Source organism: uncultured Limosilactobacillus sp., assembly GCF_934202235.1.
GTDB lineage: Bacteria > Bacillota > Bacilli > Lactobacillales > Lactobacillaceae > Limosilactobacillus.
This window is the reverse complement of sequence record NZ_CAKPXS010000009.1, coordinates 1-42140: the sequence shown is the minus strand read 5'-3', so window position 1 is coordinate 42140 and position 42140 is coordinate 1. Positions and strand designations below refer to the sequence as shown.

Annotated in this window: 45 protein-coding genes; 41 read left to right on the top strand and 4 right to left on the bottom strand. The window is 50.1% G+C overall.

From position 1 onward, the window contains the following. The 18 genes from Q0E49_RS02675 to Q0E49_RS02590 form a co-directional block, all read left to right on the top strand. Positions 1-323 (top strand): DUF4093 domain-containing protein (locus tag Q0E49_RS02675; RefSeq protein WP_295746408.1); only part of this gene is annotated, 323 nt, incomplete at its 5' end. Further along, entirely contained in the window at positions 316-1212 is an 897-nt protein-coding gene (gene rsmA / locus Q0E49_RS02670; protein ID WP_295746406.1) for a 16S rRNA (adenine(1518)-N(6)/adenine(1519)-N(6))-dimethyltransferase RsmA, read from the top strand. The genes Q0E49_RS02675 and rsmA, both read left to right, overlap by 8 nt. A 72-nt stretch (positions 1213-1284) precedes the next feature. Further along, the gene (locus Q0E49_RS02665) at positions 1285-1542 is read left to right on the top strand and encodes a Veg family protein (protein ID WP_295746404.1); all 258 of its coding nucleotides are present in this window, start codon (positions 1285-1287) and stop codon (positions 1540-1542) included. 105 nt (positions 1543-1647) lie between these two features. Then, a complete protein-coding gene (gene ispE, locus Q0E49_RS02660; RefSeq protein ID WP_295746414.1) occupies positions 1648-2499 on the top strand; it encodes a 4-(cytidine 5'-diphospho)-2-C-methyl-D-erythritol kinase in 852 nt (283 codons plus the stop codon). A gap of 39 nt (positions 2500-2538) precedes the next feature. Beyond that, entirely contained in the window at positions 2539-3465 is a 927-nt protein-coding gene (locus Q0E49_RS02655; RefSeq protein WP_295746413.1) for a zinc ABC transporter substrate-binding protein, read from the top strand. Further along, positions 3456-4127 carry an ATP-binding cassette domain-containing protein gene (locus Q0E49_RS02650; protein ID WP_295746412.1) on the top strand — a complete coding sequence of 224 codons (672 nt, stop codon included), beginning with the start codon at positions 3456-3458 and terminating at the stop codon, positions 4125-4127. Before Q0E49_RS02655 ends, Q0E49_RS02650 begins: the two co-directional genes overlap by 10 nt. Next, complete coding sequence (locus tag Q0E49_RS02645; RefSeq protein ID WP_295746402.1) at positions 4127-4921, top strand: metal ABC transporter permease; 795 nt, start codon at positions 4127-4129, stop codon at positions 4919-4921. The genes Q0E49_RS02650 and Q0E49_RS02645 overlap by 1 nt, the downstream gene beginning before the upstream one ends. Before the next feature lie 107 nt (positions 4922-5028). Continuing rightward, a complete protein-coding gene (gene purR / locus Q0E49_RS02640) occupies positions 5029-5868 on the top strand; it encodes a pur operon repressor (protein WP_295746401.1) in 840 nt (279 codons plus the stop codon). A gap of 3 nt (positions 5869-5871) precedes the next feature. Further along, a complete protein-coding gene (gene glmU, locus Q0E49_RS02635) occupies positions 5872-7239 on the top strand; it encodes a bifunctional UDP-N-acetylglucosamine diphosphorylase/glucosamine-1-phosphate N-acetyltransferase GlmU (protein WP_295746399.1) in 1368 nt (455 codons plus the stop codon). 69 nt (positions 7240-7308) lie between these two features. Then, entirely contained in the window at positions 7309-8301 is a 993-nt protein-coding gene (locus tag Q0E49_RS02630) for a ribose-phosphate diphosphokinase (protein ID WP_295746397.1), read from the top strand. Between the two features lie 310 nt (positions 8302-8611). Continuing rightward, positions 8612-9271: an amino acid ABC transporter permease gene (locus tag Q0E49_RS02625; protein WP_295746395.1), complete on the top strand. Its 660-nt coding sequence runs from the start codon at positions 8612-8614 to the stop codon at positions 9269-9271. Then, a complete protein-coding gene (locus Q0E49_RS02620) occupies positions 9252-9923 on the top strand; it encodes an amino acid ABC transporter permease (RefSeq protein WP_295746393.1) in 672 nt (223 codons plus the stop codon). Before Q0E49_RS02625 ends, Q0E49_RS02620 begins: the two co-directional genes overlap by 20 nt. Before the next feature lie 21 nt (positions 9924-9944). Next, entirely contained in the window at positions 9945-10685 is a 741-nt protein-coding gene (locus Q0E49_RS02615; RefSeq protein WP_295746391.1) for an amino acid ABC transporter ATP-binding protein, read from the top strand. Between the two features lie 19 nt (positions 10686-10704). After that, positions 10705-11562 carry a transporter substrate-binding domain-containing protein gene (locus Q0E49_RS02610; RefSeq protein WP_295746389.1) on the top strand — a complete coding sequence of 286 codons (858 nt, stop codon included), beginning with the start codon at positions 10705-10707 and terminating at the stop codon, positions 11560-11562. 192 nt (positions 11563-11754) lie between these two features. Further along, positions 11755-12393, top strand: a complete 639-nt coding sequence (locus Q0E49_RS02605) for a hypothetical protein (RefSeq protein WP_295746388.1) — start codon at positions 11755-11757, stop codon at positions 12391-12393. A 159-nt stretch (positions 12394-12552) separates the two neighbouring features. After that, on the top strand, positions 12553-12975 hold the full coding sequence (locus Q0E49_RS02600; protein ID WP_295746386.1) for a hypothetical protein: 423 nt from the start codon (positions 12553-12555) through the stop codon (positions 12973-12975). Positions 12976-13110: 135 nt separating this feature from the next. Beyond that, positions 13111-13431, top strand: a complete 321-nt coding sequence (locus Q0E49_RS02595) for a hypothetical protein (RefSeq protein ID WP_295746384.1) — start codon at positions 13111-13113, stop codon at positions 13429-13431. Between the two features lie 30 nt (positions 13432-13461). Further along, positions 13462-13632 (top strand): hypothetical protein, encoded by a 171-nt coding sequence (locus Q0E49_RS02590; protein ID WP_295746382.1) that lies wholly within the window; start codon positions 13462-13464, stop codon positions 13630-13632. A gap of 69 nt (positions 13633-13701) precedes the next feature. Here Q0E49_RS02590 and Q0E49_RS02585 read toward each other — a convergent pair whose 3' ends face one another. Further along, a complete protein-coding gene (locus tag Q0E49_RS02585) occupies positions 13702-15048 on the bottom strand; it encodes an HD domain-containing protein (protein WP_295746381.1) in 1347 nt (448 codons plus the stop codon). 126 nt (positions 15049-15174) lie between these two features. Between Q0E49_RS02585 and Q0E49_RS02580 the strand changes: the two genes are divergently transcribed. From Q0E49_RS02580 to Q0E49_RS02555, 6 genes are all read left to right on the top strand, one after another. After that, positions 15175-15597: a DUF1934 domain-containing protein gene (locus Q0E49_RS02580; RefSeq protein ID WP_295746379.1), complete on the top strand. Its 423-nt coding sequence runs from the start codon at positions 15175-15177 to the stop codon at positions 15595-15597. A gap of 46 nt (positions 15598-15643) precedes the next feature. Then, complete coding sequence (rpoE, locus tag Q0E49_RS02575; RefSeq protein WP_295746377.1) at positions 15644-16195, top strand: DNA-directed RNA polymerase subunit delta; 552 nt, start codon at positions 15644-15646, stop codon at positions 16193-16195. A 162-nt stretch (positions 16196-16357) separates the two neighbouring features. Next, positions 16358-17962, top strand: a complete 1605-nt coding sequence (locus tag Q0E49_RS02570) for a CTP synthase (protein WP_295746375.1) — start codon at positions 16358-16360, stop codon at positions 17960-17962. Positions 17963-18097: 135 nt separating this feature from the next. After that, the gene (locus tag Q0E49_RS02565) at positions 18098-19360 is read left to right on the top strand and encodes a UDP-N-acetylglucosamine 1-carboxyvinyltransferase (RefSeq protein ID WP_295746374.1); all 1263 of its coding nucleotides are present in this window, start codon (positions 18098-18100) and stop codon (positions 19358-19360) included. A 121-nt stretch (positions 19361-19481) separates the two neighbouring features. After that, positions 19482-19733, top strand: coding sequence for a type B 50S ribosomal protein L31 (locus Q0E49_RS02560; protein WP_102279513.1), 252 nt, complete (start codon positions 19482-19484; stop codon positions 19731-19733). A gap of 105 nt (positions 19734-19838) precedes the next feature. Continuing rightward, positions 19839-20531 carry a class A sortase gene (locus Q0E49_RS02555; protein WP_295746373.1) on the top strand — a complete coding sequence of 231 codons (693 nt, stop codon included), beginning with the start codon at positions 19839-19841 and terminating at the stop codon, positions 20529-20531. Between the two features lie 61 nt (positions 20532-20592). Here the strand turns inward: Q0E49_RS02555 and Q0E49_RS02550 are convergent, their stop codons facing one another. Then, positions 20593-21060 (bottom strand): low molecular weight protein-tyrosine-phosphatase, encoded by a 468-nt coding sequence (locus Q0E49_RS02550; protein WP_295746371.1) that lies wholly within the window; start codon positions 21058-21060, stop codon positions 20593-20595. A gap of 156 nt (positions 21061-21216) precedes the next feature. Between Q0E49_RS02550 and Q0E49_RS02545 the strand changes: the two genes are divergently transcribed. The 4 genes from Q0E49_RS02545 to Q0E49_RS02530 are packed head-to-tail and all read left to right on the top strand — an operon-like array spanning position 21217 to position 25641. Then, complete coding sequence (locus Q0E49_RS02545; protein WP_295746369.1) at positions 21217-21783, top strand: LemA family protein; 567 nt, start codon at positions 21217-21219, stop codon at positions 21781-21783. Positions 21784-21807: 24 nt separating this feature from the next. Next, a complete protein-coding gene (htpX, locus tag Q0E49_RS02540; protein WP_295746367.1) occupies positions 21808-22701 on the top strand; it encodes a zinc metalloprotease HtpX in 894 nt (297 codons plus the stop codon). 24 nt (positions 22702-22725) lie between these two features. Continuing rightward, a complete protein-coding gene (murF, locus tag Q0E49_RS02535; RefSeq protein WP_295746365.1) occupies positions 22726-24126 on the top strand; it encodes a UDP-N-acetylmuramoyl-tripeptide--D-alanyl-D-alanine ligase in 1401 nt (466 codons plus the stop codon). Positions 24127-24165: 39 nt separating this feature from the next. Then, positions 24166-25641, top strand: coding sequence for a DEAD/DEAH box helicase (locus Q0E49_RS02530; RefSeq protein WP_295746364.1), 1476 nt, complete (start codon positions 24166-24168; stop codon positions 25639-25641). 64 nt (positions 25642-25705) lie between these two features. Here the strand turns inward: Q0E49_RS02530 and Q0E49_RS02525 are convergent, their stop codons facing one another. Continuing rightward, a complete protein-coding gene (locus tag Q0E49_RS02525) occupies positions 25706-26245 on the bottom strand; it encodes an NAD(P)H-dependent oxidoreductase (protein WP_295746362.1) in 540 nt (179 codons plus the stop codon). Positions 26246-26413: 168 nt separating this feature from the next. Between Q0E49_RS02525 and acpS the strand changes: the two genes are divergently transcribed. From acpS to Q0E49_RS02510, 3 genes are all read left to right on the top strand, one after another. Beyond that, complete coding sequence (acpS, locus tag Q0E49_RS02520) at positions 26414-26779, top strand: holo-ACP synthase (protein ID WP_295746360.1); 366 nt, start codon at positions 26414-26416, stop codon at positions 26777-26779. Beyond that, positions 26776-27897, top strand: coding sequence for an alanine racemase (gene alr, locus Q0E49_RS02515; RefSeq protein WP_295746358.1), 1122 nt, complete (start codon positions 26776-26778; stop codon positions 27895-27897). The genes acpS and alr overlap by 4 nt, the downstream gene beginning before the upstream one ends. Before the next feature lie 123 nt (positions 27898-28020). Next, positions 28021-28680, top strand: coding sequence for a uracil-DNA glycosylase (locus Q0E49_RS02510; RefSeq protein ID WP_295746356.1), 660 nt, complete (start codon positions 28021-28023; stop codon positions 28678-28680). On the opposite strand, the gene cbpA is transcribed toward Q0E49_RS02510, so the two are convergent. Next, complete coding sequence (gene cbpA / locus Q0E49_RS02505; protein WP_295746354.1) at positions 28673-29326, bottom strand: cyclic di-AMP binding protein CbpA; 654 nt, start codon at positions 29324-29326, stop codon at positions 28673-28675. The genes Q0E49_RS02510 and cbpA overlap by 8 nt on opposite strands. Positions 29327-29557: 231 nt before the next feature. Here cbpA and pth point away from each other — a divergent pair, with 231 nt between their 5' ends. From pth to hslO, 10 genes are all read left to right on the top strand, one after another. Next, positions 29558-30118, top strand: coding sequence for an aminoacyl-tRNA hydrolase (pth, locus tag Q0E49_RS02500; RefSeq protein WP_295746352.1), 561 nt, complete (start codon positions 29558-29560; stop codon positions 30116-30118). Positions 30119-30142: 24 nt separating this feature from the next. After that, positions 30143-33703 (top strand): transcription-repair coupling factor, encoded by a 3561-nt coding sequence (gene mfd / locus Q0E49_RS02495; RefSeq protein WP_295746350.1) that lies wholly within the window; start codon positions 30143-30145, stop codon positions 33701-33703. Next, entirely contained in the window at positions 33669-35273 is a 1605-nt protein-coding gene (locus Q0E49_RS02490; protein WP_295746348.1) for a polysaccharide biosynthesis protein, read from the top strand. The genes mfd and Q0E49_RS02490 overlap by 35 nt, the downstream gene beginning before the upstream one ends. Beyond that, a complete protein-coding gene (locus Q0E49_RS02485) occupies positions 35260-35535 on the top strand; it encodes an RNA-binding S4 domain-containing protein (protein WP_295746346.1) in 276 nt (91 codons plus the stop codon). The genes Q0E49_RS02490 and Q0E49_RS02485 overlap by 14 nt, the downstream gene beginning before the upstream one ends. Before the next feature lie 144 nt (positions 35536-35679). Continuing rightward, complete coding sequence (locus Q0E49_RS02480; protein ID WP_295746344.1) at positions 35680-36048, top strand: septum formation initiator family protein; 369 nt, start codon at positions 35680-35682, stop codon at positions 36046-36048. A 137-nt stretch (positions 36049-36185) separates the two neighbouring features. After that, positions 36186-36707, top strand: coding sequence for a S1 domain-containing RNA-binding protein (locus tag Q0E49_RS02475; protein WP_295746342.1), 522 nt, complete (start codon positions 36186-36188; stop codon positions 36705-36707). Next, on the top strand, positions 36707-38089 hold the full coding sequence (gene tilS, locus Q0E49_RS02470; RefSeq protein WP_295746340.1) for a tRNA lysidine(34) synthetase TilS: 1383 nt from the start codon (positions 36707-36709) through the stop codon (positions 38087-38089). The genes Q0E49_RS02475 and tilS overlap by 1 nt, the downstream gene beginning before the upstream one ends. A 2-nt stretch (positions 38090-38091) precedes the next feature. Further along, positions 38092-38631 (top strand): hypoxanthine phosphoribosyltransferase, encoded by a 540-nt coding sequence (gene hpt, locus Q0E49_RS02465; RefSeq protein WP_295746410.1) that lies wholly within the window; start codon positions 38092-38094, stop codon positions 38629-38631. 94 nt (positions 38632-38725) lie between these two features. Then, positions 38726-40798, top strand: coding sequence for an ATP-dependent zinc metalloprotease FtsH (gene ftsH / locus Q0E49_RS02460; protein WP_295746338.1), 2073 nt, complete (start codon positions 38726-38728; stop codon positions 40796-40798). Positions 40799-40855: 57 nt separating this feature from the next. Beyond that, positions 40856-41755 (top strand): Hsp33 family molecular chaperone HslO, encoded by a 900-nt coding sequence (gene hslO, locus Q0E49_RS02455; protein ID WP_295746336.1) that lies wholly within the window; start codon positions 40856-40858, stop codon positions 41753-41755. Positions 41756-42140 lie beyond the last annotated feature (385 nt).

The following is a 42140-nucleotide window of genomic DNA, read 5'->3' as shown; positions in this document are numbered from 1 at the left end:
CTCGTGCACAGGGTGTGCCGGGGACGACGACTGGCAGTCTGGGCGTTGAACATGCTGATCCGGCAGTCATTAAAGCGGCGTTAGCCCACCTCTACACCACGATGACTGGTCAGCAGTCGAGCTGGCAAAAGAGTGATCTGATCCGGGCGGGACTGGTTGGTTCTTCCCGTGCTAGGTATCGTCGGGAACGACTAGGCCAGTTGCTCAATATTGGTTATGGTAATGGTAAGCAGCTGCTGAAACGGCTCAATATGTTTCAAGTGAGCCGGTCTGACTTTGACCAAGCGATGAAGACGATCGAAGAGGAGGAAACTCGTGAGTAAACAGACAGCGATCGGCAGTTTCGGCCGGACCCAGGAAATCTTGAAGAAATATGGCATCCGCGCCAAGAAGAGCTACGGTCAAAACTTCCTCACCGACGTCAACGTGCTGAAAAAAATCGTGGCGGCCGCTAATATCAGTCGCGACGACAATGTGATCGAAATTGGCCCCGGAATTGGCGCCTTAACTGAACAACTGGCGCTAGCTGCGGGACAAGTGTTGGCCCTGGAGATTGACCAGTCTCTGCTACCGGTGCTGGATGATGTTCTAGCACCGTATGACAACGTGACGGTGGTTAACCAGGACGTGTTAAAGGCCAATTTGCCAGAATTGATCCAGCAGCACTTTTCTGACCCGCAAAAACCGCTCAAGGTGGTTGCTAACCTGCCATACTACATTACCAGTCCCATCCTGATGGGGTTACTAGCTAGTCCGGTTAATTTTGACTGTATCTGCGTGATGATGCAAAAAGAAGTGGCCGAACGCTTGGCGGCTAAGCCGGGGACCAAGCAATACGGCTCCCTAACACTAGCAATTGAATACCACGGGCAGGCGCAACTGGCATTTGGTGTTTCACGGCATTCGTTTGTCCCAGCACCAAACGTTGATTCCGCCATTGTGACGATCACTCCCCGCCAGCAACCACTAGCACGGTTGCCGTTTAACCAGCAAGCACTGTTTAAGGTTATTCGTGGTTGTTTTGCTCATCGGCGGAAGAGCTTGCGCAATAACTTAAAGAGCCTCTTTGGGAAGGACGCGGCGGTGTTGGCGAAGGCGACAGCTGTTCTGGAACAGTTAGGGATTGACCCTCAGCTTCGGCCAGAAAAGCTGACTCTGCTGCAGTTTATCGACCTCACTAATGGTCTTCACAATGCGCAACTGATCAGCTAGTTTGCCATAACATATGTTCAAATTGACACTTTTGTGAAACGCGCGTATACTGTTTCACACGAGGTGAATTACGTGCCAAACACAATTGATGGCATTAAAGAGCGTATTAATGCAGAGAAGGGCCAAGCAGTGCTGGTAACTGCGCAGCTAGGCCGCAACCGGGTCAAGAAACAACGTGGCGTGATTGCCGAAACGTATCCCGCTATTTTCGTGATTAAGTTGTCTCCTGAATCAGCAATTGGGACGATGGATCATGTTTCTTATACCTATACCGACATTTTAACCAAGGAAATTGTGGTGGATTTTCCTGCCGCTGAAGTTGAAGAATAAGAAGTCGTGGAAAATCCGCGGCTTCTTTTTCATTATTGTTGAAACGATGGACCAGTCATCTGTATAATTTAGGAGAAAATCCGAACGAGGAGGGGGTGAGTCTTGATGAAGCTGCAGGAAAAAGCGCCAGCAAAAATTAACTTGGCGCTCGACACGCCGATGCGCTATTTCGATGGCTTGCCGCGCTGGGACATGGTCATGACGTCGGTCGATTTAGCGGATTATGTTACCGTCGAGACCCACCAGCAACCAGGGACGATCCGTGTCTTTACTGATAGTTGTTACCTGCCAAATGACCAGCGAAACCTGGCTTTCCAGGCCGCTCATATCCTCCACAGTCGTTTTCACCGCACTGATGGGGTGACGATTCGGATTAAAAAGAAGATCCCGGTGGCCGCTGGCCTTGGTGGGGGCTCTAGTGATGCAGCAGCAGTTTTAAGGGCGCTTAATCAAATCTGGCAGCTGGGTCTCAGCCGACATGAGTTGGCGCGGCTGTCACTAAGTATTGATTCTGACGTGCCTTACTGCATTTACAGTCAGACGGCCCACGTTACCGGACATGGAGAACGAGTTGACCTATTACCGGCTTTTCCGCACTACTGGGCGGTGATCGCAAAACAAAAGATTAGCGTGTCGACTCCGGCCATTTTGCGACAAATTAACTATGAACAGATTCAGCACCTGCAGGTTGATAAGCTGATCGAAAAAATTAAGGCAGGCGAATGGGCAGCAACCTTTCAGTACATGGGCAACGTCTTAGAACCGGTGACGGCGGCCCAGTACCCGCAAATTACTAAAATCAAGGAACAAATGATCCGGCTTGGTGCTGATGCGGCACAAATGAGCGGGACGGGGCCGACAGTCTTTGCCCTCTGTCATAATGAATCCCGCGCGCGCCGGGTTGAAAACGGCTTGCGGGGATTTTGTCGCGAAGTGTACCGGGTGATGTTGTTATAAGAATGATGAGGGGACGAACTTGTCGTGTTGAAACGATTAATGCATGACCGCTTTATCCGTGGGGTGACAGGCCTAACCGCCTTCTTAGCGGTCATTTTGTGTTTGATGATTACTGACTGGCGACCAACTTTTCACCGTCAAAAGCCGGTGAGGATGGTTACCAGTCTTGGTGTTTATGGCAGCGTGGCCCGGGCGGTGGCTGGCCAACATGGTCAAGTCACGACGCTAATTAATAGTACGGCAGTGGACCCCCACGATTATCAGCCATCAACAGCTCAGGCCGAAACAGTGGCCCGGGCAAATATTGTGGTGGTCAACGGCCTTGGTTACGATTACTGGCTGAACAAGCTCGTGGCTAGCAATAGTCATCGGTTAACGATGATTAACGTTGCGCGGCAGGTGGCTGCTAAACACGCGGGTGACAACGAGCACGTGTGGTACCTACCATCGACCCTCCCCCGCCTAGCCGACCGACTAGCCACGCAATACTCTCAAATTGACCCTGACCACGCAGCAAATTATCACGCCAATGCGCGTCGTTTTAAGCGGCAGTTAGCTCCAGTTCAGCGGGCAATTGCGACCGCCAAGAAGAATGCTCGGCGGGCTGCTAATAAGCGGGTCGCTGTTACCGAGCCGGTCTTTGATTATGCCCTGAAAGACTTAGGTTATTCGATTAGTGACCCGCATTTTGCCAAGGCTATCGAAGACGGTAGTGATCCCTCGCCAGCCGACGTTCGGCAACTGCAAGAGGACCTCGTTCATCACCGCGTTGCCTTTTTGGTGGAAAATACCCAGAGCAGTGGGAAGACCATTAAGAACTTGGTCCAGCTGGCGCACCAATCAAATGTCCCCGTCCTCAAGGTGACTGAAACAAAGCCACAAAAGATTAGCGACGTGAAGTGGCTGCTTGGTGAGTATCAGCAATTGATTCGCATTCAGGAGAAGGAGGGTTCGACATCGCACTAATTTCAGCCGATCATTTGACGCTCGGTTATGGCAGCCACGTGGTTGTCCGTGACCTGAGCTTTGCTATTAACCAAGGTGATTTCCTGGTTGTCATTGGGGAAAATGGTGTGGGAAAAACCACCCTGGTTCGTTCTTTGCTGGGCTTTTTAGCACCGCAGGGGGGAACCATCAATCAGCAAGCGGGATTACGGATTGGCTACGTCCCCCAGTTTCGCAACCTTGACGCCGAATACCCCTTGTCCATCCGTGACTTTGTAGCGCTGAACCTGCCCAACACAATCCGTCCCTGGTTATCACGGAACGAACGACACCAGTTGCAGCAAATCCTGTCACAAACCAAATTGGCGGCGATTGCTGAACGGCCGCTGGGTTTGGCCTCCGGTGGGGAAAAGCAACGGGCTTACCTCGCGCAGGCGCTGCTGGCCAAGCCTCAATTGTTGATTATGGATGAATCCACAGCCAGTTTAGATAACGAAATGAAGTTTGAACTACTGGACCTGGTCAGCCGTTTTCAACAGCAGGGCCTCTCAGTGTTATTTATTACTCATGACTGGGAGTTAGCCAAACACTACGGTACTCGCTACCTGCACTTGATGCCGCAGAAATATGAACAGGGACCGATCAATGAGCTGCCAGCCAGCAGCGAGGAGGGTGACGAATAATGTTTCAACTAAGCTTTATGCGTCACGCTTTTGCGGCCGCGACGATTATTGCGGTGGTCAGTGGGATGATCGGCGTCTTTGTTGTTGCCCGCAATATGTCGTTTCTGACGCACACCCTGTCTGAAATTGGCTTTTCCGGGGCAGCGTTTGCTGTTTTTATGCAGTGGCCTGCCTTGCTGGGAATGCTGTTATTTACGACCCTCAGCTCGGTAATTGTTGGCCAGCTTAGTAGTGATGAAACCCGTCGTGAATCAGTGATTAGTGCAGTCTCTGCGCTCTTTTTGGGGCTGGGGATCCTTTTCCTGTCGTTGAGCAACAAGACGGCCAGCTCGGCCACCAGCATTCTTTTCGGGAGCGTCGTGGGCATTAGTTTGCCTGAGGTTTGGCAATTGGTGATCCTCTCGGTGGTAGTGATGGTCGTTTTGCTCCTTTGCTACCGAATGATGAAGTTTGATTCATTTGATGATGTCGGGGCGCGGGCTAATGGATTGCCGCAGCGGCTGCTGGCAATTGTCTTTTTGATCCTGGTGGCAGTGGCTGTCAGCGTCGCCGCCCAGATTGTCGGCTCGCTGCTAATTTTCATTTTGCTGACACTGCCAGCTGCCAGCGCTAAATACTACACCCACGGGGTAGCGAAGATGATGCTGCTTGCCGTGTTATTTTCGCTGGTTGGTACCTGGTTAGGCCTGTACTTAGCGTACTTAAGTAACTGGCCGGTGAGTTTCTTTATTGCAACGATTGAAGTGCTGATTTATTGCAGCGCACTTGCTTATCGTTGGCGGGTTAATAATTAAGTCGAGAAATAAAGGTTTTTACCGAAAAAGCAGGACGAAAAGCCGAACATTATGGTATGATTTGATGGTAATTTGTTTTATTTGTCCGGAAAAGGAAAGGTTGAACGATGAAAGTTAGACGGAGCAATCGTTTAGTTGATATGACGCATTACTTCATGGAACACCCGCGCGAGCTGGTTTCCCTGAAGTTTTTTGGTGAGCGCTACGGTGCCGCTAAGTCATCAATTAGTGAAGATTTAAGTATCGTTCGCAAAACATTCCACAAGATGGGGGTCGGCAAACTGGCGACGCTCCCGGGAGCAGCTGGTGGGGCAGAGTTTACACCCTGCTATTCCCAGCAGCGAGCAAGCGAACTGATTAGTTCGCTCGAAGAGGCGGTTGATGATAAGAGCCGGCTTTTGCCTGGGGGGTACGTCTACTTGTCTGACCTCCTGGGCCGTCCTGATATTTTACGGGCAGTCGGCCAGTTAATCGCGACGCAGTATGTTGACACCCAGGTTGACGTTGTGATGACGGTGGAAACAAAGGGAATCCCAATTGCCCAGAGCGTGGCGATGTATTTAAACAAACCGTTTGTCATTGTCCGCAACAGTTCGCATATTACGGAAGGCTCAACGGTCAGTGTGAACTATGTTTCTGGCTCATCCAACCGGATTAAGAAGATGGAGTTATCGCGGCGGACGCTTTCAGCGGGCGCTCACGTGGTGGTCGTTGACGACTTCATCAAGGGTGGCGGAACGATTAACGGGATGTACTCGTTAATTAAGGAGTTCGGCGCGCACTTAGTTGGGTCAACGGTTTTTGCCGAGGGTCAGTTTACTGGTGACCGCTTGGTTAAAGACTGTACTTCACTGATTAAGGTTCACGCGACGGATGCAGCCAACTCCGCGATTGAAGTTGGTCCTGGTAACTACATGGAAAATGTTTTTAGCCAAAAGGAGCAATAAAAAATGACTGAACGAAACGCAATTATTCTGGCAGCTGGTAAAGGAACCCGGATGAAGTCCAAACTGTATAAGGTGTTACACCAGGTTTGTGGTAAATCAATGGTCGAACATGTCTTGGAGCAGCTCCAGCAAGCGAAGATTGAGAACATTGTCACCGTCGTTGGGTTTGGCGCTGAGACCGTTAAGGAGGCGCTCGGCAAGCGGACCCACTTTGCCTTGCAAAAACAGCAGTTGGGGACCGGGCACGCCGTCATGCAAACGGAAGACTTGCTCCGCGATTCCACCGGTGAAACGATTATTGTCAGTGGGGATACGCCACTGCTGACTGCTGAGACCTTCCAGAAATTGTGTGAATACCATGAACAGCGTCATTCGGCCGCCACAATTCTGACTTCCAACGCTCCTGACCCAACAGGCTATGGTCGGATCGTTCGTAACGACGTGGGGATCGTTGAACGGATCGTGGAACAAAAGGATGCTAGCAAGGAAGAACGGGCGATTCACGAAATTAACACTGGTGTTTACTGCTTCGATAACCAGAAGCTGTTTGCGGCACTGAAGCTGATTAACAACGACAACGCCCAGGGTGAATACTACCTGACCGACGTTATTGGAATCCTCAAGAGTGAGGGTGAAATTGTGACCGCCTACCGCGATGACGACTTCAACGAAACGATGGGGGTCAATGACCGGATTGCCCTTGCCCGGGCCAACGAACTGATGCGCCAGCGAATTAACACCAAGCTGATGAGCGAGGGCGTGTCGATGATTGATCCTGACCACACCTATATTGATGCCGGGGTGAAGGTTGGTCGCGATACCGTGATTGAAGGTGGTGTGGTTATTAAGGGCAAGACAGTCATTGGTAGTGACTGTTTGATTGGTGCTCACTCCCGGATTACGAATTCAGTCATCCATGACGATGTTAAGGTGATTTCATCGACACTGGAAGAAGCTGAAATGCACACCGGGAGCAATATCGGGCCCAACAGCCACTTGCGCCCGCAAGCTGAAATCGGCAAGAACGTTCATATTGGTAACTTCTGTGAAATTAAGAAGGCTTATATTGGTGACGGGACTAAGGTTGGCCACCTGACCTACATTGGGGATGCCACCCTTGGCAAGAACATTAATGTTGGCTGTGGAGTGGTCTTTGTTAACTACGACGGGGCTAAGAAGCACCACACCAACGTTGGCGATCACGCCTTTATTGGGAGTAACTCCAACCTGGTGGCACCAGTTAACATCGCCGCGGATTCCTTCATTGCCGCTGGCTCGACGATTACTGATGATACTGCCCGGTTTGACATGGCTATTGCTCGTTCACGGCAGACAAATAAAAAGGACTACGCAAAAAAATTACCGTGGTAAGCTGTTGCGCTTTGTCGCAAAACTACTTATGATGTAAGCGTATGCGTATTGTTTGAATTGGAGGATCCGATGAAAGAACGTTATTTTGATGACCGGTTGAAGATTTTTGCGCTCAACTCCAACCGCCCGCTGGCCCAAAAGATTGCCGATTATGTCGGGGTTGACCTTGGCAAGTTGTCCGTTGACCGTTTTTCTGATGGTGAAATTCAGATTAACATCGAAGAAAGTATCCGTGGCGATAACGTTTACGTTATCCAGTCAACTTCCGCGCCAGTCAATGATAACTTGATGGAGCTGCTGATCATGATTGACGCCTTACGCCGGGCATCAGCTAATACGATCAACGTTGTTTTGCCATACTATGGTTACGCTCGTCAGGACCGGAAGACCCGTTCGCGAGAACCAATTACTGCGAAGCTCGTTGCCAATATGATTGAACACGCTGGTGCGGACCGGGTACTGGCCCTCGACCTGCACGCGGCCCAAATTCAGGGCTTCTTTGATATTCCGGTTGACCACCTGATGGGTGCCCCGCTGCTGGCTGACTACTTTATCGCCAACGGGGTCGCTAAGGATGCCGTCGTTATCTCACCGGACCACGGTGGGGTGACCCGTGCTCGTGCACTTGCTGAATTTTTGAAGGCACCGATTGCCATTATTGACAAGCGGCGTCCACGTGCCAACGTTGCCCAGATTATGAATATTATCGGGGACGTTCGGGGCAAGAAGTGCATCATGCTCGACGATATGATTGATACTGCGGGGACAATTACCCTCGGCTCAAAGGCCTTGATGGAGCAGGGCGCAACGGAAGTCTATGCTGCAGCCACCCACGCTGTGCTCTCCGGACCAGCCATCGAACGATTAGAGAAGTCACCACTGAAGGAAGTGGTCGTGACTGACTCCATCAAACTGACACCGGAAAAACAGATTGATAAGATCAAACAGGTATCAGTTGCGCCATTAATTGGGTCGGCGATTAAGCGAATTAACGAAAACCGGCCGGTGAGCCCGCTCTTCCACAACCGCTTTACCGAAATGGATGACGAGAACGACCAATAAAAATACCGAGAAAAAGTAGGTTTGTTGTTGACATCGGATGAGAATGCCATTAGAATACAAACTAACAAAAAGAAAGGAGACGAATTACATGCTAAACTTTGCGCTGTCAGCTGAACTTTGTGCTACTTGTTGTCCATGTTGCAACAAGCGATTTGACATGCCCAAAGTTCAGTAATTCGTATTCCAGTTAGTCGGTAAAATAAGGGGATCGTTTCCCAGACTAATTAGACCTGCGAAGTCTGATGAGGGCTTGCAGGTCTTTTTTTAGCTACTTTTACTTACTAAAAATAAGAATGAGGAGGTAATCGTTATGGATTGGAGTGTCATCTCACAAAGCCTGCCAAACTTTATTGCCGGTTTTAAATTGACCCTCTGGTTATCATTTGTTGGCATCGCCGGGGCGATTGTTGTTGGGATTATCAGCAGTCTGATTCAGTACTTTCAAGTACCGGTGATCAACCGGGTAGTGACCGCATATGTGGAACTAGCGCGCAACACGCCGTTGCTAATTCAGTTATTCTTCTTGTACTACGCCTTCCCAGTGATTGGTTGGAAGATGTCGGCGGAAACCGCGGGAATTATCGGGTTGGTTTTTCTTGGTGGTGCATACATGGCAGAAGGTTTTCTTGGCGGCTTTAACGGGGTTGATAAGTCACAAATTGAGAGTGGTGAAGCCCTCGGGATGAATAAACTTCAGCTCGCCCGTTACGTGGTTTTCCGGCAGGGGTTGGCATTGAGTATGCCGGCGCTGGCCGCCAACGTCATTTTCTTGATTAAGGAAACGTCAATTTTCTCGGTGATTGCCATCCCGGAACTGACTAACACGGCGCTCGACTTGATTGGCATGTATTACCGATCAAATGAGTACCTTTTCGTCCTGGTGATCGCGTACGCCATTATCCTGATTCCGTTAATTATCTTCTTCGACTGGTTGGAAAGGAGGGTTCGTTATGGCACATTCGGGGATTAACGTGTTATTTGAGGGGAGCAACTTTACACGGCTGATGGGCGGACTTTGGACGGCCGTCTGGATCGCAGCACTTTCACTGATTATTGGTTTAGCCTTGGGAACACTGTTGGGACTGTTAAGAACCAGGCGGAACCGGTTCGTTCGCTTACTGCTATTGCTGTACCTGGAATTCTTCCGGATTGTCCCGACAGTAGTGTTGCTCTTCCTCGTTTACTACATCCTTCCACGGCAGTTTCATGTTAATTTACCGGCCACGTGGATGGCGGTCCTCGCCTTCGCCTTGTGGGTGTCAGCGGAATTCAGCGATATTGTCCGGGGGGCGCTCGAGTCGGTACCGGTTCATCAGAAGGAGACTGGGTTGGCACTGGGAATGAATGACTGGCAGTTATTTCGTTACGTCTTACTTCCGCAGGCTCTCCGGCTAGAGTTGCCAGCAACGATTAACCTGGCAACGCGGGTGGTCAAAACGACTTCATTGCTGATGATGATCAGCATTATGGATGTGATCAACGTTGGTCAGCAGATCATCGAGGCCAATAACCAAACCTATCCCACAGGTGTTTTCTGGGTTTACGGGTTGATTTTCTTCCTCTACTTCATTGTGGACTACCCGTTATCACGGTGGTCAAAACGACTGACAAACAATCATTAACTGAGGAAAGCAGGTGACAAGATGACAGAAGAAGTATTACGGGTGGAACACCTGAATAAATTTTATGGGGACTGGCAAGCCCTTTATGACATCAACTTTCAGATTAACCGTGGTGAGGCAGTAACCCTGCTGGGACCGTCCGGTTCGGGGAAAAGTACCCTGTTGCGAACCTTGAACGGTCTAGAAGATTTTCAGGGTGGCAATATCTACTTCCATGGTCAGAGGGTTGAACCGACTCACCAGCAGTGGCTGGCGCTCAGGCAGAAGATCGGGATGGTTTTCCAAAGCTACGACCTCTTTCCTAACTTAACGGTGATGGAAAACATTCTCCTGGCACCGGTAAAGGTTCAGCACCAGGATGAAGCGGTGGTCAAAGAAGAAGCCATTGAGTTGCTCAAGCGGGTGGGTCTCGCTGACCAGGCCAATTCGTATCCACGACAGCTCTCCGGTGGTCAAAAGCAGCGAATTGCGATTGTCCGGGCACTGGCGATGCACCCGGAACTGATGCTTTTTGATGAAGTAACGGCTTCACTTGACCCGGAGATGGTCCGTGGTGTGCTGAATATCATTAAGGAGTTGGCCGATCGGGACCACATGACGATGATTATCGTGACACACGAAATGAACTTTGCGGCACAAATTGCCGACCGGGTCTTATTTTTGGACCAGGGCAAGATTTTGGAAGAAACACCAGGTCAACAGTTCTTTGACCACCCGCAAACTAAGCGGGCGGTAGAATTTCTCGGCAGTATGGATTATTAAGTGAAAGGGAGTAATGAGAATGACAATTAACTGGAAAAAAATCGTCAAAGCTGCTTTGACTGTTGCGAGTGTTGCTGCGCTAACGATGAGTGCCGTGGGCTTCAAGTCAACGACTGCTAATGCTGCTGCGAAGGGCAGTACGGTCGCGGCAATTAAAAAGCGGGGTGTCCTCCGGGTGGCGACCTTTGGTGACTTGCCGCCATACGGCTGGGTCAACAAGGATGGCAAACGGGTTGGCTATGACGTTGCCCTTGCTCGGCAGATGGCTAAGGACATGGGAGTGAAAGTAAAGTTCGTCCAGGTTAACGCCAACAACCGGGTGGACACGCTGAACTCTAACAAGGCTGACATTGTCCTGGCTAACTTTACCGAAACGCCAGAAAGAAAACAGGCAGTTGATTTTGCTAAGCCGTACATGAAAGTCTCAGTCGGGGTTGTTTCGCCAAAGAACAAGAAGATTACTAAACTGAGCCAGTTAAAGGGCAAGAAACTGATTGTGACGAAGGGGACAACGGCGGAAAACTACTTTACGGCCAAACAAAAGGGCGTTTCCCTGCTGAAGTTCGACTCTAAGACCCAACAGTTTAACGCGCTGAAAAACGGGCGGGCAGCAGCGCTGGCAGATGACAACTCCTACCTCTACGCCTGGGTCAAGAAGAACCCGAAGTACACGGTGGGAATTAAGAGCGTCGGTCCTCACCAGTACATTGCACCGGCAGTGAAGAAGGGAAACCGTTCGCTACTCAAATGGACCAATAATGAAATTAGCAAGCTGAACAAGCAGGGCTTCTTTACCAAGGACTTCAACCAGGAACTCAAGCCTTACTTCGGCAGTGAAGTTAAGCCAAGCGATATCGTTTTAAAACAAGGTAAATAAGACTAGTTCATGAGCCGAAAAAGTGGGCACGGCAAAACTGGTCTAGCCAAAATAATAACCAGGAAGTTGGGCTTGACAACTTTCTGTTTTTTTTGGTCTAATTAACTAAGGAATTCTTAAGAAAATTTTTCATTGGTCGTCGTCCGAAATTTAACTGTTAAAATAGGGACGAAGAACAAGGGAGGGTCCATTATGAAAAAGATTAATCGTCGAATTGCCAGTGGAGCAGTTGTTTTGCTGATGGGGACAATGCTGGTCGGCTGTGGCAGCCACCAGGCAACAAGCACTTCCAGCAGCAATTCGTCGTCGCAGCAAACGTTGAGTCCTTCCGCTAAAGCGATTAAGGACGCAAAGAAGTTTATTAAGGAGGGCCGTTACCAAACGGCGCTGGACCGCTTAGATGATGTTCATTCACCGTCGCAAAAGGTCAAGGATCTCAAAGCCGACCTGAAGAATTACTTGCAGGCTCAGGATGCTTACTCTAACCAGCAGTACAGTCAGGCGGCAGAATCAACTAAGACGACCCAGTCAAACAACAGTCGGCTGCAGTCTGCTACCAAGGCACTGCACGCACGGGCAGTTCAACAAACCGGCGGCCCAACGCAGTCGCAGGCCAATGCTAACCGCAAGGCTAACGACCAGGCGGTCATTGCCTTTGCTAACCAGATGGGCTTTAACGACAGTCATTACCAGATTATCACCCAGAGTCACACTAATGGTCTTTACCGTTATGAAGTTCGCCATGATAATGATGATCATACCGTTTCTAACCTGGTCGGAATTTTTGATTACAATCCGCAGACCAAGACCGTCAAGAAGGTTAATAATTAAGCCATGTTAAACAATAGCGGGCAGTGTACTGGTATCAAACCGGCACACTGCCCGTTAATTTTGCTTGACGAGTCAAACAAACTTCTCTTAAGCTCATCCTTGACTTTTAACGACTAGTTGAATACTATAATGTATTACTTAATTTTCAGGAGGATCCAGATGAGAGAAGTCGAAGCGCGAATCTTAGTCGGTCAAGGCGAACGAAACTACCAAGGAAAAAGGGAGATTACTTTTCTGGGAATTAAAGAACGGGTGCCGGTCGACGATGACCAGCAGAATGCTGGACGCTACCGGGATGTCATCCTCCATCACACCTTTTTCAACATTTTTGAAGACAACGAAGACTATCCAGCCGTGAAGGCCCTTCTTGAACGCTGCAAACAAAATAGCAATTATGCGAAGATCATTTTGCGATTAACAGTTAACCAGGACAACGTTGTGGTAACAGTTAATCGGGCTTTCTTGAACCAGGCGAAGGCCAAGGTTGCCCAGGGATTTCAAACAAGCAGCGACAGCATTACCGATAGTGCACCGACGGTTGAAGAACTATATGGTTCTGACCTCGATAACTATCCGGGATAAGCAGTGAGTACTGTGGTTATGCATGAAAGGGAGCGTCATCATGAATAACAAAAATAACGATCTTGGTTCTTTCATTATCAAGCTAGTCTTTTGGCTTGGTGTGATTGCCTTAGTTTACTTTGTGGGGACGTGGGTGTGGTAACCGCCTATTACTGGTTAAAGGATCTCTTGGCCAGTTTGTGGGACACCTGGACAACTGTCCTTTCCTTCGTGGTTGTTTACTTCCTTTACCGGCTGTTTGGCGGGTCAACCATTATTGACCACATGTTTGCCAAACCAGCAAACCCCAAACAAAAATACATGAATCAGGGGATGGCTGAACCCACCCACCTTCGTTACCGAAAACGAGCACTGGGCGATGACGGCTACTACCACGACATTACCATTGACAGGTATGGCGCCCGTGATGAACATGGTTCACGGGTGACGTACCATGACCATGAGTTTCATAAGTAGTATTGCCAGAGAAAAGTAGTGAGGTGTGCGATGCCCTTTATTGTCAAACTGATTGGTGCTGTTTTGCTGCTCTGGTTGGTTGTGAAAACAGTGCTGTTTTTGTACAACGCGTTTCTTGGCTTGTTCAGCGTTTTACCCACCCTCCTGGGAGTGGGAGCAGTCTTCTTCTTTCTGTTTTGGATCCTCAAGTCGGGAGTATAAAAATAATCCCTCACGGGCGGTAGGTCACGCGTCCGTGGGGGATTGTCATTTCTAAGCTGCTAATTGGTTTCAGCAGACGTGGTTATTTTTGATATGACTTTGGAATTCTTCGTAGTAGGGAGCAAACAATTCCAGGTCGTTGGAAGTTGACAGCATTTCCTTGGGGAAGAAGAAACGCTGGTCGCCGGCTTCCTTGCCGGAAACACTCTTGACCAGGGTGGAGACGGTTGATAATTCTACCAGTTCACCATCAGGCTGAATCAGTTCAATCTGTGTCTGGGGTTGGGCTGTTTGCGGGTGGTAAGTATCATAGGGGAGCTTATACGAGGCGTTGGTAGCCGTGTAATAGGCACTGTTGAATCCCGAGGCCTGAATAATTTTGCGAAGTTTTGGCAGGAGCTTGGCCGTTTGGTCATCATACTCGGCTGACTTCAGTGGTCGCCGGTCCAAGAAACGGTGAGCGAGGTCGGCTAGGATGGTGTCGCGGGAATGCTTCCACTGAGTGAAGTAGGTGGTTAGCGTCCCGTCGTCTAGTGCCAGGTAGTCGCTGAGAGTGAACTTGTTGCGGAAGAACGGCATGAGCAGTGCAGGACTGAATTGCTCTCGTTGCTGGTCGGGGTGGTTATACAGCCAGTGGGCCCGTTGCAACAAGTGGTCCAAGATCACTTCTAAGGAACGGGTGACCGGGTGGAAATAGACCTGGAGGTACATTTGCAGCCGGCTAATGATATAGTCTTCGACCGCGTGCATTCCCGACATCTTAAAAGCAATCCCTTCCGCTGTCGGCTGCATTACCTGCAGAACACGGTCTAGGTCGAACTTACCATAATTGGTACCAGTGTAATAAGCGTCACGTTGAAGGTAGTCCATCCGGTCGGCGTCAACCTGGCTAGAGATCATCGACACTACCTGCGGGTTAGGGTAGTCGTGACTAATGACGCTGGCCACCTGGTCAGGAAAGTCCTCACCAACCCGCTTCAGGATGCGGTTGACGTTGGTCGAGGGGTCGGTAATCAGCCGCCTGGTAATCAGTTCGTGGTCGGTATGGAAAATATGCTCGAAGGTGTGGGAAAAGGGGCCGTGGCCGAGGTCGTGCAACAGGGCCGCACAAAGGGCGACGGGCCGCTCATTATCGTTCCACAAGCCGTCACCATCGACTTCACTCGGGTAGTTACGGTGGAACTGGTCGCAAAGCCGCCGGGTGATTTCGTAGACCCCCAGGCAGTGACCAAAGCGGGAGTGTTCAGCACCGTGAAAGACAAGGCTGGTCGTTCCCAACTGTTTGACCCGCCGCAAGCGCTGAAATTCCGGGGTGTTGATCAGGTCCAGGATAATCTGGTTATCAATGGTAATGGTACCGTGGATCGGGTCACGAAAAACCTTTTCGTGCCGCAGTTGTTCGTCGTAAAAACTCATTAAATACCTCCGTCAATTATGTCTTATCCACATTATAAGCAAAGATGGGTAAAAGACCAAGGGCGGCAGGCTTGACAGCAGCGCGCTTCCTTTGGCAAGATAGGAACGATTAAAGGAGGATGGGTCATGAAAGAGGTTATTCCAGTAAAGGTCAAAATGACATCGCAGATTAACCAGGATGGTCAAACGGAGCGCTTTTCGTTCGAAGAGGATGGTCAGCTGGCCACGGTAGGTGGCAAACACTACCTACGTTATACCGAACACCAGCAGGGGGTCGCAACCCCGGTACAGTTCCGCTTTGACGATGACCGGGTTCACTTGCGGCGTGCTGGTGATCGCCAGACCCACCTGGTCTTTGACCGGAAAAACGCGACATCCAGCCAGTACCAGACTGCCTATGGTCCGATTGAACTGCGGGTTCACACTACCCAGCTGATAGTAGCTTTCGACTGGGACCAATCTCAGGGGCAACTAGAGCTTAAGTATGAACTGCGGTCGGCAGGAACACTGGTTGGTTCCTACCATGTTTCATTGCAATTTCACCGTTAATCATGTAAGATGTAGGTTAGACTTTTTTGAAGGGATGTGTACCATTTTGGATCTGAAGGTTTTTGACGGCCAAGATAAGTCCGAACTGTCGATGGTTGAAGTGGCTCATGCTATTCTTGCACAGCATGGCGAAGGAATGTCATTCGTTGACCTAACTAACGAGGTCCAACAGTACATGGGAAAGAGCGACGAAGAAATTCGTGAACGACTCTCCCAGTTCTATACCGACTTGAACATCGACGGGAGCTTCATTTCCCTTGGTGACAACACGTGGGGTCTTCGTTCATGGTACCCATTCGAGTCAATCGACGAAGCAACGATTGGTGATGATGAGGATGAAGAAGAACGGCCAAAGAAGAAGCGCCGCAAGGTCAACGCCTTTTTGGCGGGAGCCGATGACGATGATGACGTGATCGACTACGATAACGACGATCCAGAAGATGATGATCTGGATGACACTGATGATGACACCACCAGTGATGACGACTTTGATGAAGATAATCCCGACACCGATGATGACCTTCCCGATGCAGGCTTGGAAGATCAGTTGTCCGAGTTGAACGATGAAGACCTGGATGACGACGATGATGATGAATAAATCCGATTTTTATCTTGACTAAATCGCTGATGCCCTGTACTATTTTTCTTGGGCGCCTGAGATTAATCAGGCTTAAATCTCGTCATAAAAGCTCCCTGTTTCATTAGAAATGGGGAGCTTTTTCGTTGTTGGCAGCGTGCAAATGAGAAAAGGAGATTCAAGATGACCAAGTATATTTTTGTTACTGGCGGTGTTGTTTCGTCACTGGGCAAGGGAATTGTTGCTGCGTCCCTTGGCCGACTGCTGAAGAACCGGGGGCTGAAGGTAGCTATTCAGAAGTTTGACCCTTACATTAACGTTGACCCGGGAACCATGAGTCCTTACCAGCACGGGGAAGTTTTTGTTACTAACGATGGGACAGAAACTGACCTGGACCTTGGCCATTATGAACGGTTTATCGACAACGATTTAAACAAGTATTCAAACGTCACGACCGGGAAGATTTACTCGGAAGTACTGAAAAAGGAGCGGCGTGGTGACTACCTGGGCCACACTGTTCAGGTGATCCCACACATTACCAACGCCATTAAGGACAAGATCATGCGGGCTGGCGAGAGTACTGATGCCGAAGTGGTCATTACTGAAATCGGGGGGACGGTTGGTGATATTGAATCACAACCGTTTATGGAAGCGATCCGCCAAATGAAGAAGGAAGCGGGCGCGGACAACGTCCTCTACATCCATGCCACCCTGGTACCATACCTGCGGGCCGCTGGTGAAATGAAGACCAAGCCAACCCAGCACTCAGTTCGTGAATTGCGCGGTCTGGGAATCCAGCCAAATATTTTGGTTGTGCGGACGGAAAAACCAATTACTGACGCTATGCGGAAGAAGATCGCGCTCTTCTGTGATGTTGACCCAAAGGCCGTGATTGAGTCCTTAGACGTCAACACCCTTTACGAAATTCCGCTGAACCTGCAAAAGCAGGGCTTCGACCAGCTGGTGTGCGACCACTTCAACATTGATGCTCCGGAAGCTGATATGCGTTCCTGGACGGAAATGGTGCACCACATTGAACACGACCTCAATAAGACGGTCAAGATTGCAATGGTTGGTAAGTACACCAACCTGCAGGATGCTTACATTTCAGTCAACGAAGCATTGCGCCATGCCGGCTACCCGGTGGATGCCAAGGTCAAGATTGACCACTTTAATTCCGAGACGATTAACGAGGACAACGTGGCCGATAAACTGGGCACTTATGACGGAATTTTGGTACCCGGCGGCTTTGGGTCCCGCGGGGTTGAGGGAATGATTACTGCCATCAAGTACGCTCGCGAAAATAATGTTCCATTTCTGGGAATCTGCCTGGGAATGCAGACGGCCTGCATCGAATTTGCCCGGGATGTTCTTGGCTACCAAGATGCTAATTCGACCGAATTTAACCCGAACACCAAGCACAACATTATCGACCTGATGTCTGACCAGGAAGATGTTGAAGACATGGGTGGGACCCAACGGTTGGGTGCTTACCCGTGCAAGCTAGTACCGGGAACAGTTGCGGCGGCAGCCTACGACAATCAATCAATGATTAACGAACGCCACCGTCACCGTTACGAATTCAATAACAAGTTCCGCCAGGAAATGGAAGATCACGGACTGGTAATTTCCGGGATTAACCCGGACCGGAACCTCGTTGAAGTAGTTGAACTGCCAGAAAAGAAGTTCTTCGTGGCTGCGCAATACCATCCTGAATTCTTGTCACGGCCGAACCGTCCGGAAGGATTGTTCAAGGCTTTCGTGAAGGCGGCAGCAGAAGGTAAATAGTTTTCTAATTTTTACGATTGATTACCAGAATTGGTTGTAATTGCGGTGTTTTTTTCTTATGATATTTACTGACTGTTTTTCCAGTCTAAATAAGCGTTAAAATGATTTACTAAAAGTGAAACGAGGATATCAGTAATGAAAAAGATGATCATTAAGGGAGGAAACCGCCTGTCGGGTGAAGTGACAATCGGTGGGGCAAAGAATAGCACCGTTGCACTCATTCCCGCTGCTATTTTAGCCGACACGCCAGTGCGTTTCGATACCGTCCCGGATATTTCAGACGTTCATAACCTGATGATCATTCTGCAATCAATGAACGTGACGTCATCATTTTCTCACGGGGTGTTGGATATTGACCCAACACAAATTGTTGAGGCAGAATTACCGAGCAAGGCCATTAAGTCGTTACGGGCTTCTTACTACTTCATGGGCGCCCTGCTGGGCCGTTTCCACCGGGCGACCTTAACCTTCCCCGGCGGTGATGACATTGGTCCACGGCCGATCGACCAGCACTTGAAGGCGTTTCGTGCCCTGGGGGCAACGGTTGACGAAGACCACGGGACGGTCCACCTGGATGCCCATGACGGTCTGCATGGTAACCGGATTTTCCTCGACGTGGTTTCAGTTGGGGCAACGATCAACGCCATTCTGGCAGCTGTACGCGCTGAGGGGACAACGGTAATTGAAAATGCCGCCCGCGAACCAGAAATCGTTGACCTCACCACCTTCTTGAATAATATGGGGGCGCAAATCCGCGGTGCGGGGACCGATGAAATCCGCATTCACGGGGTCGGAACCCTCCAATCAATGAACACCCACACGGTGATTGCTGACCGGATTGAGACGGGCACTTACCTCTCGCTGGCAGCCGCGATGGGCGACGGGGTGATGCTCAATAACGTTATTCCGGAGCACCTGGAATCATTTACCAGCAAGATGATTGAAATGGGTGTTGACTTGCAGATTGACATCGATAAGATTTACGTCCCGCGGACGGAGAATTTGCATGGGGTCCACGTCAAAACGATGCCCTATCCAGGATTTGCCACCGACCTTCAACAGCCCCTTAGCCCGTTGATGTCGTTGGCGAGTGGCAAGAGCACAATTGAAGATACGATTTATCCGGAACGGGTTGGACACATCCCACAGCTGCAGAAGATGGGGATGAACATCCGCAACCAGGACGGGCTGATTACGGTTGAACACACCGACAATCTTCATGGTGCAGAAGTACAGGCCGGTGAAATCAGGGCAGGGGCTGCTTTGACCATTGCCGGTTTAATGGCCAAGGGGACAACAGTTATCCATGGTGCTGGTAACATCCTGCGTGGTTACGACCGGATTGTCTGGAAGCTCAACCGGCTGAACGCCGACGTCACGATTGTTGACGACGACTAATTCGCTGAGGGTGAAAATTAACCCTGGTGGTTGCAACATTGGTCAAACTATGATATTCTACAAAAGTTGACTAACGACAAACTATGTTTCAAAATGATTCATGGCAAAGGAGAAATACATTATGAAAAAAGGAATTCATCCAGATTACCACATGGTAGTTTTTGAAGACTCATCAACGGGCTACAAGTTCTTGTCCGGCTCAACCGCTACTTCAAGCGAAACGGTTAAGTGGGAAGACGGTAACGAATACCCACTGATCCGGGTTGAAGTTTCTTCAGATTCTCACCCGTTCTACACTGGTAAGCAGAAGTTTAACAAGGCCGACGGTGCTGTTGAACGTTTCAACAAGAAGTACGGTCTGAAGAACAACTAAAGACAATTTCGGGATATCGGCGGCGGTTGCTGTTAACTGTTCCGTTAAAAAGAGAAAACGTCCGTTGGTTCACCGACGGACGTTTTCTGTTAATGAGGTGGAGAAATGAAGAAGAAAAAGGGTTGGTTACGCTGGACCGCCGCCGTGCTTCTTTTGCTGGTCAGTCTGGTTTTAATTTTCAACCAGCAAATTAAATATTACCTTGTCGGGTCTTACCGGCCGCAGCTAACGTCAGCGACGATTAAGAAAAATAGCCAGAAAAAAGCTTCCTACAACTTTAGCAACGTCAAGGACCTGAACTTGCAGTCAGCTGCTCAAGCTCGCGCTAGCAAGCAGAAAGTCAACATTATTGGGGTAGTTGCCGTTCCGGCCATCAAGATGTCGGTCCCGATTGCCAAGGGGGTCGATAATACGACCCTGGCGCTAGCGGCTGGGACGATGCGGCCAGATATGAAGATGGGTGAAGGAAACTACGCACTGGCGGGTCACAATATGGCTAATGGTAGCAAGATTCTCTTTTCACCACTTTATTACCATGCGAAGGTCGGCCAAAAGGTGTACCTGACGGACCTTGACAGGGTTTATGAATACAAGATTTATGAGCGGAAGTTTATTCCCGCGACCGACGTTCAGGTCGTTGATAATACGCCTCAAAAAATTATTACGATGGTTACCTGTGATGCAACGGGGGCTAACCGCTTGCTCATCCGGGGAAGTTTTGTTAAGTCGGAGAAGTTTAAGCAGGCACCACGGAGTGTTCAAAAATCGCTGAGTGAAAAATACACCAATGGTCAATAGCGGGAAAGTAAATGTGGCCCGGCCACTCGCGTTATGCGAAGTGGCGGACCACATTTTTATTTTAACGATTGACTTCTCTTTTCAGCTTCGCTAACCAGGTTGGCAAAGCGACGGCAAGACTGTTGTACGTATCTTCAAAACGGTGGGTGTACCAGGGATCGGGAATTGATTCACCTTTTCGCTCTGGCACGAGGTCGAAGATACCACACAACTGAGCGTGGTGTTCCTGTGGCGCCCGGGAATAGATATCTTCCATGTTCATCTCGTCCATCCCGACAATATAGTTGGCAGAAAAGTAATCATCCTGGTTTAGCGGCCGGGAAATTAGTCCGTCAGCACTAATGTGGTGGTTGGCTAGACAGCGCCGGGCACCGGGGTGGGGACCATTCCCCTCTTCTTCATTACTGGTTCCCGCTGAGTCAACTTGAATTTGGTCACTAAGTCCGGCGTCAGCAACCATCTGACGAAACATGGCCTCTGCCATCGCCGAACGACAAATGTTGCCCAGGCAGACAAATAAGATTTTCATGAATTGACACTTCCCTTTCCGCACATATTAACCTTATTGTACACGATCTAGCGTCATGGCACATTAATCGGCGAGAAATCGTGTGTTTCACTGGCAAACCTGGTAAAATGTCATAATGAGACGAATGATATGTGATTGTGAGGAGGAAAGACCAAAATGAGTACAGGATGGATTATTGCAATCATCGTCATTGCCGTGATCGTTGTTTGGTACGTGATGACTTATAACGGTTTAGTGGCAATGCGCACCCATGTCCAGGAATCATGGAGCCAGATTGATGTTCAGTTAACCCGGCGAAACGACCTCATCCCCAACCTATTAGCAACGGTGAAGGGTTACTCTAAGTATGAACAAGGTGTCTTTGACAAGATTACCAAGCTGCGCTCTGAATTAGCCGGTGTTCCCGAAGAAAACCACCAGGAAAAGATGACCGTCGCCAACCAGTTGACTGGTGCTTTGCATTCGTTGGTGGCCGTAGCGGAAAACTACCCGGATCTGAAGGCGAGCGCCGAGTATACCAAGCTGATGGAAGAGCTGACTAACACTGAAAATAAGATCGCTTACTCTCGTCAGTTATACAACAGTACGGCGGCGGCCCTCAACGCGAAAATTCAGCAGTTCCCGTCAAAGATTGTCGCTTCACTGGGGCACTTTACCGCAATTGATTACCTCAAGGCACCAGAAAAGGCTCAAGAAGTGCCGAAGGTTTCATTTGACGACTAACAAAACAAAGGAGAATGTGGCTTCATGCTGTATCAGCAAATTGCCAGAAACAAACGTAAAACGGTACTTGTGGTTGCCGTTTTCTTTTTGCTTTTAGCACTCGTTGGCGCGGCAATTGGTTATGTCTTCGCCCGTACGGCAGTCGGCGGAGTGATTGTTGCGGCCATTTTAGCACTCATCTACTTATCAGTAGTGGGTGGACAGTCCGCTGACATGGTGATGCGGATGAACAACGCGCAGGAGCTTCACGACGCAAGCCAAGCACCAGAATTCTACCACGTGGTTGAAGACATGGCGCTGGCTGCTAACGTTCCCATGCCGCGGGTGTTTATTATTGATGACCCCAGTCCCAATGCCTTTGCCACCGGGAGCGACCCTCAACATGCTGCCGTGGCGGCAACAACGGGACTTTTATCCCAAATGAACCGTGAGGAATTAGAAGGCGTCATGGGTCACGAAATGAGTCACGTCAGAAATTATGATATTCGCCTGCAAACGGTTGCGATGGCGCTTGCTGGCGCGATCACCTTTCTGGCTAACTTTGCCAGCCATGCGTGGTGGTTTGGTGGCAGTCGTGATAGCGACGATGATGGTGGCGGCATCTTTGTTGCTGTAGGGGCTATTTTATTGATTGTCCTTGCACCACTGGCGGCCACCCTCGTCCAGTTAGCATTATCCCGTAACCGGGAATACTTGGCCGATGCTGGCTCTGTGGAATTGACTCGTAACCCGCAGGGGCTAATCGCCGCCTTGACCAAGTTAAAAGAGGCGCAACCGATGAAGCAAAGTAGTGCCGAGTGCGCATCACTTTACATCAGTTCGCCACACCTGAACGCCGTCCACGGACGTGGTTTGAGTGCGCTCTTTGACACTCACCCGCCGCTAGATGCGCGAATTGCTCGTCTGAAGAAAATGTAAGATTGTTTGAAAGAGGATTTAACGATGAAGATGAAGATTCGGGAAATTGCCAAGGCACTCCAAGTGCAAAACGACGTTTCCCAGTGGGAAGATATTACCGTTAGCAGCGTCTCATTCGATAGTCGACAGATGACGCCTGGCGCCTTGTTTGTCCCCTTAAAGGGAAACAATGACGGTCACCGTTTCGTTGGCAGTGCCTTTGAACATGGTGCCGTGGCTACTCTGTGGGCTGCTGATCACCAACCAGTTCCGGATGATCATCCGGTGCTGGTCGTCGACGACCCATTGGCGGCGCTGCAAAAGCTGAGTAAGTATTATGTTCACAAGATTAACCCGGTCGTGGTGGCAGTTACCGGGAGTAACGGTAAGACGACGACGAAAGACTTAACTGCCTCGATTCTGGCCACCCAGTACAACGTTATTAAGACTCACGCTAACTTCAATAATGAAATTGGTGTCCCAGTAACGTTGCTGAACATGAATGCCAATACCGAAGTGGTCGTGGTTGAAATGGGGATGGACCGGTTCCAGCAACTGGACCAGTTGAGCAAGCTGGCCAACCCTGATGTCGCCGTCATTACGATGATCGGGGAAGCCCATATTGAATTTTTCGGGACCCGTGACCGGATTGCTGATGCCAAAATGGAAATCACTCACGGCCTCAAGGAAGATGGCGTGTTGATTTATAACGGTGATGAGCCATTGCTGCGGGAACGGACAAAGGAACTTAAGCAAGGGACTTACACCTTTGGCCGTGAATTGGGGAACGACCTTTACGCCACGGCGGTTACGGTTGGCACAAACCAGTTGACGTTCACTACTAATGCCTGGCCAGACGACGAATTCACTGTTCAGTTGACCGGTGAATACAATGTTGCCAACGCCCTGGCAGCGCTCGCCGTTGCTAAGCGGTTGCACATTCGCCCGGCTAACATGAAAAAGGGACTGGCGCACCCAAACCTGACCGCCAACCGGGCAGAATGGCTGACGGGAGCGGCTGGCGAAAAAGTGCTATCTGATGTTTACAACTCTAACCCGACGGCAGCCCGTGATGTGCTGGAAACACTACAGCAGGTCCCAGTCAGTGACGGTGGCCGGCGGATTGCCGTTCTGGGGGACATGCTGGAGCTGGGAAAAGCATCTGCTAAGTTGCACGCTAGCTTAGCTGAGGTGATTAACCCGGCCACGCTCCAAGAGGTCTACTTAGTGGGCCCTGAAATGGCCGCCCTCCGTGACCAGTTGGCTGAAGACGGCTACCCGGTCAGCGCAATTCATTATTATGGGGCTGACCAACTATCACCCCTGGTGACCGACCTGAATCACGATTTGCATGAGGATGACGTCATCTTATTAAAGGGGAGTCACGGGATTCACCTGGAAAAGGTTCTGGCAAAGATTATGCCGGCAACCACGGAAGAACAGTAAGGGAAGCGGCAATGGCCGCCTTTTACAAGGAGGAATTTTTTGAAATTTAGTGAACTAGGCCTGTCAAAGAGCCTATTGAAGGCTGTTAAACGCAGCGGTTATGAAGAAGCGACGCCGATCCAGGAACAAACGATTCCGATGGTGCTGGCCGGTGATGACGTTATTGGCCAGGCCCAAACGGGGACGGGGAAGACTGCCGCATTCGGCCTACCTATTATTGAACACGTTGACACGAAGGATCCCCACTTACAGGCCTTAATTATCTCGCCAACTCGGGAACTGGCAATTCAGACGCAAGAAGAATTGTTCCGCTTAGGACGTGACAGCCACGTCAAGGTGCAAGTCGTTTACGGCGGGGCAGATATTCGCCGGCAAATTCGGAGCCTCAAGAGTCATCCACAGATTGTGGTGGGGACTCCCGGACGGATTCGTGACCACCTGCGGCGGCACACTTTAAAGTTAGGGACAATTAAGACACTGGTCCTGGACGAAGCCGATGACATGCTCGACATGGGCTTTTTGGAAGACATCAAGGCGATTATTGATGAAACACCATCTGACCGGCAGACACTGCTCTTTTCTGCAACGATGCCAGATTCGATCAAGAAGATCGGCGTGCAGTTTATGAAGGACCCGCAGATGGTTAAGATTAAGGCCAAGGAACTGACTACGGACCTGGTTGACCAGTACTATGTGCGGGCGCGCGAACACGAAAAGTTCGATATTATGACTCGCTTAATCGATGTCCAGGATCCGGACCTGACGATCGTTTTCGGTCGGACCAAGCGACGAGTTGATGAATTGTCACGTGGTTTGATTATGCGCGGCTACAATGCGGCGGGAATCCACGGAGACCTGACGCAGGAGCGGCGGACGAAGATTATGCGTCGCTTTAAGGCCGGCAAGATTGATATTTTAGTAGCGACGGATGTTGCTGCGCGGGGACTGGACATTTCTGGTGTTACCCACGTTTACAATTACGATATTCCGTCAGATCCGGACAGTTACGTTCACCGGATTGGCCGGACTGGCCGTGCCGGGCACCACGGTGTCTCGCTGACGTTTGTCACCCCAAACGAGATGAACTACCTTCACGAAATTGAGAAGCTAACGAAGGTCCGGATGCTCCCATTGAAGCCGCCAACGGCAGAAGAAGCCTTTCGGGGTCAGGTTGCCTCGGCGTTTAACGACATTGATGAACTGATCGCTAAGCCAACTAATGAGCGTTATGAGGAGGCAGCGCACAAACTGCTGGAGACACATGATGCGGTCGACTTGGTGGCGGCACTGCTGAACACCATCACCAAGGATGATGCTAGCCAGGTGCCAGTGAAGATTACACCGGAAAAGCCTTTACCGCGTCGGCACCGGGGACACAATAACTACCGTCATCGCAATAACCATCGTGGTAAGTACCGTGGCCACTCGCGGCATGGTTATCACCGGAATGATCACCGCCGGGATGGCGGCCACCACAAGAAACACCGTTTTAACATGCGGCGTAAAGAAAAATAAGGTGTTAAGATAAATAAATCCGCTAACGACCAGAGATCGCTAGCGGATTTTATTATGGTTTACTTTAATCAGCTAAGAGGTGTTCAAACTCTTGTTTGAGCAGTGCTGCTTCAAAGTCGTAGTGATGCAGTTGTTGCTGGTAATCTGCTGGTGACGCAGTCGGGTTGAGTGACAGCTGTGGGTTTGTGGCAAGCTGCTGGGCGTGGAGACCAGTGAGAACCAGTTTCATGGCCGCTTGGGCCTGAGGACCACCGTGACCGCCAAAAGTGACCATCGCGACTGGCTTATCTGCCCACTCAGCAGATAGGTAGTCAATAGCATTTTTTAGCACGGCCGGGTATCCCCAATTGTATTGCGGGAAGAGGAGGATGATGCCGTCGTAATGGTTAATTAACTGCTGCCATTTTTTCGTATGTGCTTGCTCATACTGGCCCATGGCGGGCATTTTTTGTTCATCCAAGAATGGGAGGTTTACCTCTCGTAAGTCCATGGTGGTAAACTGAACACCTTTGCTGGTTGCAAGCTGTGAATGAAGCCAGTGGGCGACCTCTGGGCTACGTCGTCCAGGACGGGTTGACCCGATAATAATTGCAACGTTTTTCATTGTTAGTCACTCCTTTGTTGGCGGGGCAAGGACCCTTGCCTTTCTACTTACTAATAATAAGTTAAACGGAAATGTTCGTCAAGGGTTAAGTTACCGCACCAACAGTTGTCATTGGCGAGGCGATTGACTATACTGAAGTTTGCAGAAAAAAGGGTAGGGAGTGAAAAGATGATTCTAGGTTTTGGGATTGACCTGACCGAGTTGGACCGGATTCGACAGGTAGCTGAACGGCAAAGTAAGTTTGTTGACCGCGTTTTAACAGCCGGCGAACAAAAGCAGTACGAGTTATTTCACGGTCAACGAGCAATTGAATATCTTGGCGGCCGGTGGTCACTCAAAGAATCATTTGCTAAGGCGTTACAAACCGGCATTGGGGCGTCATTGGGCTTTCATGATGTGGAGATTTTAGACAACAACAAGGGAGCACCGGTCGTTACTAAGTCGCCATTTAATGGTCACATTAAGGTATCGGTCAGCCATACGGCGGGCTTTGTAATGACGGCAGTGATTTTAGAGGAGGAGAATGGCAAATGACGGTTGGCAGAATGCGTGATGCGCAGTTGACAATCAACTTGGCGGCAATTCAGGACAACATCGCTTCACAAAAGGCAGCCCTTGCTGCGGGGAGTCACGTATTCGCGGTTGTTAAGGCAAACGCGTACGGCTGTGGATTAATTCCTGTTGCTCAAGCAGCGGTCCAGGCCGGCGTGGATGGTTTTTGTGTGGCAATTTTAGATGAGGGGTTAGCGCTTCGCGAAGCGGGGATTAACCAGACTACCCTGGTGTTAGGAATTACCCCGGTCAAATATGCAGCGCTGGCTGCCAACCAGGGAATCTCCTTGGCGGTGGGGTCGGTCGAATGGCTGGACGCATACCGGCGGATGGCGCGTCAGCAGCACATTGCTAAACCTCTGAAAGTCCACCTGGCGTTGGACACTGGGATGGGGCGGATCGGTTTTACCACTCGTGAAGAGTTTCGTCAGGCACTTGCCATGGTCCAGGGACCGGAGTTTGACTTTGAAGGAATTTTCACCCACTTTGCCACTGCCGATGGCAGCGATGAAAAGTATTTCCGCCGTCAGTTTCGGCGCTGGCAACAGTTCATGACGGTCGTTAAGCACCGGCCACGCTACTGCCACGTGGCTAATTCGTCCGTCGGCCTGTGGCACCACGATGTTATTATTGGCAACACCGTGCGGATGGGCATTAGCATGTATGGTGAAAGCCCGGCGGGACGGGCAATTGCACCAACAATTCAACTAAAACCGGTGATGGAGATGTCTGCCAACCTCACCTATGTCAAGCTCCTGCAAGCTGGCGATTCCGTTGGGTATGGCAAGACTTATACTGCCCAGCAAAATGAATGGATTGGTACCTTGCCAGTCGGTTATGCGGATGGTTATCCCCGACGAATGCAGGGCTTTCACGTGCTCATTGCTGGTCAGGAGTGTGAGATTGTTGGCCGCGTCTGCATGGACCAGTTGATGGTGCGGTTGCCAAAGAAGGTCCCTGTTGGCACCAGGGCGATTTTTATCGGGCATTCGGGCAATCAGCGGATCACACTTAACGACATCGCAGATTATGCCGGAACGATTAACTACGAAATTATGACAATGATGGGCGAACGACTGAAGCGAGTCTATCATCATTAATTAACAAGCTCCTCACGGTGGCGTTATTTGCCAACGTGGGGAGTTTTTAGGAAGCTGAATCGTTGGTTTCTTCTTGCTGGTGTGTCACAATCAAGTTATGATTCTTTGTCAGGAGGGGATCAAATGTTGATTAAGTACCCACCCACACTTGTGGCGCAAGTCAAGCAACGGGTAGCTGGACGCCAGTTGGAAGGTTTTGTCCCCGGCAGCGGTCCCCAGCGACCGCTAATCGCCCTCGTGGGGGAAGCGCCGGGACGACAGGAGGTCAAAGACGGCCGGCCGTTTGTCGGTAGTTCGGGCCAGGAACTAACGAAAATGATGAAGTTAGCGGGACTCAGCCGGGATGAGGTCTATATTACGAGTGTTGTTCGCAGTCGGCCCTTTGCCAGCCGAGAAGTGCAGGAGAAGCGGACTGGTCAACTCATCATGAAGCACCCTAACCGGACCCCGACCAAGAAAGAGGTCTTAGCTTACGCCCCGCTCTTTGACTGGGAAATTCAGCACGTTGCACCGCGGGTGATTGTTGCCCTTGGCAATACTAGTCTCCAGCGGTTGTTGGGTTCGCATTACACGGTTGGTCAGTTCCACGGGCAAATCCTGCGCAGCGCGATTCTGGAAACGACCGCGGATCAGCAAGGGTACCAAAAAAGCACCCAGCAATACTGGGTGCTTCCGATGTATCATCCTGCTGCCTACCTGTATGCGCGCCGGTTAGAGCCGGTTGTCCGAAGCGATTGGCAACGATTTGGTCAGTGGTTACAGCAACTGGCGGGGACTAATTAAAGTTCGTCGGGTGCAGGTCCTCCACTTTAGCAACGGTGAAGCCATGACGGTGGAGCCGTTTTTTAATTCGTTCCACCGTTTTAGCGGTGACACCAGCTTCCAGGGTAAACAAGATGACTTTCGGTGACCGGTCTGGTGAGGGGATATCTAGCGAGATGACGTTGCTAATGGAACAGAAATGACTGATTTCCTTGGCCGCCTCGACTAGGTTACCACGTTCGTCACGTTCGCTGGTCACGGTCAGGACGTAGGAACCTGTTTTGACGTTCCACCCCTTCGCGAGCATCCGCAATAAGCGGGTGTGGGTAAGAATTCCATAAAAGTGGTTATTACCGTCCAGGACGGCGATGTACGGCAAGTCTTTGAGGGTGAAAAAGACCTTAAAAAAGGCGTCGTTGATGGAGATGAACTTGGTAGCGTTCTTGAGTAGTACCGTTACCGGGAGATTCATGTTGCCGTGCCGTGACTTGTGGCGGTAAATGTGAAGTTTATAAATGTTGCCACGGAAGATGGTCCCACTAGGGTCGAGGATTGGTACACAACGGTAGCCTGTTTCTTCCAGGATCTGGAGAGCGTCGTTAATTGTTGCCGTTTCTGGCAAAGTTGTGAGTTCTTCTTTTGGCTTAATGAGTGAATCAAAAATCATTTATTTCGCCCCGTATAAGAGATTGCGCAGGTTTAACATCATTTTTTGCCACTCCATCATATCATATTTTAATAAGTTTGTGAGAATTAGATGAGAAAAAGTGCGAAAGCCTTTTCGGTGGCAATATCTTTGGTTTTTGTTAACGTTAAGGTATAATGAGTCTGACTAGCTGGACGGGGGTCGTGCCCCGTGCGGCCTTTTTGCGTTTACTGATAAAGGAGAGTAAGTAAGATGAAAATGATTGTTGGACTGGGTAATATTGGCAGTCGTTATGACGGTACCCGTCATAACACGGGCTTTATGGTGGTTGAACAACTAGCTCGTGACTACCACATGGGAGCCTTTACCCACGATAAAACTGAGTCGGTGTCAGTGACCAGCTTCATTGATGGTGAAAAAGTGATGCTGGTGAAGCCCACGACCTATATGAACGATTCGGGCCGGGCGGTGAAACCGCTGGTGGACTATTTCAACTTAGACCTGAAGGACCTGGTGATTGTTAACGATGACCTCGATATGCCAGTGGGCAAGTTGCGACTCAAGACGCATGGTGCTTCTGGTGGTCACAACGGTTTGAAGAGCATTATTAGTGCGCTTGGAACCAAGAACTTTAACCGGATTAAGTTGGGAATTGACCATCCGCAACACGGGACGGTTGTTTCTCACGTTCTCGGCCGTTTTAGCAAGGAAGAACAAGCAAAGATGGCGATGACCATTGCCCGTGCCGAGCATGCTTTATTGGACTGGATTCGCGGGGATGATTTTGCCGAGTTGATGAATAACTTTAATTAAGCGTAGCAGTGAAAGGAGGGCGTCATGGATCTCACGGAATTATTAGGCAAGAGCAGTGAGTTTCAGCAAATTGATGCAGCCATTAAGCCGGGAAAGCGGCAGTTAGTGACAGGGGTGGCCGGGTCTGGGATGACCTTACTGTTAGCAGCGTTGTTTGGCCGCCACCGGCACTGCCAGTTAGTGGTCGTTGACAGTCTGTTTCATATGGAAGACTTGGCGGTGGACCTTACCAACTTGTTGCCTGAAGAACGGGTTTACCAGTTTCCAGTGGAAGAAGACCTGCCCACGGAAATCGCCACCAGTTCGCCGAACTACCGGGCTCAGCGGGTGCTGGCACTGAACGCCCTCCTTTATGATGAACACGCAATCGTCATTACGACTGCCGCCGGGATGCGGCGGAACCTGGTGGACCCGGCCGCTTTTAGTCAGGGAACTCTCACCATCAAAGCAGGCGGTGAAGTGGACCCACAAAAAATCAGCGCCCAGCTCTTAGCAATGGGTTACACCCGGCAAAAGATGGTGTTGCGGCCTGGGGACTTTGCCATTCGTGGTTCAATTATTGATATTTACGCGCTGAACACCGACAACCCAGTCAGAATTGACCTCTTCGACACCGAGGTGGATTCACTGCGGTATTTTGATGCCAGCTCGCAACGCAGTATCAGTAACCTGGAAGAGATTACCATCCTGCCAGCTACTGACTTTCTGGTTTTGCCCGACCGCTTGCCAGCAATCATCAAACAGCTGGGAGTGGACCGTGACCAGTTACTAGCGGCCATTGATACCAAGAATGACCAGCAGCGCGACGCCATTGCCGGGAAGTATAACCAGTTGTTAAGTGAACTGAAAAAACAGCAGGTACCGACGGAACTGCTCGCTTACACCAACCTGGTCTACCAAGAGCACCACAGTCTGGTTGACTACCTGGACAAGCAGGGCATTATTTACGTTGCCGACTGGGACCGGATCAAGGAAAGGCTTAAGCGGTTGGCGGAGAGTGAAGAACGGTGGCTCAATAGCCAGGTCAAGGCCCACCAGCGGGTTGATAAGGAACCTCTGGGTAATGACGTGGCGGCACTGATTAAGCAGCCAACCCAGTCACTAGTCTTTTTGGCCCTTTTAAAGAAGGGGATGGGTGGTGCCAGGCTCGACCAGCTCACTGAACTGACTTCCCGGACGATGCAGCGGTTTTTGGGTCAAATGCCACTATTAAAGGCCGAACTGAACCGGTGGCATGAGCAGGGCCAGACGGTCGTCTTGATGGCCAACAGTCCTGAGCGACGCAAGCAAGTTGCCCGCACCCTGGATGATTTCCATATTCCGATTGTCGAAGCGGCGCAAGACCAGCTGCAAGAACACCACACCCAATTAGTCGACGCCAGCATGGCTAACGGCTTTGAAATGCCAGCCGCTAACCTGGTGGTCATCACTGAAGGGGAAATGTTCAAGCAGGTTAAGAAACGCCACCCCCGGCGCCAGCAGCTCGCTAATGCTGAACGGATTAAGTCTTACACTGACCTCAAGCCGGGCGACTACGTTGTTCATGTTAATCACGGAATTGGCCTCTTTGCGGGGATTAAGACCCTGGAAGTGGATGGGGTTCACCAGGACTACATTGTGATTGACTACCGCAACCACGACCAGGTCTTTGTTCCGGTGACTCAGTTGCACCTGGTCCAAAAGTACGTTGGCGGCAGTGAAGACCGTCATCCCCGGCTTAACAAACTGGGTGGCAGTGAATGGGCCAAGACAAAGCGGCGCGTGGCGGCCAAGATTGAAAACATCGCTGATGAATTAGTGGACTTATACGCGAAACGCCGGCTGGAGAAGGGGTATGCCTTTCCCAAGGATGATTACCTTCAAGAACGGTTTGACCAGGACTTTCCTTACACTGAGACGCCCGACCAAAACCGCAGTATTAAGGAAATCAAAGAAGACATGGAAACAACTAAGCCGATGGACAGGCTACTGGTCGGCGATGTTGGTTACGGGAAAACCGAAGTAGCGATGCGGGCGGCTTTTAAGGCGGTTACTGGTGGCAAACAAGTGGCCATGCTGGTGCCGACGACAGTCCTCGCTCAGCAACACTATGACACGTTTTCGGCACGGTTTGCCGGTTTCCCGGTCAAAATTGAAATGTTATCGCGTTTTAAGACCCGGCAGGAGACCAAGATGATCGAGCGCGATATTGCTGACGGGAAGATTGATATCGTGATCGGGACGCATCGTTTGCTTAGCAAGGATATTAATTTTCACGACCTGGGCTTGTTGATCGTTGACGAAGAACAACGTTTCGGCGTTAAGCATAAGGAACGGCTCAAGCAGCTCAAGGCCAACGTGGATGTCCTGACGCTAACCGCAACGCCAATTCCGCGGACTCTCCATATGTCATTACTAGGTGTTCGGGACCTCTCTGTTTTGGAGACACCGCCAGCTGGTCGCTACCCGATTCAAACTTACGTCATGGAACAAAATGCGGGCGCTATTCGTGACGGGATCATACGGGAAATCCAGCGTGGGGGGCAGGTTTATTACCTGCATAACCGGGTGAGCGACATCGAAAAGGTGGTGGCCAACTTGCAACAGCTGGTTCCCGAAGCCCGGATTGCCTATATTCACGGCCAAATGACAGAAAACCAGCTGGAAAGTGTACTTTATGACTTTGTCCGTGGTGAATCAGATGTCCTGGTGACAACGTCAATCATCGAAACCGGGGTCGATATTCCCAACGTCAATACGCTCTTCGTGGAGAATGCCGACCGGCTCGGGTTGTCCCAACTCTACCAGATTCGGGGACGAATCGGCCGGAGCAACCGGGTCGCCTATGCCTACTTTATGTACCAGCCCAATAAGGTGCTGACGGAACAAGGCGAGAAGCGGTTGGCGGCCATCCGTGATTTTACCGAGTTAGGCAGTGGCTTTAAGATTGCGATGCGTGACCTCTCAATCCGTGGCGCTGGTAACTTGCTGGGAAAGCAACAACACGGCTTCATCGATTCTGTCGGTTACGACCTTTACTCCGAAATGTTGGCTGATGCTGTTGCCAAAAAGCGGGGTGAAAAACGCGCAGAAAAGACGAATACTGAAGTCGAGCTGGGCGTTGAAGCATACCTGCCAGACGATTACGTTAGTGACCAGCGGCAAAAGATTGAGCTGTATAAAGATATTCGTAAGGCCCATAGCGACGAGGACCTGCTTAATTTGCAGGGTGATTTGATCGACCGCTTTGGCGATTATGGACCAGCGGTAGACAACTTGTTGAAGATTGGTAAGCTGAAGATGCACGCCGACTTAGCGATGTTAGATAAGATTACGCGTCGCCGCGACCAGCTAACGTTGCGGTTCTCGCAAGAAGCTAGTCGCACCTTAACCGGTAAGCAAGTCTTGTCACAGTTAGCAAAGACTAAGTTCAAGGCCACCCTTGACCAGGATGACGACGGCCGCTTGAGTTTGCGGCTGGTTATCCAACCATGGATGAAGGAAGCCGATTGGCTAGACCAGCTCCAACTGTTAGTTAGCGGTTTAGCAACGCTCATGCAAGGAGAAGGTAATGAAAACAAACCAACACCTGCACCAGATCATTAATGGGACGCTGGTCCTGTCTGTTGCCGGGTTACTAGCCAAGATCCTCGGTGCAGTTTATCGCGTGCCGTTTCAAAACCTGGTCGGTGATACTGGTTATTACGCTTACCAGCAGATTTATCCTTTTTATGGAATTGAAGTAACGTTAGCGCTTACCGGCTTGCCGGTGTTTATCTCGCGGCTGGTGGCTGAACAAGACGATCGCCAGGAACAATTGGCGGTGGCACGCTTGTGCCGGCGACTGCTCGGGGTAGCGGGGCTCGTGATCTTTGCTGTCTTAACAGTTGGCAGTCATTTTTTGGCGAGAGTCATGGGTGACACCCACTTGAAGTCGGTGATCATCGGCCTGGCCCCCATCTTCTTGTTAATGCCCTGGCTGGCGGTGGGACGCGGTGTTCAGCAGGGAATGTTGAACATGTACCCGACGGCGATTTCCCAGGTGGGGGAACAAGTAGTTCGGGTGACCTGGATTATTGGCGTAGCGATGCTTGCAACTACCCATCACTGGAACAGCTACCGGATGGCCAGCTGGGCGATGGTCAGTGCACTGGTGGCCGGGATAGTGGCGTTGCTGATTTTACTCGTGACCAACCGTTTGCTGTGGAAAAACCAGCAACGTCACCCTGCACCGTTAACAGGGACGCAACTGACTAAACGGCTGCTGACAGAAGGCGTTTTATTATGTTGGCTAGCGTCAGTTACGGTGATCTTGCAGTTAGTGGACTCGTTTACTGTTAAGCGGGCATTGGTAGCCGGCGGGTTGAGTGAAATCGCCGCCCACGCCAGCAAGGGTGTCTTTGATCGGGGTCAGCCCCTCCTCCAATTGGGGTTGGTGATCGCTACTTCTTTGTCAGCCGCTTTATTGCCATCCCTTGCAGAAAAGTGGCACGAAGGTGACCGTCAGACCTTTGCCCATACCTACCGCGTCCTCTTCCATGTCTGTATAATGCTGGCCACCATGGCCGCCTTTGGGATGATGATCTTGATGCCGTTCATTAATACCTTTTTGTTCAAAAACAGCAGGGGGAGTGGGGCGCTCACGGTGTTAATGCTGGCAATTCCGCTGGCAGCGTTAGTGTCTGCCTTCTGCGCGGTTCTTCAGAGCATTCATAGTCTGAAGGCCATGACGGGTGGGTTGGTTGCCGGCTTAGTAGTAAAGTGTAGCCTTAACTACCCGCTGACCAGGAACTGGGGGATTGATGGCGCCGCCTGGGGAACGGTGATTAGCCTGCTAGTGACCGTGATGATCGTTTGGCGGGCCTTGCCACCAGTGCTGCACCAGGGAGACCATGACGGCAGATTCGTTAGTAAATTACTAACAATTACAGCCATTATGGCGGTGCTGGCTGGTGGTAGTGCATCGTTGATGAGCTGGTGGCTTGGCGCTGGCCGCCTTCATGCGGCCCTCGTTTTACTGGTTGCCATCAGCGTGGGGATGGTCAGCGCCGGCTGGCTAGTGCTTCACTGGCGCCTGCTGACTGAGGAAGAATTAACTGCGTTACCGGGTGGCGAGCGCCTGGCAGCAATGATTAATAAAGAAAATAAGGAGAACGATAGTAATGAGACTCGATAAATTCTTAAAAGTTTCGCGGATTATTAAGCGACGGACAGTTGCCAAGTCCATTGCCGACCAGGGACGAATCCTGATTAACGATAAGCAGGCGAAATCATCCAGTTCGGTCAAGGCCGGGGATGTTTTAACCATTAAGTTTGGTAACAAAACCGAAAAAGTGAAGATCAACCAAATTGTCGAAACGACGAAAAAGGCAGAAGCCGAAAAGATGTACACTATTGTTGACGAAAGTTTTAAGGAAGACTTTTCCAACCCGTTTTAATGGTGACTGCCGAGAAGCTGGTAGCGGTAAAAAAGTGAAAGCGCGTCCTTTCCCGTAAACATGGTCTTTTTCTTCCTTATCACTAGACAAAGATCATGTGAGCTTGTTATAATTAATTTTAGTTATATTTATGGAGGGGTTGTAATGTCTTTTTCGCATGACCGGGTTACCGCGATCAATACGCCATATTCACGGCAACAGAATGCTCAGATGCAGGCCAATCAGCACTATATCAAGAAAGTTCATGCGAAACGACGGCGGGTTATCTTGTTGGTAACTGGCTGTTTGACCTTGCTATTTGGCATTCAAATTTTGGTTAATCACCACACCTTGTCAACAGTTAATTTGCAGATTGCGGGGACGAAGACAGAATTGGCTGCCAAAAAGAAAACCAATCGTCAGCTGAAAGCTGAGGTTAAATCGCTGCATGACCCGGCTTACATCCAGCAAGTCCTTCGGCAAAAGTACAATTACTCCAAGAGTGGCGAAACAATTTATAACTTTGCCAACTAATAATTAATGAACCAATAGTTGTGGTTAGCTTAGGTCCTAACCACAACTTTTTTCTTAATTAAGGGCGGCAAAGCAATGATGTCATATGTTATACTCAATGTTATTAAGATAAGTAAATTAGGAGGGCCATTAGGTTCATGGCAATTGAAGTTGGCGACAAGGTCGTCGGTAAAGTTTCTGGAATTACGAATTTTGGTGCATTTGTTGATTTAGATGACAACCAAACCGGGCTGGTACACATTAGCCAGATTTCTGACAGTTTTGTGAAGGATATTCATGATGTGCTGTCAGTTGGTGACTCGGTAACAGTGAAAGTGATGAAGATTGGCGATGATGGGAAGATTGCCTTGTCCATGAAGGCGGCACTTCCGGAAGCAGAACGTCACCATGAAGACCATGGTCACGGTGGGCACCGCCACTTCCGGCGCGACCACCACGATAATAACTTCCACCACAATCACGAAGGCCATGGTGGTGGTTTTCATGGTCGACCAAATGGTGGGGGTCACGGTGGCTTTAATAACCACCATTCTCACCGCCAGAATGAAGACTTCAATGACATGCTGGCCGATTATATGAAAGAAAGCGAGTCACGTCTTTCCACGCTGAAGCGACAAACTGATGGTAAGCGCGGTGGCCGTGGCGGGCGGCGTCGGTAATGAGCAGCTCACTATATGAACAATTTAAGCGGCACCTCCAGGAGGACCGCTTTTTTAATACCGCTAAAACGGTGGTGGTCGCTGTTTCGACGGGAGTTGACTCGATGGTGTTGTTAGAACTGCTGCAGCGGTTGCCGCACCACCCACGGATTGTTGTTGCCCACGTTAACCATGAACTACGTCAGCAAAGCTGGGAGGAAGAAGACTACCTTCGGGGTTATTGTCAGCAACGAGCTCTGGAGTTGCACGTCATTCACTGGCGAAAGGCAGACCACCCAACTAGCGGGATCGAAGCGGCTGGCCGCCAGGTCCGCTACCACTTCTTCCGGCAGCTCAAAGATGAAGTCGGCGCCACGGTGGTGATGACCGCCCACCATGGGGACGACTTAGCGGAAACAATGTTGATGAAGCTAGTCCGTGGTGGTCAGTTGAGTCAGCTAGTGGGGATTGCTGCCGACCGGCCTTTCTATGGTGCGACCCTTATTCGCCCGTTACTGCCGTTTGTTAAGTCCCAGCTTTATCACTATGCGCAAGAGCACCACGTGAAGTGGTATGAAGATGTTACTAACCGCGACCTCGGGATTGAGCGCAACCGGTTCCGTCACCAGGTACTTCCTTCCTTGGTCAAAGAAAATCCTGCCGTTAAACGCCACCTCTACGAATACCACCATGATTTAGCAGACCTCTTAGCATTTCGTGACCAACAGGCAGACGCAATTTTAAAACAGATTAGCAATGGTGAGACCCTCCGGGTAGCTGATTTTCAGCAGTTAACACCGCCAGCACGTCACCAAGTCCTCATCAGGTGGCTAACTCGGCGGGGCTTGGTTGACTTTAACCGTGAACAACTGCGTCAATTGGACCAGTTATTGCTGAACCGGCAACGACCGCAGGGAGAGCTGGCCTTGGCGAACGGGCTCTTGCTAAAAAAATCATACCGGTATGCCCACGTGGTGATGGCCAGGTCAAATCAGCGTCCGCAAGCATGGCGGGCTGTGGTAAAATTAGGCCACTGGTTAACAGTCAACGACCATTACCAGGTGGCAGTGCTGCCAGCAGCGGCCGTCGATGACAAGGTACAGAATGTTGCTGAGATATGGCTGCCGTCACAGAAAATGCCGCTAATGTGGCGGACTTGGCGTAGTGGTGACCAACTGCGGTTAAAGGGTGGTGGTCACCAAAGCGTTGAGCGGGTGATGATTAATAATAAAGTTCCGCAAGCACAGCGTCGCCGCCAACTGGTCCTTGTCGATGCCGATGACCAGGTCCTGTGGGTGGTCGGCTATAAGACCACCTGGCGCGAACGCCCGCACGGGTTACCGGCTAGCTGGCAGGCAGTTCGATTGGTTGAACAAAGACAAAAGACGGAGGGATCACATTGACAATGAACAACGATATCGAGCGGGTTATCTATAGCCAAGAAGACATTGCCCAGCGCGAAACGGAGCTGGCAAAGCAAATCTGCGAAGATTACCGTGATAAGAAACCGATCATTGTATCGGTGTTAACCGGCGCAATCTTATTTTCCATTGATATGTTGGAGCGGATGGATATTTACGCTCAAATGGACTTCGTTGATGTGTCAAGTTTTCAAGGTGGGGTCAAATCCACGGGCAAGATTAAGCTAATTCATGATTTGAAGAACGACATTAAGGGACGCAACGTTCTGATAATGGAAGATATCGTTGATAGTGGTCGGACATTGAAGTTCTTGATGGAACTCTTAGCTGATCGTGGTGCAAAGAGCATCAAGGTTTGTTCTTTGCTGGATAAACCGGAAGGGCGGCTGGTAGATATCCATGCTGACTACGTCGGCTTCAATGTTCCCAATGAGTTTTTAGTGGGCTACGGTTTAGACTACCAGGGCTTTTACCGGAACCTTCCTTACGTCGGAGTTTTAAAGCCCAGCGTTTACGAAAACTAGTGTAGATAAAATATTGGTCAAAGATAGTCAGGTATGATATTATGACCAACGTTAGTAGTAATCAGACGGTGTTGCCGTCGGATAGGAGTTATGTATGAACAATCGCCGAAATAATGGTTTTGGTCATAACATACTCTTTTACTCCGTCATCTTCTTGTGCCTAATGGGGATTGCCTACTTCTTCTTCGGAGGAAATAACGGTAATGGCGGCCAAACGAAGACCGTTTCCCAAACCGAGTTTATTTCGGAGTTAAAGAGTAATAAAATCAAAAATTTCCAGGTTCAGCCCAATGGTGGTGTTTACAAGATCACTGGGGCTTACCGCCATCCGCAAAAGACGGATAGTAGTTCTAACAATGGTTTGAGCATTCTGGGATCTCAGTCGGGAAAAGCTAACAACTTCCAGAGCTCTGTCTTGCAAAGCGACGTCACGGTAAGCCAACTACAAAAGTATGCTGACCGGGAAAACGTCAAAATCACGACACACGCAGAGGAGTCTAATAGCTTTTGGATGAACCTGCTGTTGACGGTCCTGCCGCTAGTCATCATGATTTTCTTCTTCTACATGATGATGGGGCAGGCCGGGCAAGGTGGCGGTCGTGGCGGAGTGATGAACTTCGGTAAGACCCACATCAAGCCTTCTAACAGCAAGAAAAACAAAGTGCGTTTCTCTGATGTTGCCGGGGAAGAGGAAGAAAAGCAGGAACTGGTCGAAGTTGTTGAGTTCCTGAAGAACCCCCAGAAATTCTCCCGGTTAGGTGCACGGATTCCATCTGGTGTTTTGCTGGAGGGGCCTCCGGGTACCGGTAAGACCTTGCTAGCCAAGGCGGTCGCCGGTGAAGCTGGGGTGCCATTCTTCTCCATTTCCGGGTCTGACTTCGTTGAAATGTTCGTCGGGGTTGGTGCCAGCCGGGTACGTGACTTGTTTGAACAAGCGAAGAAGTCTGCACCAGCGATCATCTTTATCGACGAAATCGATGCCGTTGGTCGGCGCCGGGGGTCCGGCGTCGGCGGCGGTCACGATGAACGTGAACAGACGCTGAACCAGCTGCTGGTTGAAATGGACGGTTTCCAGGGTGATGAAGGGGTCATTGTAATGGCCGCAACGAACCGTTCGGACGTTCTTGACCCGGCACTGTTGCGTCCAGGCCGGTTTGACCGGAAGATTTTGGTTGGCCGTCCTGACGTCAAGGGTCGTGAGGCCATCCTGCGTGTCCACGCTAAGAACAAGCCATTGGCAGCTGACGTGGATTTGAAGGAAATTGCCAAGCAAACACCAGGTTTTGTTGGTGCCGACCTTGAAAACCTGTTAAACGAGGCCGCCTTATTGGCTGCTCGTCGTAATAAGGACCAGATTGACGCTGCTGACTTGGATGAAGCCGAAGACCGGGTGATCGCCGGTCCTGCCAAACATGATAAAGTAGTTAGCCCACAAGAACGGAAGACGGTGGCCTTCCACGAAGCTGGGCACACCATTGTCGGTTTGGTATTGAATGACGCCCGGGTTGTTCACAAAGTGACGATTGTCCCCCGTGGTCGTGCCGGTGGTTACGCTATTATGCTGCCACGGGAAGACCAGATGCTGATGAGCAAGAAGAACGCCAAGGAACAGATTGCCGGTTTAATGGGTGGTCGTGCTGCTGAAGAGATTATCTTTAACTCACAGTCATCGGGTGCTTCAAATGACTTTGAACAGGCAACGCAGATTGCCCGGGCAATGGTTACCCAGTACGGGATGAGCGATAAGATTGGGCCAGTCGAACTGGTTACTAGTGGTGGAATGACACCTGGACAGTCCTATGGGCAACAACCATACTCTGAACATACGCAGGCCATTGTCGATGAAGAAGTCAAACGCTTGCTTAATGAAGGACACGCAACTGCTCACAAGATTATTGAGGAACACCGTGAACAGCACAAGCTGATTGCCGAGGCGTTGTTGAAGTACGAAACGTTAGATGAAAAGCAGATTCTTTCGTTGTACAAGACGGGGAAGATGCCGGCCAAGGACGCCGCTCAAGAGTCTGATGAACAACGTGCTGCAACCTTTGAAGAATCCAAGCGTGAATTGGAACGTCGCGAAAATGAGCGTCATGATGAGGCAGCTGACCAGCGGTCGGAGGACCAACAGGCTACTGATGATCACGACGACTCAAATAAGTTGTAAAATAAAGTGGAAGCAGTTGGTGTTCGGACCAACTGCTTCTTTTCTTAGGAGGAAACGATGAGATCAACAGATTATTTAGTGAAAGCAATGAGTAAGGATGGCCAATTCCGCGCTTATGCGGTCAACGCCACCCAGTTAGTTCAGCATGCTCACAAAGTTCATGACACCTGGAATACGGCATCAGCTGCATTTGGCCGGTCGTTAATTGGCACCTTGTTGTTGGCAACTTCCGGTCTGGATAAAACACAGGCAATGACGGTCAAGATCCAGGGTGACGGGCCTGTCGGTGCGATCGTGTGTGATGGGACCGCGGACGGTGTTGTAAAAGGCTACCTGCAAAATCCACACGTGAGCTTACCAGAAAATGCGCAGGGAAAGCTGGACGTCAGTGGGGCAGTTGGTGAGCAGGGAACGCTAACGGTGACGAAGATGAGTCCGGATGATAAAGAACCATATTCTGGGGAAGTCAAACTCGTGTCAGGCGAACTGGGTGACGATTTCACTTACTACCTGGCACAGTCGGAACAAATTCCGTCAGCGGTTGGACTGTCTGTTTTTGTTAATGAACACGATGACGTTACAGCGGCGGGTGGCTTTCTGATTCAGGTCCTACCTGGAGCAAGTGATGATAACATTGCGCGAGTTGAATCATCCTTGAAGAAGCTTCCCCTGGTATCGCAACTTTTACGTGAAGGGAGTACGCCGGAAGAGCTGCTGACGAAGATCTTTGGTGAAGGCCAACTGAAGTTTTTGGAAACGATGCCGGTATCTTACCGTTGTGACTGTAGTAAGAAACGGTTTGCCAGGGCCATTGAAGGCTTGCCGACAAGCCAGTTAAAGACACTGATCAATGAGGACCATCATGCTGAAGCTGTTTGCCGTTTTTGCAAGAAAAAGTATGAGTTTAGTGAGGAAGAATTGAAGAAGTTGCTTGAACAGAAAAAGTTGAATAAATAAATCGAAAAAGATTTTATTCGTAAAGACCCGTCAAATTGTTCTTTGGCGGGTCTTTTTAATTGCTAGTTGCGGTTTAAAGCCGAACGACTATATTGCAGGAACTTAAATTGCTGGCATTTAACGAACATTAGCTATTAAATAGCGCCTATTTGCTTGTTGACTTCTGGCTAGTTTGTCTGTATATTAAATACCGTTGTTGAGGCAGTTAGCTAAAACAACTCAGCTCATCGAAACAATTTAAAAAAGTTGTTGACTTTAGATGATTGAGCTGGTAAAATTCTTAATTGTTGTCACGATAAGTGATAGCGAGGTAGACCTTTGAAAACTGAACAAAGTTTCGACGAACACAAATGTGCAGGGTCCTTGATCTTCGGATCGAGGCAAA

Coding starts and splice junctions, on each gene's coding strand:
- ispE (WP_295746414.1), top strand. CDS start 1,648: ATGAAGCTGCAGGAAAAAGCGCCAGCAAAAATTAACTTGGCGCTCGAC.
- Q0E49_RS02655 (WP_295746413.1), top strand. CDS start 2,539: ATGCATGACCGCTTTATCCGTGGGGTGACAGGCCTAACCGCCTTCTTA.
- Q0E49_RS02645 (WP_295746402.1), top strand. CDS start 4,127: ATGTTTCAACTAAGCTTTATGCGTCACGCTTTTGCGGCCGCGACGATT.
- purR (WP_295746401.1), top strand. CDS start 5,029: ATGAAAGTTAGACGGAGCAATCGTTTAGTTGATATGACGCATTACTTC.
- glmU (WP_295746399.1), top strand. CDS start 5,872: ATGACTGAACGAAACGCAATTATTCTGGCAGCTGGTAAAGGAACCCGG.
- Q0E49_RS02630 (WP_295746397.1), top strand. CDS start 7,309: ATGAAAGAACGTTATTTTGATGACCGGTTGAAGATTTTTGCGCTCAAC.
- Q0E49_RS02625 (WP_295746395.1), top strand. CDS start 8,612: ATGGATTGGAGTGTCATCTCACAAAGCCTGCCAAACTTTATTGCCGGT.
- Q0E49_RS02620 (WP_295746393.1), top strand. CDS start 9,252: ATGGCACATTCGGGGATTAACGTGTTATTTGAGGGGAGCAACTTTACA.
- Q0E49_RS02615 (WP_295746391.1), top strand. CDS start 9,945: ATGACAGAAGAAGTATTACGGGTGGAACACCTGAATAAATTTTATGGG.
- Q0E49_RS02610 (WP_295746389.1), top strand. CDS start 10,705: ATGACAATTAACTGGAAAAAAATCGTCAAAGCTGCTTTGACTGTTGCG.
- Q0E49_RS02605 (WP_295746388.1), top strand. CDS start 11,755: ATGAAAAAGATTAATCGTCGAATTGCCAGTGGAGCAGTTGTTTTGCTG.
- Q0E49_RS02600 (WP_295746386.1), top strand. CDS start 12,553: ATGAGAGAAGTCGAAGCGCGAATCTTAGTCGGTCAAGGCGAACGAAAC.
- Q0E49_RS02590 (WP_295746382.1), top strand. CDS start 13,462: ATGCCCTTTATTGTCAAACTGATTGGTGCTGTTTTGCTGCTCTGGTTG.
- Q0E49_RS02585 (WP_295746381.1), bottom strand. CDS start 15,048: ATGAGTTTTTACGACGAACAACTGCGGCACGAAAAGGTTTTTCGTGAC.
- Q0E49_RS02580 (WP_295746379.1), top strand. CDS start 15,175: ATGAAAGAGGTTATTCCAGTAAAGGTCAAAATGACATCGCAGATTAAC.
- Q0E49_RS02570 (WP_295746375.1), top strand. CDS start 16,358: ATGACCAAGTATATTTTTGTTACTGGCGGTGTTGTTTCGTCACTGGGC.
- Q0E49_RS02565 (WP_295746374.1), top strand. CDS start 18,098: ATGAAAAAGATGATCATTAAGGGAGGAAACCGCCTGTCGGGTGAAGTG.
- Q0E49_RS02560 (WP_102279513.1), top strand. CDS start 19,482: ATGAAAAAAGGAATTCATCCAGATTACCACATGGTAGTTTTTGAAGAC.
- Q0E49_RS02555 (WP_295746373.1), top strand. CDS start 19,839: ATGAAGAAGAAAAAGGGTTGGTTACGCTGGACCGCCGCCGTGCTTCTT.
- Q0E49_RS02550 (WP_295746371.1), bottom strand. CDS start 21,060: ATGAAAATCTTATTTGTCTGCCTGGGCAACATTTGTCGTTCGGCGATG.
- Q0E49_RS02545 (WP_295746369.1), top strand. CDS start 21,217: ATGAGTACAGGATGGATTATTGCAATCATCGTCATTGCCGTGATCGTT.
- htpX (WP_295746367.1), top strand. CDS start 21,808: ATGCTGTATCAGCAAATTGCCAGAAACAAACGTAAAACGGTACTTGTG.
- murF (WP_295746365.1), top strand. CDS start 22,726: ATGAAGATGAAGATTCGGGAAATTGCCAAGGCACTCCAAGTGCAAAAC.
- Q0E49_RS02525 (WP_295746362.1), bottom strand. CDS start 26,245: ATGAAAAACGTTGCAATTATTATCGGGTCAACCCGTCCTGGACGACGT.
- acpS (WP_295746360.1), top strand. CDS start 26,414: ATGATTCTAGGTTTTGGGATTGACCTGACCGAGTTGGACCGGATTCGA.
- alr (WP_295746358.1), top strand. CDS start 26,776: ATGACGGTTGGCAGAATGCGTGATGCGCAGTTGACAATCAACTTGGCG.
- Q0E49_RS02510 (WP_295746356.1), top strand. CDS start 28,021: ATGTTGATTAAGTACCCACCCACACTTGTGGCGCAAGTCAAGCAACGG.
- cbpA (WP_295746354.1), bottom strand. CDS start 29,326: ATGATTTTTGATTCACTCATTAAGCCAAAAGAAGAACTCACAACTTTG.
- pth (WP_295746352.1), top strand. CDS start 29,558: ATGAAAATGATTGTTGGACTGGGTAATATTGGCAGTCGTTATGACGGT.
- mfd (WP_295746350.1), top strand. CDS start 30,143: ATGGATCTCACGGAATTATTAGGCAAGAGCAGTGAGTTTCAGCAAATT.
- Q0E49_RS02490 (WP_295746348.1), top strand. CDS start 33,669: ATGAAAACAAACCAACACCTGCACCAGATCATTAATGGGACGCTGGTC.
- Q0E49_RS02485 (WP_295746346.1), top strand. CDS start 35,260: ATGAGACTCGATAAATTCTTAAAAGTTTCGCGGATTATTAAGCGACGG.
- Q0E49_RS02480 (WP_295746344.1), top strand. CDS start 35,680: ATGTCTTTTTCGCATGACCGGGTTACCGCGATCAATACGCCATATTCA.
- Q0E49_RS02475 (WP_295746342.1), top strand. CDS start 36,186: ATGGCAATTGAAGTTGGCGACAAGGTCGTCGGTAAAGTTTCTGGAATT.
- tilS (WP_295746340.1), top strand. CDS start 36,707: ATGAGCAGCTCACTATATGAACAATTTAAGCGGCACCTCCAGGAGGAC.
- hpt (WP_295746410.1), top strand. CDS start 38,092: ATGAACAACGATATCGAGCGGGTTATCTATAGCCAAGAAGACATTGCC.
- ftsH (WP_295746338.1), top strand. CDS start 38,726: ATGAACAATCGCCGAAATAATGGTTTTGGTCATAACATACTCTTTTAC.
- hslO (WP_295746336.1), top strand. CDS start 40,856: ATGAGATCAACAGATTATTTAGTGAAAGCAATGAGTAAGGATGGCCAA.